The organism is Paenibacillus sp. J22P277 (assembly GCF_059383675.1).
Genome location: NZ_JBXENS010000010.1, coordinates 1 through 57,671, shown reverse-complemented (window position 1 = coordinate 57,671; position 57,671 = coordinate 1). Strand labels below are relative to the sequence as shown.

Genomic DNA, 57,671 nt, shown 5'->3' with positions numbered 1-57,671 from the left:
GAGCGGATAAGGATACGTATCCGGCAGATTCATCGCCCATAGATTCGGTTGACCGTTCAAATTGCTGCTGAAGATCAGCCTTTTCTCGTCCTTCGATACCGTAAAATCGCGAATGACGTACGTTTGGAAAAACTGCTCCACATCCGGTTTCGGAAATTGAATCATTCCTGCCGCCTCCCATGCATGAATGTTGTTCTCTCTCGACAGAACTTCTCTTGCCTACTATAATAAGCGATTCGGCACGGGAAGTCGAAAGGATCCTGCCAGGGTCCGAGATTGGCCCGGCATGAACAAGAACAACGGTTATCCGCTTGTCCCCGAATAGCAAGATCCCCCTCTGGAGCCGCATTGCGCGTCCAAAGGGGGATCTTTTCAACATTATTGACGCCACGCGTCGTCCATGCCGGACGGAGGCCGGAACGATGTTACAGGCTTCCGTCCTGCTTGGCGGCGCGGCGCCGGATTCCGATCTGCGGGAGCTGCGGCACGATCATGCCTGCAAGCATGAACAGGCAGCCGATGACGCCCCGTGCGCCCAGCACTTCATGCAGGATCCAATACCCGCCGATGACCGCGAATACCGTCTCCATGCTCATGATGATCGCCGCCTGCGTCGGATGCGCATGCTTCTGGCCGATGACCTGCAGCGTGTAGGCGATCCCGACCGAGCATAACCCGCCGTACAGAATCGGAATCGCCGCCTGCGACAAGCCGGTCACGTCGATCTTCTCCGTTGCCGCCGCCACGATGAAGCTGAGCGCCGAACACGTGACGACCTGAAAAAACGACAGCTTGATCACGTCCGCCGTACGGGAGAATTTGTCGATGATCAGGATATGCGCCGACCAGAAAAACGCCCCGACAAGCTCGAACACGTCGCCCTTGCCCAACGTCAAATCGCTTTTCACGCACAGCAGATACAGCCCGACCACCGCCACGACAGCGCCTGCGGCGCTGTTCAGATGCAGGCGATGCTTCAGGAATAGGCCCAGGAAAGGCACGATGACGATGTACAGCCCCGTGACGAACGCGGCCTTCCCGGCCGTCGTGTAGATCAGCCCGATCTGCTGCAGGGACGACCCGCAGAACAGGATCAGCCCCGCCAGGAACCCGGCAACGGCCGAGCCTTTGACGGACGCCCGGATCGCCGTCCGCGATTGTCCGGATCGCTTGTCCAGCCAGAGGATGAGCGGAATCAAGGATAATGCGCCGAGCGCGAATCGAACCGCGTTGAAGGTAAAGGGACCGGTGTGCGCCATCCCCTGCCGCTGCGCGACGAACGCGAACCCCCAGATGCAGGCGGTAATGAGCAGCAGCATACTGGATCTTAATTGTTGGTGTCTATGCATACGAAGTCGTCTCTCCCGGTCGTTCTGATCGAAATACCCCCTAACCATAACAAAAAAGCCGGCACCTTGATACAGGGATTTCCCGCCGGTTGGCCAACGTCTGCTGAAATAATCCATCCGAGTAACGGGCAAGGGCCGGGAATCTCCGCTAAGGAGGTTCCCGGCCCTTATAATTCCTCGACTACCTTTCGATTACCGCTGGCTCTGCATGGACCAAGCTTCGACATCCCACGTCTTGGTGACCCAGTCCTCGTAGAAATCCGGTTCGTGCGAGACGAGCACGACCGTACCCTTGTAAGCCTGCAGCGCGCGCTTCAATTCGGCTTTGGCGACGATGTCCAAATGGTTCGTCGGCTCATCGAACAGAATCCAGTTGCTTTCATGCATCATCAGCTTGCACAGCCGAACCTTCGCCTGCTCGCCGCCGCTGAGCTGGTTGAGCGGGCGCGTGATATGCTCGTTCTTCAGCCCGCAGCGGGCAAGCGCCGCCCGCACCTCGTGCTGGTTCATCGAGGAGAACGCATCCCATACGTCTTCCAGCGGTGTCATCGTCGGCGCCTTGGCTTCCTGCTCGAAGTACGCGGGCGATAAATAATCGCCGAGGTACGTCTTGCCTTCGAGCGGAGGAATCACGCCGAGAATCGTCTTCAGGAGCGTGGATTTGCCGACGCCGTTGCAGCCCACGATGGCAATCTTGTCGCCGCGCTCGATGACCATGTTCATCTTCGGCAGCAGCGGCCTCGTATAGCCGATGACCATGCCCTCCGTCTCGAATACGGTCTTGCCGCTCGACCGGGACTCCTTGAAATTAAAGGTCGGCCTGGCCGCTTCCTCCGGCTTGTCGATGCGGTCGATGCGGTCGAGCTGCTTCTCGCGGCTCTTCGCGCGTCCGGAGGTGGAAGCGCGCGCCTTGTTCTTCTGAATGAACTCTTCTTGCTTCTTGATATAGTCCTTCTGCTTCTCGTAGGCGTCGATATGCTGCGCCTTGTTCAGCTCGGACATCTCGAGAAACTTCTCATAGTTGGCCGAGTAACGCGTCAGCTTCGTGAACTCCAGATGGTAGATCACGTTGACGACCTGGTTCATGAAGCCCGTTTCATGCGAGATCAGCACGAAGGCGTACGGGTAATTTTTCAAATAATTCGTCAACCAGTTAATATGGTCTTCGTCCAAATAGTTGGTCGGCTCATCCAGCAGCAGGACGCCCGGCTTCTCGAGCAGCAGCTTGGCGAGCAGCACCTTCGTCCGCTGTCCGCCGCTCAGCGCCGTGACGTCGCGATCGAGCCCGATCGCATTGAGGCCGAGCCCGTTGGCCATCTCGTCGACCTTCACGTCGATGAGATAGAAATCGCCGATCTCCAGCTCCTCTTGAATCTCGCCCATGCGCACCAACAGCTGCTCCAGCGTATCCGGATCGGCATCGCCCATTTGCGCCGCGATGTCGTTAAGCTCCTCCTCCAAAACGAGCAGCGGCAAGAACGCGTCCTTCAGCACGTCGCGGATGGTTTTGCCCGCTTCCAGCTTCGTATGCTGGTCCAGATAGCCGTAACGCACGCGGGGCGTCCACTCCACCTTGCCTTCGTCCTTCAACAACTTCCCCGTCAAAATATTCATCAGCGTGGATTTGCCGGTCCCGTTCGCGCCGACCAGCCCGACATGCTCGCCGTCCAGCAAACGGAAGGACACATTGCGAAACAACACCCGATCGCCAAACGTATGCGATAATTGCTCAACCGTCAGCAAGCTCATTATTTTCTTTATCTCCATTCATGAATGTACCGTAGTGAAGTCCCGCCAACCGCGGGATTTGCCCGTTTCATTGTATCATAAAAAGCGCGGATTGAGACTGGCGATGTGCCTGGAGGCTTTTCCCGTCGCGGATGCAAAAACGGAGCATGGCGATAAGCTCGCCATGCTCCGTGCGGACTGCAAACGCTGCCGGTCGGCCTAACCGGCGATTTTCGTTCCTTTTCGGAGATCCCAGCCGAATTGGAGCGGCGGGAGCAGCGTGCCGTCCTTGCTCATCTGACTGTAGCTGTATAGAATGGTGCCGTATCCGAGAGAGTACGATTCAACGCCGTCCGCGAAGGAATAGGATTTCACCGTGACGTCGGTCAGCTCGATCGTCAATGGCGCTCCCTTGGCGGTCTCCGTCGTGAACGCGAACTTTGCCGTCTTGAGATGCTTGCCGGTGATGGCCGCGGACATCATGCCGAGCGAAGCGGCGTCCGTTCTCTTCGCGAATTTGATATCCTCGAACATCGTCTTCGCGGACGGCGAAGCGGCGGATGCGGATGCCGTTCCCACGGAAACGATATTGAATGCCACGTCTTCCACCGAAATCCACTTCTCGTAGCCTCTGGCGACGGACTCTCCGGAAATGCCGTCCAACTGCAGATACACGGTTTGCGCCGAGAATTGCGGCTCTGCCGTCGCCTCCGAGCCTCCCGTCAACCCGGCTGCCAGCGCGATCGCGCAGACGATCAGGAGCGCGGCGACTTTCTTGAACTTGCCGGCGAACGAATGAATCATCATAATCCCCCCATGTTTACGTTCGGATTTAAATACTCATTTCGCGCATCTGAGATTGAAGCCGGAATATTAGATACATTTTGACGCAAATATTTTAATAATGATACAAAATGTATTATATAGGATAGCAGCGCCTGCTGTAAATGAAGTTCTGCCGCGCTTGTACCTGTCCGAATTCGAGCATCTGCGCCGAGAAGCGTCACGATTATCGGTCGTCTCGCCAACGACAAGAACCCCCTTTGGATGCTCGACGAAGCTCGAAGGGGGTGCTTGCTATGTCCGTATATCCGTGACAAACCGTCCACGCACCTGCGTTAGTCGGACTTCCCGGACGCAATCCCCTTGGTAAAAGTTACAAGCGCAAGCCCGATGACCAACATAGCCGCCCATGCGCTAAAGGAAGGCCATCCTTCCGGCAGCAATCCGAGGAAACGGTAAGTCAGCGTTTGGCCGGATGCGGCCCGGATTAACGGCTGAACGACCGTCGCCAGCCCGATGAGACTCAGGATGATCCCCGTTACCTGCAGACCGTCGTTTTGAATCTTCTTCATGACAGATCCCTCGTTGTCGCGAGCATGAACGCGCGAATCGTTTCTTGAACCGCCGCTTCCAAATCCGCGATTTGGTTCAAGGCGATCCTCCCGCTTAACGCGTCGATCGCGCTCCGGACGAACACGGCCATCCATTCGGGCGAGAAGGAGCCGAAGCTCTTTTCTTCCTTTTGCCCGTACTGGAAGATCTCGATGAGCGGCTGATGGATGAGGTTGTCGTTATCGGTGAACGCCAGCTTGCCGTCCTTGTTGCGATGGTTCGCGATGATATACATCATGGCCAAAGTCCGGGTCCGGTTGTCGGCCACAAAGCGCATATTGGCGTCAATGTAGGAGCTCAGCGCTTCGGGAGCCGATTTATCCATGACGATACGGCTGGCCATGTAGTCGGCCGCATCGCGAAAATACGTTTGCACGAGCTCGGCTGCGATCAGATCCTTCTGCGCGAAATGATACGTGACTACGCCTTTGCTGATATGCAGCCGTTCGGCGATCGCGCCCAGAGAAAACCCGGCATAGCCGTGCTCGGCCAAGAGCCCCTGCGAGGCCAGGAGAATGTTTTCCCGCGTGTCTTTCATGGCTTCTCCTTCGCTCCGCCCCGGTCCGGCGGTCGTTTTCTTCATTTTAGTACGATCGAGCTAGAAAGTAAAAGGTTTTAGTACGATCGAGCTAAATCGGCTATAGCGCAGGTGATTTGCCGTTTGAGAATGAACATAACAAAACCCGCTTCGCGCCGTAATGGCGTAAAGCGGGTTCTTTGTCGCTCCGGCTTGTCATCCGCGCACGGAATGCCATGACGCGGCACCGATCCCGCCTACTCGGCGGCGATCCGGTCTTCCGCTTCCACTTGGGCAAAATAACGCGCGCTGTCCACCATCGGCGTGCAATCGGAATGGTCCCCGGCCAACGTAATCTCGAAGATGAAATCCTTTCCCAGCACGTGCGGCTTCACCATGCGCCAATCGATTCTTCCCTGGCCGAGCGGCAGCGAATCATGTTCGATCCCCATGCTATCCACCAAATGGTAATACCGGGCGTAAGCTTGCGTTCGTTCGAGCACGTCCCGCAGCCTCCCGTTATCCCCGCCGCATGCGATAAACGCGTGACTCACGTCGACGTTGAGCGGAAGCTCGAGCGGCACGATCAACTCATCGATCAGGTAGGGATTGCCGTAAGAGAACAGGCCTTCGGTCGAATCCTCCCATACGAACACATCCCGCGCGTAAGCCGCGACGGCACGAATTTCTTCGCGCAGTAGAACGGTACGTTCCCGTGTAATATCCCTGCAGCTGTCCGTCCGGGAGTAATGGGCATGGATGACGCACGCGGCGCGTTCTTCTCTGCAGATGCGCGCAAGCAGTTCGGAGGATTCATGGTAATAGCGACGGACATCCGGGTTGCCGCTCAAGATGTCCAGATACTCGCCTTGGTACCTCGGCGGATGATGCAGATACGGTTTGACGCCGCGCCGATGAAGCTGACGGATGCGGTCCCGAATGAGGTCGGGGGACTCGAGGTCTTCTTCGCTCAAATAGAATTCCATGATATCCGGGTCGTACGACAGCCGGTTGTCCACGTTCTTCTGCTCCAAATTTCCCTTTAAACGCATATAGTTCACTTGTCCACCTCCGCTTCCCATCTTACCGCAGCCATGTAAATAGAAGATTATCGTCCGCCGCGGCTCCTGTTTTCTTTTCGCGAGCGAGGATGATTTGCCGCGGGCATGTTATACCTTCGATCATAATAATTATAGCGCCGACTTGACTGCTTCTTGGGTAATTTTCCATATTCAAACAAAAATATTGAATCCGCTCGAACAAAGCTCGCGCGAATGGTCTCTAACTCTATTGGGGGCAAATATACCAGATATCTCTAGTTACTCACCCACGCCGAGCCTATCGGTTCCGAATATGTTGTGAAAGCTCACACACTATTCGAATCGAGGGAGTGACAGCTGTGCCCGGAATGTTACGCACCGTCAACGGAACGACCACCCTTTTCGCCACGGCAAGCCTGAAATCCAAGCAAGAGGGCATATTAAGCGCGAACATCGAATTGGTCACGAATCCCAGCCGCGGCGTCTCGGACTTCTTCCTGAACATCACGCAGAATGCCTGCAACGTCGCCACGATCAAGATCCAATCGCTGACGCGCACCAGCAGCAGACTCACCGCTTCCTTCGGCAAAGCGGTAAAGGGCGCCTCCAGCGCCAACATCCTTCTCCGAGATAAGAACGGCAAACTCACCGCCAGAGGATTCATTAATAATAAGGCGATCGTGCCCATCAAATTCGGTTGCGGCTGCAGGAATGGCTGCTCGTGCTCGGATTCGACCAAAGTCCGATTCAAAGACGGCACGACCTTGAAGGTCAGTATCGACCGTTCGCTCGAGCTTGCCCTTAACCGGCTGTTCGCGAAGCTCGCGCGCGAGATCAAGAAGCTGGTTTCCCGCCAAAGCACGCGCCGGCGCAGAGGGGCGGCGGCCGATCCCGGCTGCAGAGATAATTGCGTTCGGATCGGCAACGCTTGCCGGGCCGCTTGCGGCATCTTCGCCGCCTTATGCGCGCCGATCTGTTTTACCGCGCAGACGGTCTGCATCATACAATGCGGTTTTTGATGGCGCTAACCATTCCGAGCGCCTAGCGGATACGACGGCTTAATCGAATACAGAGCAGCGGCGGTTATCCCGCCCTACTCTGTATTTGCTCGTTGTCTGCCCTGTCTTAGCGTCCCGGTTATAACTTCCTTTACTGGGTAATATAGCCGAAGCGACGGCCGCCTCGGATTAAACTGCGCGCCACGCAAACCCATTCGGCAACTTGGAGGATCATATCATGGGCATTCAACGTTCGGCTATCCTATACGCCGTGCTTTGCGGCACTCTGCTGCTCGCAGCCGCGCTCCCCGGACAAGCTTCCGCTCATCCAGCCCCGCAGACCTCACGAGTAAATCCCACGCCTGAATCGACAACGTCTCGGCATGGACAAGCCGCCATCGCCGCCGTACAAGCGGATGCATGGTTTGACGATTATAAATTTCGCAGCGGCGAAACGCTCGAACGCCTGCGCATCCACTACGCGGTTATGGGAATGCCGCACCGCAGCGCCGAAGGCGACATCGATAATGCCGTTCTCGTTCTGCACTGGACCGGCGCCGACAGCAGAGCCCTTCTCGCTCCGAACTTTCGGAAGGCGCTGTATGATCCGGGAAAGCCGCTCGATGCCCGGCGTTACTATCTGATCTTCGTCGACAACGTCGGGCATGGGCTATCGAGCAAGCCGAGCGATGGCCTCAAAGCCGGCTTCCCCAACTACGGCTACGGCGACCTGGTCGACCTGCAGCATAAGCTCGTCACCGAAACCCTGGGCATCAAGCGGCTCCACGCCATCCTCGGCATGTCGATGGGCGGCATGAACGCTTGGCAGTGGGCCGAAGCTTATCCCGACGCCATGGACGGGGTCATGCCGGTCGTGTCGTTTCCGATCCAAGTATCGGGCCGCAATCTCTTATGGCGGCATATCGTGACCGATGCGATCCGTTCCGACCCGGAATGGATGGGCGGAAATTATACGAACCCGCCTCGCGGCTGGCTGCAGAGCTATGCGGTGCTGCGAATGATGATCGACGGCGTCGCCCATCTGCAAGAGACCTTGCCGGACGGTGCCGCAGCCGACGAATTTATCCAAGAGACCCGCAAGCAAGCGGCTCGGATCGACGCCAACGATATGCTGTATTCGCTGAAATCGTCTGCCGACTACGATCCCGAGCCCGGCCTCTCTTCGATCAAAACGAAGCTGTTCGCGCTTAATTTCTCGGACGACGAATTCAATCCCGAAGAGCTCCACGTCCTCGAACGCCTTGTCCCTAAGGTCAAGAACGGCCGTTTCTTCGTTCAGCCCGGATCTCCGATATCGCGGGGACACCTGACGATGGCGCAGCCCGAGCTGTGGTCGCAGCATGTCGCCGCATTCATGCGCTGGCTTGACGATCCGCAGCAGGAGAAATGAAGATGAACCGATATCTGAACCTTGCCATCAGAATCATGAACGGTATCCGGCAGCATGACTCGTATTCATCCCATGACTGCTACATGGCCGGGAGGTTTTGTCTCACTTCGATTGCGTTTACGGGAGCGCGGGCCGCCCACGCCAGCGCGGCATCCAAATCCGGTACTTCGATAACGAATATACCGCCAAGCTGTTCTTTCGTTTCGGTAAACGGTCCATCCTGCACGAACATCGTTCCGTCGCTTCGCTTTACGGTCGAGGCCGTCTCCGGCGCATGCAGGCCGAACCCGCTGACACCCACCCCCGAATCGCGCAAGGCATGAACGTAATGCGACCAACCGGCCAGATACGCCTGCTGTTTCTCCGGATCCTGGCGAGCAGCGAAATCCTCCGTACTTTCATAGAACATCAGTGTGAATTGCATGCTTCAAGCTCCTCTCATCGATTGAATGCTTATTGGACCTACGTACTTATGTCGATTTCGGAAGACGGATTTCTACATGCCGATAAAATTTATTGGTGTGGCGTAGACAATAAGGACATCGCCTTCTTAGTAGGCTAGCGTTTCCGATTAACACATTCGATCCGCGCCAGGATTCCCCCTCTATTTCGGCGACTCCATACTCCATTTGCGGCCATAAAAAAGAACACAGCGATTGCCGCGCTGTGCTCGTATTGGAAATTTCCCTGCTGCCGGAAGGCTCCCGGTTCGTTCTCGTCCGCTGTCGCGACTCCATTCCCCGCATCACGGATCCAACCACTCCGGCGGCCCTCACGAACGACCGCTAGTCCTCAACCGATACGCCGTACTTCTCCGCGACCTTCAACAAATGACTCTCGACGTTCTCGTAGTCTCCGACGTTGTTGCTTGCGATGACGACCGGGTCGTCGATCCCTCTGATGTGCAGCTCGATGCTCTTCACGTTGACGGTCCATAGCAGCTTCCTGACGGAAGACGCTTCCTTCTTCAAACGGTCCAGCCTGCTGTACTCGATTCTCCTTGGCGCCTTTTCCTTCTCGAGCGTCAGCACCATTTCCGCGGCATCCAAGTTAATATCCACCACTTTCGGCATGTCTATCACCTCCAGACGGTTTCCTCAGGATGAAAGCTGATGTTTCCATCCCCATTGTATGATGCGAATGCCGAAATATACCTTTACCTATGAAACAATGCGGACGCCGCGATCCCCAAATACTCTCTCAAGCAAGCGCTGATGCTGTCCATTGCGGTAGAGGATGGACTCCATTTGTTCAACGCGTAGCTCGCGCGCCGGCTTACTTTATAGTCGTCCGGGTAAGGCACGACGGCGATCCCCGCTTCCCGGAAATCCATCACCGACCGCTTCATATGAAAAGCGGACGTCACGAGAATCGGCTTCGTCAAATGCCGGCGCGCCAGCAGCTCCCCCGTGAACGCGGCATTCTGCGACGTATTCAAGGAACGGTTTTCGACCAGGATCCGGTCCGCCGGCACCTTCAGACCGATCAGCTGCCGCTTGGCGATCTCCGCCTCGTTGCCGCTGTCGGCAAACACTTTCCCGCCCGAGAACAGGATGGGCAGTCCCGTCTGCTGGTACAGCCTCGCGGCGGTCAACAGCCGATTCCCGGCCATTCCGTACAGGTTGCCGACCCCGTCGATATCCGGCGTATCGACGGTGGCCCCGCCGCCCAGCACGACGATGACATCGCCCTCCGCCTTGCTCGGAGGCGCATAGCTGCTCTCCAGGCTGCGCATGAGACCGTCGCTGATCGCGCTGATGCTGCACAAATAGAGGACCAAGGCGAACGCAAACGCCCCGATCGCCGGCGCTTTGTTGCGCTTGATCCACAGCCATACGCCGGCCGCCAGCAATAAGACGATGAATATGCCCGGCGGCAGCACGAAGCTGTATAGAAATTTAATCACGTAAATCAAGAGGATCACTTCCTTCCGTCCGCTGGCCTAACCTGCTAAACGACGCATTTAATATCCTAAAACAACCCCGCTGAGCATCGCTCTCCGCAGGCTTAAAGTCTATTTCCTCTTACTATCCTTTATATAATATATCAGCAGCATCTAGCCTCGCATAAAAAAACATCGCCGGGCTCGGATAAAAGCCATGACGATGCAGATATGCTACATGCGATTAAATGTCTGCCCGCCTTTCTACATGGCCGCCAATCGCCGGAAAACGAATCGTAACCGTCGTGCCATGCCCTTCTTCGCTGCCAATGTGGACGGTTCCCTGATGCTGCTCCACGATCCAGCGTGCAATAGATAGCCCTAGACCCGCTCCATGACCCCCTTTGTTTCTAGCGGAATCCCCCTTGTAGAAACGATTAAAAACAAGCGGCAATTCGCGTTCCGATATACCCGCTCCATTATCCTTGACGGTTACGAGAACCGATTTCCCCCGCCTAACGCACGCAAGTTCGATTTGCCCGTGCTCCTGCGTGAATTTAATCGCATTGTCCAACAAAATCATGAACAACTGCACGAGTCGATCCTCATCCCCATTAATGAGCAGTTCCGCACCTTCGATATGCAGTCGTAACCCCAACTGCTTGTAATCCATAATCGGCTCCATATTGCGTGTAATCTCTTTCATGATTCCGTCAACTCGCACGGGTTTGCACGAGATGACTTCCTCATGCGAATCGCCTCTTGCCAGAAGAAGCAGTCCTTCCGCCATGTTGATCATTCTTTTGGTTTCTTTCAGAACGGATGATAGTAGAACGCTTTCTTGCTCGATCGTATGATCGGGATGGCGCAGCAATAATTGCGTTTGCCCTCGGACGACGGAAAGCGGACTCCTTAACTCATGAGAAGCATCTGCAATGAATTGCTGCTGCTTGTCCCAAGCCTTCTGAATCGGAATGAGCGCCCTTCTGGCCAATGCGTACCCCGCGATTATCGACAATAACGCGCCTATCCCTATTCCGATACCGATGCTCCATAACAACCGGTTCAAGTAATACGCCTCGGCTGTAATTTCCGTAATGAGCTGAACGGTTTTCAAGGGCGTGTCGGACAGCTTTTCGATTTCCGGCAAGTTACCCGGATAGGGCCTGCTAACGAATCGATAGGTTTTCCCGCCCATTCGTATCGATTCGGGCCCTCTGTGGTCTTGTTTCTCCCGGAGGATCGAACTCAGTTCGTAATAGGGTCTTTCATAATAGACGCTTTTAATCAAAACATCGTGGAGATCCCACCAATAATCCAAGATAAAACGTTCCGGTTTATTCGAATCGACGTTAATGATTTGCTCCCCGGTGCTCAGGGAAATCTGACGCATGTGATCGATATCAAACACCAGCAGACGGTCAATGTCCGTATACATCTTATAACGCGCCAGCCCATATAACGCTCCCCCCAGCATGACGAACAAGCAAAATACGATCGCACTGTTCCAAATCGTCATTTGTAGCAGCGTTCGTTTGATCATACCGGGGTTTGCGCTCCTTTTTATTTCGTATTCACGACGTTACTGCGCGGAAATCTCGAACTTCGTGCCGGTATCTCCGGCGAAAACAATGGATCCTCCGGCGGGCAGCGAGATCTGATCCTTGCCTCCGATGACACTGAAGTAGAGGCATGTTCCATTCGCATCATAAACGGCAAAAGAGGCATGCAAGGACTTGCTTACCTTAACGATCTTGCTCCCGTCCTCGTCTCCGATCGTGTACCACTTCGCGTATCCGCTCGGCGGAATCGTAACGATGGACTGCTTTGCGACGTTGAAGGACTTCACGGCGTCCTCGTTCACGAAGATTCTGCCGCCTTGATCCAGATACTCGACGCCGTCCTGCGTAAAGAACGTTAAGCCCGAGAGATCCCGCCCGTTCATTCCCGGAATCTGCAAGTCGGAGACGGCGGTATTCGGGCCTGTTATCCGCTTATCCAACACGTACCCCGGCAATTGTTTCGATATATTCAATTGGCTGGGCGGCAACACCAAATACATGAGCGACGTATACTTCTCTTTCACTGGATAATAGTTCTTGCCGTCGCGCTGCATCCATGCTTCTTTTGTCGCTGCCGGAAGATTTTGCGGCTGGAGCTTCTCGGCGGAGTACATCGAAAAGGCCGTCTGCCCGAGACCCGCTAACGAGGCGTATTGACGAATCCATAAGTAGGTGCGTCCGTTATCCTCCGTCACGAAGCTGATCCTCGCATTCCCATCCGTACTTCGGAACGTGTTGTCCGCCGAATACGCGTATCTTTGGGTTGGATTATTGGGCGACTGCTCCGAAGTAACGGACATGTCGCCGTCTTTGGTAATCGCGACGTTGATCGTTGCGCTGCTCGCACCATAAATTCCCGAATACTGCAGCATGGACGCCGGCATGACTGCCTTTACCGGCGCGCCGTATGACTTAACAGGCTTGAACTCGGCAATTGTCCCCTTCTCCTTCAGCGCCTGAAGCAGGATATCGTTCGCCAGCAGCTCGTCGTTCGTGCTGCTACCGCCGGAAGTGACGACGGCTGCCGCCATGTCCGCATCGGGAAGCACAACGAGCGATGCGTGATAGAGCTGCGTATCCCCGCCTTTGGTCAGCGCCTTCATCCCGTATTCGCTGAAGGGGTACAGATTGACGCTGTCCCAGCCGAGACCGTATTCGAACGAGTTATCCGCATCGTCAGGCCATAGAGGCGTCTTGTACTCGTCTTGCGTCATCGCCGCAGCCGAATCGCCGGACAAGACTTCTTCCGCTTCCCCCGTGAAAACTTTCGAGAATCGAACCAAATCTTCCGCCGTGGAATAAATGCCTCCCGCTCCGATCACGTTGACCGTCTCGTTGGGTAGCTGCCCTATGTAGGTCGGATAATAGAGCCCTGCCATCTTCGCCGCGTTCGGAGAATCGAGCGGCGTCTCCGTATTGGCCATACCCAGAGGTTCGGTAATATACCGATGGATATAAGAGGTAAAGTCCATGCCGCTGACACGTTCGACCAGAATCTCCGCCAGCGTAAACCCGTCATTGCAGTATACCGAGTAAGCGCCCGGGTCCGCCTTCAAGGTCTGTCCGGCCAGTTGCTTCAGCAGCGTGTCGTGGGCGTAAGTATCGTGATCTTCGAACAAGAAAGCATCCGTGAACGACGATCCGTTCAAGCCGGAAGAATGATTCAGCAGCATGCGCGGCGTAATCTGCTTGTAGCGTTCATCCTTCATCGTAAACGCGGGGATATACTGGACGACCGGCGTATCGAGATCGAGATTCCCTTGATCGACCAACTGCATGACGGCAACCGCGGTAAACATTTTACTCGTCGAGCCGATCCCGTACATCGTGTCCTTCGTGAGCGGCCTCTGTCCCTGCTCGTCATTTTTGCCGGATTGACCGGATACGACGATATTGCCATGATCGATAAGGGCATACTGCACGCTGCTCGCGCCGTAAGTAGCGGTGAGGAGATCGGCCTTAGCCTTGGATTGTTTCCCGGTTACTTCGTAGGTAATCAAGGCCTCGTTCGAAGGCGAGTCCATTGCCGCCGTCGGCACGGTTATCGGAACGGCGTTTGGCCCAATCACCTCGGATGTATTCAACTTCTCTGCCGTGTTTTGCGTCTTTACCGGTGCATTGTTGTCATCGCAGGAGGTTAACAGCAGACACGAAGACAGCGCAGCTCCCAATAGGAAGGTCAACCGAGCGTGCTTAAACACCTGTCTTAGACGGCTCATGAATCGTATCCCCCTCATCTAAGTATAAAGAGAATATAAGGGATGAACCTTTGATTTCCCTTAGAAAAACGACTACATTTTGAGTCTGTAGCCCAAACCTCTTACGGTTTGGATCAATTGATCCGCCTGCCAGGGGGACAGCTTCTTTCGAAGATAATGGACATACAGCTCGACGATGCCGATTCCCGCTTCCGAATCGAGCCCCCATATCCGGTTATAGATTTGCTCCTTCGTCACGATCTGCCCTTTGTTCATGAGCAAGTACGCCAGCAGTTCATATTCCTTTTCCGTTAGTGTCAGTTCCTCTCCCTTAACCGTTACCACTCGGTTTCTGACTTGAATGGCGATCGTTCCGTAGCTGAGCTGCTCTTCTTGGTTAATCTTGCCATAGCGGCGCAACAGCACTTTGACTCTGACGATCAGCTCTGGAATCTCAAATGGCTTCACCACATAATCGTCTGCTCCGATCGTTAATCCCTTTACCCGGTCGTTCAATCCGTCCTTCGCCGTCAAACAAAGGATCGGAGTATCCACCTTCAGCCTCCTAGTCTCTTGGATGAGCGTAAATCCATCGACCTTGGGCAGCATCATATCCAAAATAATCAGATCGAACTCACCGTACAATGCCTGATGCAAGCCTTCTTCTCCGTTATGACACTCCGTAACCTCGTGCCCCTCATCCTGCATAACCCTCGCAATCATATACGATATCGCCATATCATCCTCTACGATCAGCAGCTTCATAGTTCCTCCATGTGGTGGACGTGTATGAGGATAGGGTACCATATTAAAATTTATTTGTGAGCACGGTCGAAACAAATATTTCCAATAGCCAGGGTCCAATTGTTGACTCCTCATTGACTCCGGAACATAAAAAAATACATCGCCAGGGCGTATATGCCACTGACGATGTATTCAACCTTAGCGGAACATTATATGTTTTTCGATTCTTATTGAGCATCGGTCGCAAGCGGATTCCCCGCACAACCAAACCAATCGCTCCAGCTTCCTGATATGCTTATTGCCGTTATTATTTTATGGCTGCAAGGAAGTCTGAATCTCGACGACGGTGCTGTCGTAGCCGCTGCCGTTCCATACCGAGTAGGACAGCTTGTCGCCCGAAGCGCTCCACGAGGAGTCCGCGGCGTTCTCGACGTCGGCAGCGATCCGGGTCGCTTCGTCGGACAATAGATCATAGACGTACATGCCTTTGACCGCCGCGCCGTTTACTTCCGCTTGCATGCTGTACGCGATCAGCCGTTGATCCGCCGACCAGGAGATGCCGCCAAGCTCCGCGCCTTCCGCGATCGTCTTCGCGTTCCCGCCGTCCAGATCGCACAGCACGAGCTTCGCTTTGGAGCCGTCGTATTGCTTCACCAGCAGCTGCTTGCCGTCGGGCGAAGGAATGACGCTGCCCACGGAACCGAGCCCCATATCCTTGGTTTTCTTGGTATCCAGGTCGAGCACCTTCAGCGCTTCGTCCGCATTGGAGTTGTAGTAGATGCTGCTGCCGAGTTTGGCTACGATAATCAGCGCGCCTTTGTTCAATTCCTCCAGCGCGGCGATATCGCCTGTCGCGGTTGCCGTGTAAGCACCGCCGGCATACGAAGCACCGACGATGGTGCCATCATCCGCCCATGCAGCGCTCATCGCGCCTCCGATGGGATCGCCCGCCAGGCCGAACGACTTCAGCGTTTCCAGATTCAGCACATAATATGCGGGATCGCCGAGCGTATACGCCTGGTAGAGCAGCGACTTTTTGTCCGGCGACAAGCTGGCGTTCCCCAAGAACACGTTCGCCTGTTCCTTCAGCGGCACGAGCTCCCCGGTCTTCAGATTGAATCGGTACAAGCTGCGCGGATAGGAATCCGATAGTTCCTCCAGCTTCATCTTCGGCAAGGAATCGTTCTCCTTGGACACAATGACCGTATCCTCGTCCAGCCAGTCGAAGATTTCCACCTTCTCGTACGTCTTGATGCCGCCGACCGTGATGGCCGGACCGGCCGTCGGCGTCTTGCCTTCGTTATCGATCACCGTGATGGTTTTCCCCGGCTCATGAATGACCTGGCGGTTCCCTCCGTTATTTTCGCTGCAAGCGGTGAGGGCAAGCAGCAATGCGGGTACGCATGCCATGATGGCTAATTTTGTTCTGTTCAATGCGATCGCCTCCTTGATGCTTACAATACCGATTGCATATTTCGAATGAACGAAGGATTGTTTCCAAGTTGTAAACAATCTTATCGAGATAGACAAGGGAACGTGAGTCGAAATGTCGTGCCGCCGCCGTCCGAATTCACGAGGGAGATGCTGCCTCCCTGCGTCTCGGTATACCGCTTCGCCAGCGACAGCCCCAGTCCGGCGCCGCCGTACGCCCTGGATCTGTTCTTGTCCACCGTGTAGAACGCGTCGAAGATTTGATCCGCGACCTCATCCGGAATGCCGATCCCCGTGTCGGCTATGTCGATGACGACCTCGTTGCCGCGGACGAAGTTGCTGACGCGGATGCGGCCGTCCGCCTTGTTGTATTTGATGGCGTTGTCCAGCAGGTTCGCAAGCACGATATTCATGTAATCCTTGTCGGCTTCGATATAGGCTTCGTGCAAATCCGTCTCCAGCGCGAGGCCGAACTTCTCCGCTTTCCCCTTCAGGCAGTCCAGCGCCGACTCGATCGTCGCCCGTACCTCGAGCTTTTCCTTGTTATACTCGAAATCGTACTTCTCCATCGCGGACAACTGCAGCACCTTCTCCACCATCTCGTAGAGCCGCTGCGTCTCTCCGGCGATATGGGTCTTGGCCGTGGCCAGCAGTTCCTCGTCGTCCGGATACATGTCGAGCAGATCGAGATAAGCTTTAACGGACGTGAGCGGCGTCTTGAATTCATGCGTGACATTGCCGATGAATTCCTTCTGCTGCCGGTCCAGCTCCGATAGCTTGCGCACCGCAAGCGCCAGCTTCTCCCGCTCCTCGTCCTTGTCGCGCATCGTGGCCATGAGGCGTTCGCTCATGGCGGCAATGCCCGCGCCGAGCTCCCCGATCTCGTCCCTCCGCTTCATGTGAGGCACCGCAAACTGTCCCTCCCGGATACGGCCGACCGTAACGTTCAGCTTGATGATGCTGCGGGCGAAGGAGTTGAAGAACCAATACCCCAAGAGAAAGCTGAGCACGAACACGCCCGCGCCGATATAGATGAACAATCGCTTGATCTCGTCGTAGAAGGCCTGATGGTCTTGGAGCGAATAATTGAACTGGACGACGCCGACCTGCTTGCCCTCGATGCGCAGCGGGGTTAAATAATACATGGACGCCCCTTCCACCAGATAGGCGGTCTTGTTCTCCAGCGCATACGCCAGCGTCTGCTTGATGCCGGCGGATGGAGGAGCAGCATTCCTCTTCCCGATGACGGCGCCGCTCCCATCGTACAGGACGACGGGCTGCCCGCTGATCTGCTCCAGCTGCTTGGCGAACGCCGCGCCTTCGGTCTCCAGGAAGGTCTGGGGCACTTTATTGGACTGCTCCAGGATGGATTGTCTGAAGTAGACGTTCGCCGTGTCGGCTTGCTGGGCGAGGAGCCGCTCCGTCTGCGCGCGCTGATTCCGCTCGATGCCCTGCAGGACCAGCAGGCTGAGCACGAATACCGTAAGCAGCAGAAGCAAGGCGAGGAACAGGCTGAACTTCAGCTTGATGCTAATCCTCACCGTGTCCTCCGGACGCCCTGTAGCCGATGCCGTGGACGGTCTGGATCATGTCGCCGTAGTCGGGTCCCAGCTTCTTGCGCAGCCGCTGCACATGAATGTCTACCGTACGCGTCCCGCCGAAATAATCCATCCCCCACACCAGGTCCAGCAATTGCTCCCGTTCGTACACCCGGTCCGGATTGGCGGCCAGCAGCGCGAGCAGATCGAATTCCTTGGGCGTCAGCTCCAGCTTGCGTTCGCCCGCCATCACCGTCCTGCGCGCGACATGCACCTTCACGCCGCCGAGCTGAAGCTCCTTCGGCTCCTTCTTCTCTCCGGCGGCCTGTATCCGTCGAAGCAGCGACTTGAGCCGCGCGAGCAGTTCCCGCATGTCAAAGGGCTTCGTTATATAGTCGTCGGCCCCGAGCTCCAGCCCGAGCACCTTATTCACGATGTCTTCCTTGGCCGTCAGCATGATGACGCCCATGCCGCCTTTGTCCTGCAGCTTCTTCAGCACGTCGTAGCCGTCCATGCCCGGCAGCATCACATCGAGAATGATGGCATCCGGACGCGTCTCGCCAAGACGCTTCGCGGCGATATCCCCGCGATCGATGACCTCCACCGCGTAGCCTTCGCGCTTCAGGGCATAGGCGATCGCGTCCGCGATCGCTTTCTCGTCTTCGATGACCATGATTTTTGCTTGCACGGCTTCGCACCTGCCCCGTGTTGTTATTGTGCTTTTATTATAAGGGTATTTGGGAGTGGAACCAAAATTCGATTGTGTAGGGGACCGTTGCGTGTTGGCTTCTTGTCGGTGGCGTACAACGCAAAGAAGTACATCGGCCATATGGGCGATGTACTCCGTTCATCTATACATACACCTAAGCTTGGTCTCCGGTCTCAACTGGATTCCCCGCGTAGCTAATCCACCCAGGAAACGAATCAGATTAATTCGCGAAGCGCGTTCAGAGCGGCTTCATAATCCGGATGATCCGTCATTTCCTTGAGATATTCCACATACTGAACGATGTTGTTGGCGTCCAGAATGAAGATTGCCCTCATGTCCAATTGCAATTCTTTGATGAGTACGCCGTACGCTTCGCCGAATGTGCGGTGTTTGTAGTCGGTGAGCGTAATCATGCGATCGATGCCGGCCGTGGAACAAAATCTGCTTTGCGCAAAAGGAAGATCGACCGAGATGGTGATAAAAATCGCCTCATCGCCAAGTTTCGCTGCCTCTACATTGAAACGTCGCGTTTGCGAATCGCATACGGGGGTATCCAGGGAAGGCACAACCGAAATCAATTTGATTTTACCTGCATAGTCGGATAGGCTTGCTTCCTTGAGTAAATCTTGATTAATCTTGAAATCCGGCGCTTGATCTCCGATTTTCAGTTCCGGACCTACCAGAGTAACGGGGTAACCTTTCGCTGTTGCAACTCCTACGCGTTCTTGAGTCATTGAAATTTCCTCCTTGGTTAATAGATAGATTTTGATTATTGCGGATGTAGATCGGATTAGACGTTGTTACATTTATAATTAATCTCTGCCGGCCTCAACGATTTTCTCGGCAATCATTCCCGGCTGCGTAATTGCCGTGCTGATGTGATCTCCCGTGCCTTCGATGAAACGATAGACTCCCAGACGACTTGATTGCGTCGGATGCCAGCCTAGCGGACCTTGCGGCAGAGCCGTATCTTCATCGAGGTAAAGGAAGCTTTTCGGAATATCGAGACTGTAGAACTTTTTCAGATCTAATTTCTCGTACAATGGACCTGCCGGCTCCGGCTTTGCTTGACTATAAATGGCTTTGGCTACGTCGAGCGAAGCCGTGTTGGCTAGTGTATCTCGAAAGATCGTAAATGGCAGCGCGATCGTATCGTCCGTTGACGCGCTTCTAAGCTGCTTGAACAGATCTTGAATGGGCGCAGGGAACTGATCAACCATGCTTTCACCGTCTTGCGGGACGAAAGCATCGAAGAATACCAAGCGTTTGATGCGATCCGGAATTTGTTCCGCGACTTTCTCGACGACAGTACCGCCGAAGCTATGTCCGAGCAGGACAATGTCATGCAGATTTTTCTCTTTGATGTAATCGACGACGGAGGTTGTAATTTGTTCGTGCGTCACATTTTTGACAGCATTTGCGCCATGTCCTGCATATTCCGGCGTATAGACCGTGTAGCCCATTTTGTGGAGTTCCGCGGCCACGCCATTAAAGTAGCTGCTATCAGCCCAAGCGCCGTGAACGAGTACGAAGGTCAGCGGATGCTGGATGGATTCTTTTTCTCCAACTGCTTTCAGCGTGTCCGCGGTGTCATAGGTCGCGCCATTGATGATTGACTTCGGCTTAAAAATATCGAAACCGTCCACTTGTACATAACCGTTAACCTTGTTGAATGTAATGCGGCTCGGAACAATGTGATACTGATTTACGAGGGTATCGCGTACCGATACGAGCGAAGTACCTTTTCCCACGTTTTGCGCTGCGGCGTTAACCGGACTGCTAAGATTCAAGCTAAGTAACGCAAACGAGGCAACTAACGATGCAGTGACGATTTTGGCTTTCAAGTTCATGATAAAAACCTCCTGATAAGTTTGATTTTTAGTAGTGCGTCCAAGCATTCGATCCATCGTGCATTTCCGTGTCCATTTCGCTCTGTTCCGCCAACATCTTTCGCCTTACTCCTTCTCCTTACTTTTTATTTGAGCTCCTGAGTAGAATAATAACAAACTGAAATTCGCGTAACCGTGACTTTGTCACACTCGATTAAAAAATACGCCGAGCACTATCCATTATCAAAAGTAACCGTTAAAGATGGCTTCCTCCGCCTTTTGTCTGCATACACGGCATACGAGCGAGTGTTTGCTTCAACCTGCTCTGTAGGTACTTTCGGGGATCGTTTGTTGACTCCGCGTTGACTTCGGACAATAAAAAACACCGCCAGGGCATAGAAGCCGATTGGCGATGTATTCATTGGTTACATTCTGTTATAAGTCTTTTAGGTTCTCTTCGTCTCCGGTAGCGATTGGATTTTCTCCATAACTATTATTCCGACAGTTTCAGCAGTTCATTGCGCGGCAACTAAAGCCGCCGCATTATCTTCAACTCTTAAGCAAAGTGCAGTACCTTGAGAAGCCTGTACAACAGGTACGTGCTTTCTTGCCTGGATGCCGGATGTTCGGGCTGGAACTTGAACGAATCGGAGCCTGATAGCAGGATCCCTTCGTGCACAGCCTTCTGGTAGGTTGGCACAAACCACTTCGTCAATTGCAAAGCTTCCGGCACCTTGACGCTTGAAGCATCTGAAGTATCAGGATGCACATAATCGTAAGCTCTGGTAAGCATAACAATCATCTCTTGCTGCGTAATGGTTTGGTCGGGTTTAAATGATGTCGGGGAATATCCCGTAATTAAGCCGGCGGATACAGCCGCATCGATATCCTTTACATACCAAGCGCCTTTCTTAAGGTCCGTGAATGGGCTTGCCGCGTTGCCGCCGCTCGGCAGAATGCCCAGTGAGCGATTAAGCAAGGCGGCGAATTCCGCACGCGAAATCGATTGTTCAGGTTTGAACGTTCCGTCCGCAAATCCTTTCAGAACCAGTCGGTGGGTCAAGGCCTCAATACTTTCACGGTATATACTGTTTGCCGCAACATCTTTATAGGATGTTTGTCCGGTACGAACGACGGTATACACGGAGTTGCCTTTTTTGAACAAGGATACCCGCAGAACGCCGTCCTTCCATTCGGCATTAATGGGAACGGGCACGAATGCTTTCGTTACGGGATCATACGTTAATCCTGCCAACTGATCTAGAGGCAGCTGCCCGGTCTTAATAATCAATTCATGCTCTATATAAGCAGAATACGCATTCTTCTGCGGGCTTCCCTCGCCATCGGTAACCGTAACGGAGAAATCTACCGAACTGCCCAACGACCGCGAGCCGCTTCCCGCCAATTGTTTGGTCAAGAGCGCTTCATAATCCGAGCCTGCTCTCTCAATGGAAATGACGACATCGGATGCTGTCTTGCCGAGCCCGTCGAGCAATGCCTTGACCGGAATTTTCCAAGATCCATTCGGCGTTGCGATTTGAAGTGACGATGTCGCTTCGAGCGCAACCATGTCCGACAGAGACTTCCGCTTCAGCAACACTTCGTACCGATCCACTGTGTCTTCCGAGTTCACTCGGAAGACCTTCGCGTTCTTGAACGCTTCGTTCTTAGCAAGCTCCGCAACTCCGTCATCCTTCAACTGCAGCTTCACAAGCTGCTTACCATCCTGCGTGGTCGACTTTTTCGTATCCCACGGCATGTCGGATGCCGGTTGATCGGTTGGCATGTCGCCTCCCTCTTCTGGTGCATCTCCAGTTGGTATTCCCCCTCCTGGCGGCGTGCTACCTCCTGGCTGCGTGCCGCCTCCCGGTGTACTGCCTCCTGGGGTGCCGCTATCCGGCACGCCTACCTCCGGAACAGTTACCAGTAAAGGATCGCTATAGTACTTCCCGATGCTTCTGCGAGTCAATACTAATTTGTCGCCGGGTTTTCCGAGATCTTGTATATTCAGATCCAAACTATTCTGCGACATTGTTTCCGTATCCATGTATACGAAGAGGTTGCTTCCATTTTTGCGAACCCATATTTGATCGCGATACGAAACGCCCTTTACCGTAATCCGATCCGAGCCCGTAGCATTATTTACAATCGTTACGTCCGATGAAGAGATGGACGTTGACTTATATTCGTTGAATGCAGCCAGCTTGAATAAGGGGCCAATATTACCCTGTGCATCTTCCAATAGGACCGTGATTCCGATTGCACCTGCCGGCAAGGTAACATCATTGATGGCTTCTGCGTAAGCTGCCTTGCCTGCATCCACAGTCCTGATGGATCCGCCCAGCAGCTGACCTCCATCCGTAAAGAACAAACTATACTTCCCGTCCTTCGGCTCATCAAGAGCCGGCTTCCATGCAACCGTCCCGCCAAAATGGTCGGCACGCGCATCCGTATCCGTAAGACGAATGTCTTGCGCCATGTAAGTCGGGGAATCCCATAAAGGCCCTAGCACAAGACTGCCGGAATCGGATATGGAGCCCTTGATCAAGGGAACGACGCCGATTCTAACGGCACCTGCCGGAACGGCAAGCTCTTGGAAAATATAATAACGATATACTTGATCGATTCGATATTGACTCGTAACATTTCCGATATACCCCAACTTATTTCCCTGTTCATCCGCAAAATACAGATTGTAGGAGTCAATGCCATCTTCTTCTTCGGATCCCGTAAAATAAATACTGCCGTAGATTTTGCCTGCTTCATCATCCTCGTCCACAAGCAAGGGTTCACCCGTCGTACTCGCATTCGCAGCATAGGCGAGCAGCGCATCCATATCCGCGAAGTAATAAAGCCGTTTCTCGCTGGACACATACACAGAACCATTATCTGAAACATGAACATGCAAGGCTATAAACGGCAGATTTACTTTCTTTGCCGCCGTATCCCGATCATAAATCGCGTTCATGCCGAATACCCATTGCCCTTTGGCATAAATGATTTGTTCCGGGTATGTGGCTTGCACGGACAGGTCCATTGACTTCAACCGGTTGTTATTAAAGTACACATCCGTTCCGTCCGCATGCACATAACGCTGCTGTACGTAATTTGGGCTATTGAGCGGTGATTGTGCCACAAAAGCGAATCCATGATTCGCCGTCGAGAAGCTAGCTATTCGGCTGCCCGTTGAATGGGAATCCGCAGCGTACAGCATTTGGTTGGCCTGATCCCAAAACAAGCTCGGTTCGTAGGAAGACAAATAATTTTTCTCTGTTCCGTCAGCTCGATTTAGAACGCGAAGCGGTTGGTGTTGGGAATAACCCGCGTAAAATAGCCAATCCTCGCTCGGCGAGATCCGGTAAGGATATTCGATCGTCGGGATTCGGGCAAACCTACCGCCCGGCAGCAGCGCATCGGATACCTTGATCGTTCCGATGTTATTCTCGCCGGAAAAGGCGACGTAGATCGTATCGTCCAACAGTTCGATGTCCGACGGCTTAGAACCGGTCGCAAGCGTGTTAACGACCTGATTCGTCGCTTTATCCACTACGAGCAGATCGTTCGATTCTTCGGAGATGATAAACAGATACGGCGTGGCATCATTAGTCGCCATGTCGGCGATGGCATGATTAGCCTGGAAATACTCCGGTCCCGCCGCAGCCAACATCAACTGGTCGGGCTCCGGCTGTCCTACGGAGTACGCTTCAATCGTGCGTACGTCCTTATTGTATAAGTACAAGATATCCGATTGCGCGGATATTAAGGCGCGCTTCGTTTGATAGGCATAATCCGCGACTTTCTTTAGCGTGTCTTTCTCATAGACCGCCTCTTGCGTGAGGACATAACGATCGTTTACGGCCGCAATTTGAGCGTAAGAATTTTCGCTTGACGGATAGGTGCCATAAACCCGCTTCAGATCGTTTCGATCGATTTTTGATCCTGCATAGTAGACGTAATCGGCATCCGCAAAAATTTTCTCGTTCGGGTAGTACAGATGATTGCCGTCATAAGATCGGGACTCGCTTAGCTTCTCATTCGTCAGATAATTGAGCTTTACAAAGTCGCTCCCGGACCAGAAAGGCTCCCCGATATAGACACTGTTCGTAGACTCGTCGGCAAGCAGCGAAGCCTTGTCCGTATTATACATATAAGCATTCGTTTCATCAGAGAACCGATACTTGTATGTCCCATCCGCCGTTGAATAGAGAAGATAGGTAGACGTGGCGGCTAGATAATATGAATTCCCCGACGTTGTAATTGGGGCTAGAATGGTTTGGCTTGTTAAATCCACGCGTGCGATTTTACTTTCTCCGGATAACGCGATGTAGAGTATATGGCCATATTTGCTCATCGCATTAGGCGCGGAGCCTACTGTCAGCGTTTTGACAACCGACAAATCAGTTGCATTCAGGATAGAAAGCTCATTGGTTGTAGCGGACAAAATATAAAGCATCCCCGATTCCTCGTCTAATTGCCAATCCGCAATGTCCTTGGTCCAATTCGCAAGATGCCCCTCCGACGCTGCCTCGCTAGCCTTAGCTGCCTGTGAGAACGGTATAGATATGCTCATACAAAATAAGCATACTGCGACAATACCTATGTAAACCTTTCGCATAAGATCACGTTGATCTTGCTTCATTCCCTTAATCCTCCACTCAAATGATTCTATTAGAAATGTAATTATTCGTGATACAATTCCATTTCCCTACAAGGAAAAATAAGAATGTTTGGTAAACAGAATTGGCCTCCGAACAGAATCCATGCAGCAAAAAGACACTGAGATCCTGCCCCTCAGCGTCTTTTTTTATGATACTGTTAATCCTCCCCGGAAACGAATTAGACTAATTCGCGAAGCGCGTTCAGAGCGGCTTCATAATCCGGATGATCCGTCATTTCCTTGAGATATTCCACATACTGAACGATGTTGTTGGCGTCCAGAATGAAGATTGCCCTCATGTCCAATTGCAATTCTTTGATGAGTACGCCGTACGCTTCGCCGAATGTGCGGTGTTTGTAGTCGGTGAGCGTAATCATGCGATCGATGCCGGCCGTGGAACAAAATCTGCTTTGGGCAAAAGGAAGATCGACCGAGATGGTGATAAAGATCGCCTCATCGCCAAGTTTCGCTGCTTCTACATTGAAACGTCGCGTTTGCGAATCGCATACGGGGGTATCCAGGGAAGGAACAACCGAAATCAATTTGATCTTACCTGCATAGTCGGATAGGCTGGCTTCCTTGAGTAAATCTTGATTAATCTTGAAATCCGGCGCTTGATCTCCGATTTTCAGTTCCGGACCTACTAGAGTAACGGGGTAACCTTTCGCTGTTGCAACTCCTACGCGTTCTTGAATCATTGTAAATTCCTCCTTGGATTATAGATAGATTTTGATTATTGCGGATGTAGATCGGATTAGACGTTGTTACATTTATAATTAATCTCTGCCGGCCTCAACGATTTTCTCGGCAATCATTCCCGGCTGCGTAATCGCCGTGCTGATGTGATCGCCCTCGCCTTCGATGAAACGATATACCCCCAGACGACTTGATTGCGTCGGATGCCAGCCTAGCGGACCTTGAGGCAGAGCCGTATCTTCATCGAGGTAAAGGAAGCTTTTCGGAATATCGAGACTGTAGAACTTTTTCAGATCTAATTTCTCGTACAATGGACCTGCCGGCTCCGGCTTTGCTTGACTATAAATGGCTTTGGCTACGTCGAGCGAAGCCGTGTTGGCTAGTGTATCCCGAAAGATCGTAAATGGCAGCGCGATCGTATCGTCCGTTGACGCGCTTCTAAGCTGCTTGAACAGATCTTGAATGGGCGCAGGGAACTGATCCACCATGCTTTCACCGTCTTGCGGGACGAAAGCATCGAAGAATACCAAGCGTTTGATGCGATCCGGAATTTGTTCCGCGACCTTCTCGACGACAGTACCGCCGAAGCTATGTCCGAGCAGGACGATATCATGCAGGTTTTTCGCTTTGATGTAATCGACGACAGAGGTTGTAATTTGTTCGTGCGTCACGTTTTTGCTGGCATTTGCGCCATGTCCTGCATATTCCGGCGTATAGACCGTGTAGCCCATTTTGTGGAGTTCCGCGGCCACGCCATTAAAGTAGCTGCTATCAGCCCAAGCGCCATGAACAAGTACAAAGGTCAGCGGATGCTGGATGGATTCTTTTTCTCCAACTGCTTTCAGCGTGTCCGCGGTGTCATAGGTCGCGCCATTGATGATCGACTTCGGCTTGAAAATATCGAACCCGTCCACTTGAACATAACCGTTAACCTTGTTGAACGTAATGCGGCTGGCAGCAATGTGATACTGATTAACGAGGGTATCACGTACCGATACGAGCGAAGTGCCTTTTTCCACTGTTTGAGCGGCGGCGTTAACCGGACTGCTCATATTCAAGCTAATTAATGCAAACGAGGCGACTAAAGATGCAGTGACGATTTTGGCTTTCAAGTTCATGATAAAAACCTCCTGATAAGTTTGATTTTTAGTAGTGCGTCCAAGCATTTGATCCATCGTGCATTTCCGTGTCCATTTCGCTCTGTTCCGCCAACATCTTTCGCCTTACTCCTGCTCCTTACTTTTTATTTGAGCTCCTGAGTAGAATAATAACAAACTGAAATTCGCGTAACCGTGACTTTGTCACACTCGATTAAACTAATAATAAGTTGTCGTCTATTGCCCTGATTCGGAGTTCGGCCATTTGTTTCAGGTGACGAAAACAAGGCTGGGTATACGGTCTATCGCTTTACCGCAGATCACGATAGACGCCCTTAAACGGCAAAAAGTCCTGCTCGCGCAGGACAAGCTGGCGGCAGGACCCAAGTATACTCAGCCGACGTTGTTGATTCGCCGTTGACTTTGGATATACAAAAGAAGCCGCCATGGCCCTCGGGCTGCATGACGGCGTATTTGTCATTCAGATATTGCTATGCCATGTTTGGCGCTTCTTCATCACCGATAGCGATTGGATTCTCCCCATAACTAACCCAATCACTCCAACTCCCCGCATACAACCGCACATTGCTAAATCCCGCTTCCTGCAATGCAAGCACGTTCGGGCAAGCCGTCACGCCCGAGCCGCAGTACACGATCGTCTCGCGCTCCTTGTCCAGCCCGTCAAACCGCGCAGCCTGCTCATCCGCGCTCTTCCACTTGCCGTCCGCGCCGCGGCCTTCGGCCCAGAAGCGGTTCAGCGCGCCCGGGATATGCCCGGCCACGCGGTCGAGCGGCTCGACCTCGCCGCGATAGCGCGGCGCTTCGCGGGAGTCGATCAAGGTCACGTCGTCGCGGCCCAGCTTCTCGCGTACTTCATCCATCTCCACGAGCAGGTTATGCTGCACCGTCGCGAAGAACGGCGCCGGGATGAGCACCCGCTGATCCGCGTTCACCGGAAACCCAGCGTTGACCCATGCCGTATACCCCTCGTCCATCACGTAGACCGCTTCGTGGCCGAGGTACTTCAGCAGCCACCACAGGCGCGAAGCCATCGCGCCGCCCTGGTCGTCGTACGCGACGACGCGCGTCTCGTTGCCGATGCCGACGCGGCTGAACGTCCCCGTCAGCTGCGCGATGTCCGGCAGCGGATGGCGTCCGCCATGCTCCTCGATCGGCGCGGACAGGTCCTTTTCCAGATCCAGATACACGGCGCCGGGGATATGCGATGCCTCATACGCCTCGCGGCCGGATGCCGGCTTGCCGAGCTGGAACCGGCAGTCGACGATGACGATGTCCGATTCATACATGCGGGCGAGCAGCCATTTGAGTGATACGATATTAGTCATTTCTTGATTCCGCCTTCCATCTTCATTTCATGCGTTCTATTATAACGGAAAATGCCCAGCCGGAGAAATCAGGAGGGCGTAAAGCCCTTGCACCCAGCCTAAGCTTCATCCGATTACCTTCGTTCACTCTGGCATCAGATCAAAACTGGTCCGTAATATCGCGCCAGCTTGTCCAATCGGGCAGCTTCTGCAAGCCCCAGTACGCCAGGAACATGGTCATGACCTCCTCCACGTCCGCAGTCGAATAGCTGTAATGCTTGAACGATCCGTCAGGATGATCCAGCCGCAGCTCGACGGTGATGCCGTTCTCCGCATCCCCCGACGGGACGGCCTGCATATAGCTGCTCCCCTCGATCGGCGCGCTCGGATCCAGTACGATAAAATCATTCGGATCCAGATCGAGGTTTCCAATAAGCTCGCGAATCAGCGACGCTTCTATCGCCTCGTTCGCGTATGTCGCCCCTTGCGTCGTAATGGTGTAGGTCAAGCCGCGATGGCCCGCAAAGCTCAAGTCCGTGGATTCCTTCATCCCATTCTCCTCCTTGGCTGCTCTACTTGTTGGTCTTCTGCCATTCCCCTACCAGTATAACGGCAACGCGCGAAATGTTCGATATCCCTTCCGCCAGCCCCCAGCAACGACCTGCATTATTCACGCATCTGCCTACGGACCCCGCCTTCTAACCCTCAAATACCCCCATCCGGAGGACCGCGAGCCCGCGCCGCTACAGCGTTTACAATTCCTGAATCTTCCATAGATGATCCGTTAACAAAACTGCCCTACGATCTAATCGGACCTAGCGCGTCCCCCATTCGATCGAAGGAGATGAATTTATGTTCAAACGTTTGTTAGGCACGACCGCCGTCATTATCGCCCTGGGCGCCACGCTCGTCACGGAAGCCGGCGTTGCGCCAGCCCCGGCGCATGCGGCAGGCAACATGGTTCCCGACTACGAGGTCAAGCTGCTCATGAACCCAAGTGCCGTGCTCGGCTCGGACTTCAAGCTGACCAGCACCGTCCTGAACGCGTTCTCGATGCCGACTACGGTCACGAAGATGAACGTCGCGTTCCTCGACACGAACGCCGAAGACATCTACAGCAACGGCTGGAGCCCGCGCATCCGCAAGATGGAAGGCGAAGACGATTTTGAACTGGACTACAAGAAACGCTACGCGATCACGAACAACAACATCAACGCCGCGCTGACGCAAGCCAACAACGACGGGTTCGACTCCGGCGACGAAGACTACGATGCGCAAGTGGAGTGGGGCTACCAGAACAAGACGCTCAGCATCACCCGCGAGAAGAGCGGCAGCAAGAAAGGCTACGACGGCATGGACCTCCCGTCGATCGGCGACGCCCGCAGCCTGATGATCAACAACGCGCCGGATAAATTCAACGACTGGCTGAACGACGACTGGGGTACGGACAAGCTCGACGACTCCCGTTACTACGGCCCGATCCTGGCCAAACGTTCCGTCGGCACGTGGAGCGGCATGGAGCTGTACATCGAAGTGTGGCCGATCCGGAACGCGGCAGGCACCGGCACGGAATACGTCGTCGAAGCTTCGTTCAAAACCGACAGCGCGACCACCGCATCCACCAAGCATGACCAACTGATCGCCTTCCTGCAAAGCAAAGGCTGGTTCCTCGCGCAGGATTCGCTGAAGACGCAGCTGATCATGGACCGCTACTAATCGAATCCCGCGTCCGACCCGCAGTTCCTAGGTGCCCGCTCCCGGCGGGCATCTTTTTTATGCGCTTGCGCCGTCCCCCGCTTTTCCCGCTCCTTCGGATTTGTTAGTATGAAAGAACCAGATTGCATGCGACCTGCATCATGACGACCATCTTCCACCGAGGAGTCCACAGCCATGTCCAATCCGCACCCGTTTCCGCCGCGCTTCAACGTCGTCCCGCTGTCCGAGAAGCTTGCCGAGCAGCTGTCCTCCTGGCGGTACGAACCGCCCTTCGATTTCTACAACTGGACAACCTGGCAGGTCATGCTGGAGCTGGGCATCGAGTTCGGCGACCCCGACATCCGCAACCGGCAGTATGCCGCCGTGACGGACGCGGACGGCGATTTCATCGGGTTCGCGCAGTTCTTCCCGCTGCTCGGGCTGACGCGAATCGGGCTGGGCCTGCGGCCCGATCTGTGCGATCGAGGGCTTGGCGTCCCTTTCGTGCTGGCGATTGTGGCGGAAGCGATCCGCAGGGCGCCGGGAGACGAGATCGATCTGGAGGTGCATACCTGGAACGTCCGCGCGATCCGCACTTACCAGCGGGCGGGTTTTGTCATCACCGATACCTACGCGAAACAGACCCATACGGGGCTGGTCGACGTTTATTGCATGTGTTATTTGCCGGGCGAGGCGCAATAACGGCAAGCCGCCGTATAAGTAAACGCTTTCATTTACAAAATCAAAACGTGCTAATTTCCAATGCCGCCGCATATCCGTAATAGTGTCACGCGTTACGACAACAAGGAGGCGGTCCAATGAAAGTTTTGAACATCATCAGCTTGATCATTCTCATTCTCGGCGGGTTGAACTGGCTTATTGTGGGGCTTTTTGAGTATGATGTCGTTTCGGAGATTTTTGATGGGTCGGATTCCGTCGGAGCCAAGATCGTGTACATCATTGTCGGGGTGGCAGCGCTCTACAGCCTGTCGTTCTTCTCGAAGGTTGCCGCGGACGAGTAGAAGCCGCGCGTCGCTGTCATGCATACGGCATTCCTAAGCCGAGCCCGCCGCTTTGCGCATCCGTGCGCGACGCGCGGGCTTTTGTTGTTCCGCCTCGCCCCTATCGTTCGCCGTCCACGTCGGCGGCATCGAGAAACAGGATGCAGCTGCCGCCCACCGGTACCGAAATCGTGCGAATCCGGTCGAACGAATCCAAGTCCGTATACGCCTGCGATACCATGGCGCGCGGCCGCCCCACCAGCTCGACCGAGATCGGGATAAAGTACGGCCGCCAGCTCCAGTTCAGCCCCTTGAACGCCGGCTGCCGAAGCCACGCATCTCCTTCCCCGCTCCCGCGCTGGTAATTCGAGCTGATCTGAATGCCGTCGCGGCTGCACATATAGATCCGCATCCAGGACGTATCCGCGAGACCCGGAAGCAGTCGTTCGATGAACGAATCGCAGCCGCTTCCATCCATCGTCTCTTCCCAGGCCGCATCCACGGCAAGCCGCAGCTTCGCCGCCTCGCCGCTCCAGTAGCGCTCCGCCTGCCGCATCCGCGTTCGCCGCCGGTCCAGCCCCTCCTCGATGAGGGCCGCGAAGCTGCCGGATGCCCGAAACTCCGCTTCGGCCGGCGCGAACAGATACCCCTGCAGATACCGCGCGCCGATCTCGATCGCCCGCTGCATGTCCTGATCCGTCTCGACGCCCTCCACGAGCAGCGATGCCCCGATCTGGTCCGCCAGCATCGAGAAGGAACGCAGCACGCCGTAATACCCGCTGTGGCTCTCGCTCCGCTTCAGCATGTGGATATCGATCTTGAGGATATGCGGCTGGATCTGCGCGATCCGGTCCATGTTGCTGAACCCGCTCCCCACGTCGTCGATCGCGATCAGGCAGCCTTGGTTGCGGTATAGGTCGATCACGGAGCGCAGCTGCTCCATGGGATCGAGGAACGACTCCTCCGTGACCTCGATCACGACCCGCCGCGGATCGATATCGTATTTGTCGAGGAGACGCAGCGTCGGCAGCTCGCCGGTCATCGCGAAGGTCTGGTAGATCCACGAAGGCTTCAAATTGATGAACAGCCTGCCGTCGTCCGGTCCGGATGCGGCGAATTTGGCAAAGGCCATCTCCCGCAGCTGCCGGTCCACCTGGATCTGCTCCGCCATCGGCACCGACTTGTCGGCGAAGAACGGCCCGATGCTGCGCACGCCGGCCTCGGTACGGACGCGTCCCAGCGCCTCGTAGCCCATGATGCGTCTCGTGTCGAGCGCCAGAATCGGCTGGTAATACGGCACGAGCCCCTTCGCCATATCCTGCCGCATGTCGTCTGCATTCCTCATCGCCGTGGCTCCTCGACTCGATTTATGTCATATTTTCTCACATTGATTGATTTCCCCTATTGTAAAATAGCCGCGAAGCCTTGTAAAGTCCGATCTCCCGCCTGCTTGGCACGCAAAAAAACGCCGATCACCGCTGCCCGGCAATCGACGCCTTGTAAGCTTCGTTATAGCGCTGCGCAGATGCCATATCCAGCGCCGTCAACCCGCCGGCATGCCAAGTCGTGAGCCGCAGCGTCACTTTCTTGTAATCGATGCCGATGAACGGATGATGATTCAGCTCCTCCGCGATCTCGGCCACCTGCCCGACGAAGGCGATGGCGGCAGGAAAGCTGACAAATCTATAGCTGCCGGCGATCCATTTCTCGTCCTGCCGCGTCCAGCCTTCCAGCTCGGCGATGGCGGCATCCGCGGCTTCCGCCGTCAGCTTCTCCAGCTTCGCCATTCGGGATCACCTTCCCTAGCCTCAGATTAAGCGGATGATCCGGCTTTCCTTCTCATCCACGGACACTTCGATGATATGATGCTTGGGCCGGTACGTGACCACGCCGTGGCCGACATGGATGACCGGATCTTCCCCGAGGGCATAGAACACGTCGTCCGCCAGCGCCTCCATCAGCTCCAGCCGCTCCGTCTCGCCGAGCTCCTCCCACTCCGTCGTCTCCATCTCGAAGAACGTATATCCGTCCCCGATCGAATGCATGGCGTCTTTCAATTCCACCAATATATCCTCATACTCTCTCGCATGCTTTACGCCCATTATCGCTGCCTGCCTTTCCGCTTGTATTTCCAGCCGCTTACTCCCTATTCTACACGAATTGGGACGAAAACTCCTAAAACATCCATTTTGCTCTAATCTACAGATTGAATTTGACGATATAAAGTAGAGAAAGATGAATGGTTTGAATGTACAACCGTGAGGTTGGACATGCAGCATTCAGCTACACTGATTGGTTTGCGTGTTCGATCGAACATGCAGCAACCAGCGTCCCTACAAGCATCATGCCCCCCAGACTTGAGCGGCGATTGCCGGTTCATCATAGTCTCTACTCTTAAACTTAGACGAGGTGTGTCATGGAAAAATCCACAATTATCGGTATCGTACTCGGACTTATCGCCGTTCTGCTCGGGATGACGCTCAAGGGTGCGCCCATCGAAAACCTGCTCAACCCGGCAGCTTTTACCATCATTATCGTCGGAACGGCGGCCTCGTTATTCATTGGGTTCCCGCTGAAAGAGCTAAAAAAATTCCCGAAGCTCATCAAAATGATCTTCGTCGAGCAAAAACTGCTTCCGCGCGAAGAAGTTATCTCCCTCTTCATGGAGTGGGCAACGATCACGCGCCGCGAAGGTTTGCTCGCACTGGAGTCGAAAGTCGACGAGATCGAAGACCTGTTCCTCCGCAACGGCATGCGGATGATCATAGACGGCAATGACCAGGACCTCGTTCGCGACGTTCTCCTCGAGGACATCGCGGCAACGGAAGAACGCCACCGCGCGGGCGCGCTGATCTTCTCGCAAGCCGGCATGTACGCGCCGACGCTCGGGGTGCTCGGAGCCGTTATCGGGCTGATCGCCGCACTTGCCGACATGAGCGACATGGCCAAGCTCGCCCACGCGATCGCGGCCGCATTCGTTGCTACTCTTCTAGGTATATTCACCGGCTACGTATTGTGGCACCCGATCGCCAATAAGCTGAAGCGCCTCTCCAAGAATGAAGTCGAGCTCCGCCTCATGATGGTCGAGGGCCTGCTGTCCATTCAATCCGGCGTGTCCACGATCGCGATCAATCAGAAGCTGTCCGTCTTCCTGACGCCGACCGAGCGCTTCAAGATGAATCAGAGGGGAGCGGAAGCGATTGAGCAAAAAGCATAAAAAAGAGCATCACGAGGAGCATGCCGACGAAACCTGGCTGATCCCGTATGCCGACTTGCTGACGCTGCTGCTCGCTTTGTTCATCGTGCTCTACGCCATGAGCTCTACGGATTCGAAGAAGTTCCAGGACATGAGCAAAGCCTTCAATATCGCCTTCAGCAGCGGCATCGGCGTGCTCGAGCAGTCCTCGGTCATCTCCCAGGCCAATCAATTCGAGTCCACCCAGGATCCGAAGCGCCATGAGGACACCAAGGACATGTCGGAGGAAGAACGCCAAGCGCTGCAGCAGAAAGAGCAGCAGGACCTCGAGAAACTGAAGCAGCAGGTGGACAAGTATATTCAGTCGAACGGCCTGACCACGCAGCTGGATACGAAGCTCAACCAGTCGCAGCTGACGATCACGATCAGCGACAGCTCGCTGTTCGCGCCGGGCAGCGCCAGGGTCAAGCCCGAATCGCGCAAGCTGGCCATCGAGATCTCCAACATGCTGACCAAGTATTCGGACTACGAGGTCGTCGTCTCCGGCCACACCGACAACGTCCCGATCAACAACGACGAATTCGAGTCCAATTGGGAGCTCAGCTCCATGCGGGCCATCCGGTTCATGAACATCGTGCTCGATAACAAACAGCTGAATCCGCGGAATTTCAGTAACATCGGATACGGCGAATACCGCCCGATCGCGAGCAACGATACGGCGGACGGACGTTCCAAGAACCGACGCGTCGAGGTGTCCATCATCCGGAAATACGCGGACGCCGCAAAATCCGTCAGCGTCTCGTCCGCTTCGACGGCAGAAGCCAAGACGCCGGCCGCAGGCGCCGCAGCCAAAACCGGCACAACGGCCAATGCGGCCACGAAATAAAAAGCATTGCCTGCTAACAAAACCGCCGGGAGCGCAGCTCCCGGCGGTTTTGTTGTTCTATTCACTTCTGCCCCGCCGAATGCGGCGGTCACATCCGACTCATTGCGGTGGCCACTTCCGGCCCACCGGGTGCGCCCGGATCGCCGGCTTCCGCTCAGCCTAGCCGATTGCGCCGGCACGGTCGATTACGCTCAGACCGACCGCTCAGACCGACCGATTCCCCCGGACGCACACCGCCTCACTTCGGCAGCGACAGCTCGATCGACCGCCGGACGAGCACGTCCATCGCGTCGATGCTGACCTTCTTCGTCTCTTCGCCGAGTTTGACGATCGACAGCTCCGTGCAGGCAATGATGACGCAGCTGCAGCCGTCCTTCGTCACCATATCGCGGATCAGGCCCTCCAGCTCGGCAGGATCGCTTGTAATGCCTCGTTTGATATCGCGGTAGATAATGTTCATGACCTGCTGCTGCACGTCTGCCACGGGCTCGTGCGGGACCATGCCGTACCTGCGGGCCGATTCGCTGTAGATCCCGCTCCGAAGCGTCCCGTTCGTCGCCAGAATCCCCACCTTGCCGCCGCTCCCGAACGTATCGCGAATCTCCCGCATCGTCTCTTCGACCATGTCGATGATCGGGATCGTCGTCATCGCCTGCATCTCTTGGATGTAGTAGTGCGCCGTGTTGCACGGCATGGCGATGTTCGCCACCTCCGCGTATTCCAGCAGGCGGATATCCTTCTCGATCTCCCGCAGGAACAGCTCGCCGGTATTTTCCAATATGACATGGGTGCGATCCGGCAAGGAGGCATGGTTCAGAACCACCATATCGATATGGTCTTGATCCCTGTCGGCCACCGTGCTTTCGATAATTTGATCGATGAATACGGACGTCGCTTTCGGTCCCATTCCGCCCAGAACACCTAACCGTTTACGTTCCATGACTCAACCTACTTTATATATGAAGTAATCGTTCGTTTGTCGTCCTATGCGCCCCTGCGGCCAACCCTGCCTTATTCGCCTGCGTTCGAGCCCTGCTGCTGCTCCAGCAGCGCCAAGGCGATGGCCCCGCCGGGATCCATCCCTTGGCAGCCGGCGAGCAGGATGAGGTCGCCGCGCTTCGCCTGCGCCAGCGACGCGCCGATGGCTTCGGGCAGCTCCGCGTACAACTTCACTTCGATGCCGGCCGCGTTCATGACCTCCAGGAACACGTCGACTTCCTCGTCGGACACGATATTATGCCGGTTCACGTGCGACTGGCTGCGCGTGGCGATCAGCTCGCGTTTCTCGAGCGTGTTCATCCATTTGACGATCGAATCCGCGTTCTCGCGGTTGATGATCGGCCCGCGGGCGCCGCGGATCGCGTAGACCAGGTGGAAGTTCTCGTATTCCATGTACCGCAAGGTCTCCAGCGTCACGTCGATGTTGCCGGGATTGGCAAAATGATCGTCGATGATCGTGAACGCATCCTCGTGAATGAATTCGAACCGGCGCTCCACGCCGCCGAACGTGCGCAGCGTCTCTTGGATCGTCGCGACGGACACGCCGCACAGCAGCGCGATGGCGATGGCTGCCATGGAATTATAGACGGAATGCAGGCCCGGGATGCGCAGCTCCACGCGGAACTCGCCCGGTTCATGCTTGATGCCGCCGGCTTGGAACGGCTTCATGATCTCAACCGTGAATTTTGCGCGTCCGGTGGACAGGTCGAGATCCTTGCAATGCAGCGTGCCTTCGCGGCTCTTCATGCCGAACGTCACGACCGTCGCGCGCGTTTGCGTCGCCAGGGAGGCCGCATGCTCGTCGTCCAGGTTGAGGACGGCGAAGGCATCCTCGCCGGCCCGCCTGATCAGCTGCGATTTCGCCGCGAAATAGTTCTCGAACGTGCCGTGCGAATCGATATGCTCGCGGCTGAGGTTGTTGAAGCAGACGATGTCGTAGTCCACGGTCTCGACGCGGTGCGACTCCTGCGCCGCCGAGGACACCTCCATGCTTACGTGGGTAACGCCGCGGTCGACCATTTGTTTCAGATACGACTGCAGATCGAGCGATTCCGGCGTCGTCAGCTCGGACGGGATTCGTTCGTCGTCGATTTTGACCACGACCGTGCCCATCATGCCGGTCTTGAAGCCGTGCTGCTCGAGAATCGCGTTCGTCATGTACGTGGTGCTCGTCTTGCCGTTGGTGGCGGTAATGCCGATCATCGTCATCCGGTCCGCCGGATGGCCGTAGAAGCCGCTCGCCAGCTGCGCCATCGCGATCCGGCTGTTCGGCACGACGTACTGCGGCACGGCAACGTCGGGCTGGATGCGTTCGACGATCGCCGCAACCGCGCCGCGCTTCACGGCATCGCCCAGATACTTGTGCCCGTCGGTGCTGTAGCCCGTGATGCAGACGAACAGCTCGCCCGGCGCCGTCTTCTGCGAATGATAGGAAATGCCGGTTATCTCGATATCCCCGGCATGAAAGGTTTCGGTTACGCTCGTTTCTTTCAGCAAATCCTGCAATCTCGTCATAGCAATGGTCCTTTCCTCGAAAGCGCGGCCTATCTAGCACGTTCCTGCCGCGCCCGCTTCCTATCTTCTCGTGAATCTGCCCATCGCTTTGCCCGCGATCATGCCGAAGAAGGCGAAGGCCGGCTTCGGATCGCTCCAGCTCCAGATCGCCGGGGCCTTCGGCTTGAAGTAGGATCGGACGACTTGTCCCACCGTCAACTGCCCGGTGCGGATATAGTTCCGAACCGCCATCAGATCCTCGTACGCATACCAGAATACGAGGCCCGTGTTCCGCGTGACTGCATGCGGCGCCATCGGCTTGCCCGTCAGCTCCATGTAGGTGATATAAGGGATATTGACGCCTGCCTTATAAAGCAGGTTGTTCAGGTTCGTGATGCGCACGTTGATTTCGATCAAGTAGTATTGGCCGGTCTCGGCGTCCTTCTTGAATTCGATCTCGGCGAAGCCCTTGAACCCGACCGCCTCGAAGAACTTCGCGCCCAGCTCGTACAGCTCCGGCACGTAACGCTGGCCCGTGTAGACGGAAGCGCCGAAGTTGATCGGATACTGGCGGAATTTCTGGCAGGTCACCCAATGGGTCACCTTGCTCTCCTGGTTCATGTACGCATCGAACGTGTACATGTGGTCGTCGAAGCCCGGAACGATCCGCTGCACGATAACCTCGAGGCCCGCTTCATGCGACTTGGCGATGGCCTCGTCCAGCTCCTGGCGGTTGTTCGCTTTGAACAGTTTTTTGCGGAATTTCGCGACGAACGCCGGCGAATCCGAGGGCTTGATGATGCAGGGATATTTGATGACGGCATCGATTTTGGCATAGAAATCGTCTTCCCCGACGCGGACCGTCTCCGGAACGGCCACGCCGAGCTCCAGCGCGATGCGCTGCAGCGTTTCCTTGTTCATCAGCTTCGTGTAAAGCCCCTGCTCCGTTTGCGGAATCAGGAAGCTCTCCCGCAGCTCGTCCAAGTATTCGTCTACGATTTCGACATAGTTATCATGGCAGGGGATCAGAACCGGCTTCTCGCTCTGCTTCGCCGCGTAGTCTTTCAGGAACTTGATAAATCCGCGCGGATCTTCCTTATAATGCGGGGAAACGAGCCGCTCGGAACAATATTTCGACTTCACGGCGTACGTGTTCTTGTCCGTATAATCGACCGCAACCGTATGTATGCCATGGATGCCCAGACAACGAATCGTGCTCAATCCGATATAATAATTGCAACCTAATATGACGGCCTTGCTGCTCATGAACGATCGCACATCCCGCTGGACAATATTTTTTGTAAAACCTCTATGCAAAGTTGGGACAATCCTTTATAATTTTACTTCATGTTTTATAGGATGGCAAGATGAAACGCCCGCCGCCGCCCCGCCTCTGCCGCATGGCTGCGCGTTTTCATAGATTCCGCTAACGGCAAAAAACCAACACCGCCCGACGTTCGCGTCGAACCGATGTTGGTTTTGTCGTTATTTCCCGGGAAAGCGCCGCGAGCCGCTTAGCGGTAATCCAGCAGGTCGAACAGCTCGCTCAGCTCGCCCTTCGTCAGATCCCGCCATTTGCCGTTCGCCAGCTGGCCCAGGTGAATATTCATGATCCGCACCCGGCGCAGCTTGCGGACGTTGTAGCCGAACGTCTGGCACATGCGGCGGATCTGGCGGTTCTTCCCTTCGGTCAGCGTGATCCGGAAGACGCGGTCCGACTCCTTCTCCACTTTGCAGGGCAAGGTCATCGAACCGAGTATGCGGACGCCTTCTCCCATCGCCTTCAGGAAGCGCGGCGTGACGGGACGATCGACCGTCACGATGTATTCCTTCTCGTGCTTGCCTTCCGCGCGCAGAATCCGGTTGACGATGTCGCCGTCGTTCGTCAGCAGGATCAGCCCTTCCGAATCCTTGTCGAGCCTGCCGATCGGGAAGATCCGTTCCTCGTGACCGATGAAATCGACGATATTGCCCGCGACTTGTTCCTCCGTGGTGCTCGTGATGCCGACCGGCTTGTTCAGCGCAATGTAGACATGGTGCCTCTGCTCGCCGATCGGCTGCCCTTCGACGCGTACGTCGTCGCCAAGCTCCGCCTGGCTGCCAAGCTCCGCCATGATCCCGTTGATCGTGACTTTGCCCAGCTCGACGAGCTTGTCGGCTTCCCGTCTGGAGCAGAAGCCGGTCTCGCTAATAAACTTGTTAATCCTCAACTGACTTATTCACCCCGCACGTGATCCCCTGAACGAATACCGGCTTTTCACCGTCATTGCAGCGTTCCCGTAAAATTTTGACGATCGGCGTATGGCGATATTCCGAAGCGTCCGCCGCACGGCGTGCTGACGGCGCCTTGTAGTTCCATCCTCGATCCAATTGCAGCAAGCAGGCGGACGCGTCCACCGCGGGCCGCCGCCCTCTTCCGAAGCGCAGCCTGCGACAGGACAAGTCCTTGCCTCTCTTGTATGTTATTGTACATGAAACCGCGAATCCCTGCTTGCTAGGCCGCCGAATTGTCGTCCCGGTACAGCGGCAGCGTAATCATCACGGTCGTGCCGACGCCGACTTTGCTCTTGATTTCAAAGGTGCCCTGATGACTCTGAATGATGCGCTGGCTGACCATGATGCCAAGGCCGGTGCCGGCATCCTTGTCCGTATAGAACGGATCGCCGAGCTTCGCGATCTTCTCCTCCGGAATGCCGATGCCCTGATCCGCGATCGAGACGCACAGCTGCCGCTCGTGATGGCGGATCGCGATCGTGATCTCCCCGCCTTGCGGCATGGCTTCCATCGCGTTCTTCAGCACGTTGATGAACACCTGCTTCATCTGGTTCTCCTCGCAGGAGATCCGGCATTCCTCGTAGCCGAAATCGGTCACGAACATGACGTTGCACAGATGCGCCTGACTGTCGAGCAGGGAGATGACGTCGCCGAGCGTGAAGCGAATGTCCTTCACCTCGAAACGGGTGGCCTGCGGCTTGGCCAAGATCAGGAATTCGCCGACGATCAGATTGATCCGGTCAAGCTCCGACAGCATGATGTCCACGTGCCGCGTATTCAGCTTCGCCGTCTCCAGCTGGAGCTGCAGAAAGCCGCGCAGCGTGGTCAGCGGGTTGCGGATCTCGTGCGCGACGCCGGCCGCCAGCTGTCCGACGGTCGTCAGCTTCTCGGAGCGGCGCAGCAGCTCCTCCATCTTATTGCGGCTCGTCATGTCCCGCGTGATGCTGGCGATGGCGTGGATGTTGCCGTGCCTGTCGCGGATCGGCGACGTCGTGACGCTGACGGAGATCCACTCGCCGCTCTTCGTGATGCGCGTCGTCTCCCGCGCGGTCAGCGGCTTGCCGGACTTCAGCAGGTCGAGCGTCCGGCGCTCCTCGTCCCGCAGATGCTCCGGCACGAGCGAGAGCAGCCGGCCGATCGACTCCTCCGTCGAATACCCGAACAATTGCTCGAACGCCCGGTTTACCTGCGTGATGCGCCCATCCAGATCGACGACGTGTATGGCGTCGGTCGTCTGATTAATGAAGGATTCCAAATATTCTTTCATGGTGCGGTTCTCTTCGAAGGCCGTCTTCAGCTTCGCCATGTAGATGCCCAGATTCTTGGACATCGCGTTCACGCGCTGCGCCAGCTGCCCCAGCTCGTCCTTGCGCTTCACTTCGATCGAGCTGTCGAAGCGGCCGACCGATACCTCGTTGACCTTCCATAGAATCGCGCGAACGGGGCGAAGCAATATTTTGGACAGCCAGTAGCTGCAGATGATGACGATGCACAGCAGCACCGCCGATATATAAAGCTGATTGGTACGCTGCTCGTCCATCAGCCGCATGAGCGGTTTCTTGTCCAGCACGAGTCCGATCACGTACGGCTTCGGCTGCTGGATGAGGATGAAGCTCTTGATCACATCGCGATTATGTATGGTCGTATAGCGAAACACCTGCTTGCCCTTCAGCGCCGTATGCACGTCGTTTACGTCCGCGGCGGTGCTGCGGTACTCGTACGTGCCGAACGGAATCGGGAGCTCCGCGAGTTCTTTGCTGCTGATGATGGATGGGATGCGAATCGCGGCATCGGCCTTGAATACGTTCGGGTTGAAGCCGGTAATTTCAAGAATGGTCGGGTTGCCGGCCTTCATGTCGTCGAGATAAGCGGTCGAGTGCGCCATCTTCTGATAATCGCTCAGTTGGTCGCTTTCCAGATAACAGCGGATGATGTAGTCATGCTCGCTGTCCGTATAGAACGTTTCCTGACCAAGCAATACGGCGTTTCCGTTGCTCGAGCGCGCGTCCGGACCGACCCAGAACTGATAGTTCTTGTCTTCCTCGTCCCGCACGATCAGTTGGCGCTCGGTCCAGGTCGTGCTGACCGTGCCGACTTCTTTGGGTTCCGTGGACAGCACGATGGAGTAGTTGGTGCCGATCTTCTTCATCACGGACAATCGGGAGACGCCGACATGGGCGGCGACCTGTTCAAGCTGCTCGCTTGTAAGCTCGGCGACGTTGCGGGGCAGTTGATCCGACGCGGAATAGGAAGCCATCTTCAGCTTGTCGATCAGCACGGACTGCACGAACTCGTTCTCGCCCGTGTTCTGCATCACATCCGCCGCAATCTGCCTCGTGATCGACGTCATGCTCATCTCGACATCCGATCTCAGATTGACCCTCGTCGAATATTCGTTCAAAATGACATTGAGCAAGAGCAGGACGAATACGATCAGCGATATCATAAATGACAGCTTAATCTTGACCGACAATATGCGACACACCCTTTTTCAAGCTTGTGGACATCCTATTTGGATCATAACATAATTGTAAAAAAATGAAAGCCACTCCCTGCGCGGTTTCCATGCTCACAGCGGGTGCGATTTCTGTGATCAAAGATGCGGACCGTTTGCGGATTGGAGCGGCATTCGACGGATTATCCACAGATTTTTTCAATATTAACAGGCACTTTGGATAATTTGTGAGCAAATCTGTGAGCAATTCCATGTTATCCACATTTCTGTCCACAACCTGTTAACAACGAATATTTGTTCGTGGCACAATTCGCGTTTTATCGACAGTCGAGACAGGTCGAACAGACCCTCGACGCTACATTGGGATAGGAAAGAGAGGGAATTCGCGTGAACGAAACAGATTATTTTCGGGAAGAGGATTTTCGGTGGATGCAAGCCGCTATCGGCGAAGCCAAGCGTGCGGAGGCCATCGGCGAGGTGCCGATCGGCGCGGTTATCGTCAAGAGCGGGGAAATCATCGGCAGAGGGTATAACTTGAGAGAAACCAATATGGATCCGACCGCGCATGCGGAAATGATCGCGATTCGGGAAGCAAGCCGGCATTTGGAGGCATGGCGTCTGCTCGATTGCACCCTGTATGTCACGCTCGAGCCCTGTCCAATGTGCGCGGGCGCGCTTGTCCAGAGCCGGATCCGAAAGGTGGTGTACGGCACACCGGACCCTAAGGCCGGTTGTGCCGGTACATTAATGAACCTGCTCCAGGAGCCCCGCTTCAATCACGAGACCGAGCTCGTGGGCGGACTGCTGCAGCAAGAATGCTCGGATATGCTTACCCAGTTTTTCCGTCGTTTGCGAGGGCGTGTTTAGCGGAGGATCGAAGAAGTTCTTCTCGCTGCATTTGCTGCAGCATCACGATCAACTGATCGGCTTCTTCGCTGATGGCAAGTACCTCAGGGTCAGTTAAACTTCCGCGTGCTTCGGCCATTTCAAACAACTTCGTGCGAAGCACCTGCAATTCATGGAGTAAAGTTATTTTGTCGTTCATGACGCCCTCGGGACCGCTCCTATCGCATCATCTTCGGTTACAGATAGTAACATTTCTATTATATACGCATATCGTTGTTATTTTTGTAAAATCTTGTCGACAAACAACGTCGCATTCCGGTTAATATATCGACATCATTCAACACGATCCATGCAATTAAGACTAGTTCCTTCCGACTTTGGATCTAATTAAAACCATTCGAGAAATTCGAAACCGGAGACCTGTCCGAAGAAGCTCCGGCCAGAGCCAAATTCTCTTTTCCGGCAAGTTGCGTCGTCCGCGCCCTTCATGCTATTATTATCCTTGCCGCGCGCCCGTAGCTCAGCAGGATAGAGCGACAGTTTCCTAAACTGCAGGTCGTACGTTCGAATCGTATCGGGCGCGCCATACTTAACTTGCAAAACCCTTGCTAATCAAAGGGTTTTTTATTTTGCCCTTGATAGACTATTGCGCAAATTACTGCTATTGGGAACGGATGTCTAACTACCTAAGCCTTTTACAGTTTAACACACATCAGCAAATTGGTGTAGATTGTCAATAAAGCAAATTTTGATAAAGGTTGGGTATTACGTGGCGAATGGCATAGCGAATGGCAAAAACCAAAGGCCTGTTCCTGGTGTACCGCGGTTGAGCCTTTATCTGATTATGAGGATTTCGCACTATTCATTTTTTCCGTCATTAATAAAGGTGCTCGACCGATACGTTTTTTAATGATTTTCGTTGAAAGAACTGCCTTTTAAAATGACGAATAACATCGCCAGAGCATGGCTCACAACTCGAACGGCAGGATATACTCGGGCGGCGAAAAAGCCGCAGCCCCCAGCCTCGCCCCAACGCGCAAAGTTTAATTCCTTTTATCACATCTCCCAATAAACTTTAGACTCTACGCCGATATACGGTAAACTTGTCCAATCAAGCACGATCAATATTTCATAGAATGGAGCATGTCTGACAAAGAGGAGATGAAATTCTATGCCTGCATATTCGACGGGTGTCGTAACCAACACCAGAGATTTCGGAACAGCCGCTTCAACCATCGTTTTGAATGTGAACAATATTGATGTTGCGGATACGACTGTGACAGTCAAAATCGTTGCTTCGGTCGACTCCGATATTTTTTATACCGCCTACGTTGACGGCTTTGTTGTGCCTGTAGGCGGCTATGAGGTTGTAACATTTATGATTGCCGGAAATGTTGCCTATGAAGTGCAAGTCTCAACCGATGCGGCAAGCCTCGGCCCTGCTGCTCTAGTGTCCGTCTATGGTCTGGATGAGTTTGGCAATCTTGTAGTTAGTCAAGGTTTTGCGCCGGAAGCATTGACAAGCATTCCTGCATTAACGCTTTAATTAAACAAAAAGACTGCCGATCCGGCAGTCTTTTTCTATGCTATAAAATGAATACTTCAAAATTATCGGAAGGATATCGAGGCAGATGTCCTCATTTGATCCGCGAGTCCTCTAACTGTTGTGCTCTCGACGAACTCCATGTCTCCAACATCCAACCGGGATACTCGGCAGGAAGTTTGCTCGCATCATTCAAAGACTGCAAATCCTCTTCTGTCAGACGAATCGTTGCAGCTCCGATATTTTCGTTAAGCTGTTCGATTCGTTTGGTGCCGATAATAACGCTTGTGACAGCGGACTGGTGCAAGAGCCAAGACAATGCCAATTGCGCGACCGTCGCTTGCTTTTGCTCCGCCATCACCTTCAATACGTCGATAATGTCATACGCCCGTTCCTTATGCACGGGCGGGAAGTCCAAGTCCGTGCGGCGGCTGCCATCAACGCTCGATTGCTCCCGACTATACTTACCGCTCAAGAAACCTCCCGCCAGCGGACTCCAAACCATAAGCCCCAAACCCTCGCTCTTGGCCATCGGGATGACCTCGCGCTCCAGATCCCTTCCAGCTAATGAGTAGTAGGCTTGAACCGATGCGAATTTTTCAAAATGGTGCAGATTAGATATTCCAATGGCCTTTTCAATTTGCCAGGCTGCCCAGTTTGAGATACCGATATAACGAACCAATCCTTGCCGGACAAGATCGTTCAAGGCGCTTAGCGATTCCTCGATCGGTGTCGCCGGATCGAAGCCGTGAAGCTGATACAGATCGATATATTCGAGCTGCAATCGTTGGAGGCTCGCTTTTGCGGCATCCATGATGTGGCCGCGCGAGGAACCCCGATGATTCGGGCCGGTTCCGACATCTCCAAACACTTTGGTAGCGACAACGACATCGTCTCTTTTGATCCCCATATTTTTCAACGCTTGACCCGTGATACGCTCCGATTCCCCGGAAGAATACGTATCGGCAGTGTCAATGAAATTGATTCCAGCCTCAAAGGCTCGCGCAAGCAGGGCGTCAGCTTCCGCCTGCCCGACCTGGCCCATCACGCGGAAAGCATCCGTTCCTCCGAATGTCATGGTGCCAAAAGCCAGTTCAGAAACGAAGAGACCTGTTGAGCCGAGTTTTTTATATCGCATGAGAATAGTACCTCCCTGATTAAGTGTAAGCTGCACCGGTGCGAATCAAATATAGCACGAGGAATATACGAAGTAAACAAAGTATTAAAAAAAGTTTACTTTGTTTCACTTTTCTATTTGCGCTATAATGACGGTAACTACTTTAGCAGGAGGCTTTTGATGGATCGCTCGGACAATACGAAGTACTTTGAATTGATACTTCCCCATATCCGCAGGCACGGCTTCGGTCACTTGAAGATCGATGAGATTCTCAAGTATTTGAACATAAGTAAAGCCACGTTTTATAAGCATTTTTCGTCGAGAGACGATTTGATTGAACAACTTGTAATCGATTATGCTTCACGAGTTGTTGATGTGGACCCGATCGTATTGGATGGAAAGGTCCCCTTTAGCCAACGCTTCCAACGTATATATGAACAATCTGTGCTTAGCGTTTTGATAATAACCGATGAATTTTTTTCCGACATTAAACAAAACCAGCCCGGACTACTTTCGCATATCACGGCTGCACAAACGAAGCGATGCGATCTCTTGCAGCAGTTTTACCGCGAAGGATTTGATAAAGGCATTTTCAATCCATTGAATCCCGTGGTGTTTTTTTTACAGGATGATCCCGTCCTTCGCCGATTAATGGACCCCTTCCTGCTTCATTATTACAACACAACGGTAAAACAACAATTTTTGGATTACTATGCCATAAAGCAAACGGGATTGTTTAAAGAGAATCATCTGAACGCGGCAGATGAGGAGATTATGGAGCGAAAAATTGCAGATATTCTCAAAAAGTCTTATTTCTAGGGAAGGTTTAGATTTTCGGGGAATTGTACTGCTTTCGGCACGCCTGAGGGGGCTCCGTATGAATCCTCCGGCTTCGAGCATAACTAAACGGTACATAATAATCCTGATCTCCCGCTGGCTCGCGTCAAATGGTTCGACTGCCAAAAAACTTTTTTGACAACCGTGCACAATCCAATTATATTAAAGTCAATATAAATCGACGATAACCAATGTCGACAATACACTTTCAGGAGTTGATCTTCATATGGAAAAACTGCTCGTCATCAACGCCCATCCGCTTGTAGACGGCGCTTCGTCGTACAGCCTGCAAGTCCGAGACCATTTTCTTGCTGCTTACCGGAAGCTGAATCCCAACGAAACGATCGAAGAAATCAACCTATACGCCGAAGAAGTCCCCCCAGTGGACGCGATCGTGCTCAGCGCCTGGGGAAAATTCGAGAGCGGCGAAGCGCTCGCAGACGAAGAACAACGCGTAACCGCCCGCATGGGGGAAATCCTGCAGCAGTTCAAGGGTGCCCGAAAATACGTAATTGTCATGCCGCTGCACAATTTTAATATTCCCTCCAAGCTCAAGGACTATATGGACAATGTCCTCATTGCGAAGGAGACGTTCAAATACACGGCGAACGGCTCGGTCGGCTTGCTGCAAGACGGTCGCAGCCTACTCGTGATCCAAGCAAGCTCCGGCATCTACACCAATGATGATTGATACACGCAGAACGAGTTTTCTCACCATTACTTGAAATCGATGTTTAATTTCCTCGGAATCGAGGATTACCAGATCATCCGCGTTCAAGGCACGGGGCGGCTGGAGAAAGAAGCGGTCCTTGCGAAAGCCAACCGGGAAGCCGAAGAGGCCGCAGAACGTCTGGCGAACGCGGTTCAAGCGTAAGAAGCTTCGCGTGACCGCGGATCTGAACGCTGCTTCCAGATGCGGCGATGAGTAGCCATCCTCAGCTACGCTTGGCATGCGATGCAGGCAATAGAATACAAAGAAGCGTCCACCATATACGGTGAGCGCTTCTTTTGTGTCCTATTCCAATGCCGCGCGTCGGCCAGTCTCGCGAACATCGCCAATCGCGATGCAGCCACTAGCCCAGCGCGTAAACGCTGCTACGGCACAAGCTGCCCCAATCGATCAACAGGTATGGCATCCTTCGGCAGCTCGTATTCGAATTTGACCGCTTTATTAATATCGCTCTGGATAAGGTTGAAATGGACGTCAAGCTTCATTCCTTTCGCTGCATCCGTCGATTCCGCCTGAATCGTGCCGGATTCGTACGTCAAGTAATCATCCGTAATGCCGCCGGTGATATCGAAAGCCTTGAGCATGACCGTCTCCTTCAGCTTCTCGGCCGTCAGCGCTTCTTTGGACGACTCCAGCTGCTCCTCCGACAAGCGCAGCGTCTTCCGATACGCCTCGTTCTTCAGCAGCAGCTCGATCACTTGCGGGACCGCCTTGCCCGCGATGGCCGTCAGCGCCTCGTCCGCATGCTGCGAATCGATATTCATCCGTATGTACCGGTCAGCCTTATAATCGTCCGGTACGCCTTTGACGTCCGCTGCCTTCGGTTCGCTGAAATACGTCTCCTCATCCAAACTGCCGAACAACGCCGCGGCGACATCTTGGGCAAGCTTCAACGTTTCCCCGTCTCCCGGCATGCTCGCAACGCCCTGTTCCTCCGCCAGCTTCTTGGCATCGATGACCGCGAATTGGCCAACGACTCCCCCCGATATCCCCAGCCCCGGAAACGCAGGCAGTTTAACATAAATCTTGTCCGCCGCCACGATAATCGGAATCGACAGCGTAATCTTCACATCGCCCGTGCCCAGCGTCGCGTCGAGCGTCAGTTCGGCATGCTGCGGGTCCTTCTGGACAACGCCATGCACCTGAATGACGGCCCCCTTCAACAGGGCCGGCAGCGCCGCCAAAAGCAGGGCGTCCTTGTTCGTCGCGCTGCCCGGCGTTTGCGGCAGCCGAACGTCGTTGATCGTGAACGTGCCTTTGTATGTGAACGTCTTCGCGTCATTCGTCTTCGCCATCGCGTCCAGCAGGGCTTCCTTGGGCGAATCGGACGAGCTGCAGCCCGCTGCCATCGTGATTCCTGCCATGAACAGCACCAGCGCGCCGCGTTTCCATGCTTTCATCCGGCATTTCCCCTCTCTTCTTGCCCACTTCCATTTTACCCCATCGGAAAAGGGTCTGAATAGCGGCAAAACGCGGCAAACAGCCCGCCGGCCGAATCCTTCGGCAGCAGCGGGCTGGGTAACGCGGATGAAGTGCGATTAGCCTTCCGGATTATGATGGCTGACGTGGTTTGCCTGCTTCGTCTTCTTGGAGCCGGACAACGGCTCCTGCGGCTGCGAAGCCTTCCGGGATCTGGACGATTGTCCGTCGCCCTCGTACGGGTTTTGAACGGGAACGCTCTTCGGCTTGCCCATTTGCATGCATCTCCTCTTAGCCTAGGTTAGCTGCGGGAATGGAACAGATCGGTCGGTTCGTCGTGATTGAGCTGATCCTGGTGGCGGCGGTCATTCGTATCCTGCTGAAGCTGCTGCGCTTGATGACTGTTGACCGGATTTCGGTCGAGGTCCTCAACCACGTTGCTTAGATTTTTATCGGCCTTGCCCTTTACTTTCGTCATGCATTCGCACGCTCCTGTCTGTGCTTGGCGTCAGCGCGGTTTACGCATGCGTCAGCTCATGAAGCGCTTGGGCGCATTCATGAATATGGCGCGTATAGTCTTCCACCAGCTGCTGGATCATTTCGGTACGTTCATCGATCGAGCGGCCGTCTTTTTCCACGTCGATCAGCGTCGTCCGGATTTCACGGCTGTCCACGTACGTCACCTTGAAATCAAGGCTGTACATCTGATGGCCTGCCGTATGGATCGTGATTCGCAGCGCCTTGGGATCGGCTTCGTCGGCCTGCACTTCGGCGCGATCCGCTTCTTGAATGGCGTCGGGCAAGGTGCGCTGCCACGCTGCGGTCAGTTCTTGCTGATCGATGGACAATTCATCGCGTTTGCTCATTTGACTCACCACCTCCATGCGGATAATATGCGGTTCCGGGGCCGATTTTATGCGACTTGCGCAGGCAGTAACAAATGCAAAAAAGCGCCCGGGCAATTAATTCGCCCTGAGCGCCGTTCGTTGGTATAGGTGGCGGAGAGAGTGGGATTCGAACCCACGTGGGCTTGCACCCTAACGGTTTTCAAGACCGCCCCGTTATGACCGCTTCGGTATCTCTCCATCCAAGCATGAACCTCGTTTTCCAAAAAGGTCACTGACGTATTGTACCACAGGCCAATTTACATTCGCAACTGCAATCTCAGCCTGCGGACCGGCGTCCCGCCGCGGTCTAACGATGGCCGATGACGTCCAGACCGCCCATGTAAGGACGCAGCACTTCCGGGACGATGACGCTGCCGTCCGCTTGCTGGAAGTTCTCCAGAATCGCCGCTACGGTGCGGCCGACGGCCAGACCCGAGCCGTTCAGCGTATGCACGAATTCCGGCTTGCTCTTCGGTTCCGGACGGAAACGAATATTCGCGCGGCGTGCTTGGAAATCCTCGAAATTCGAGCAGGAGGAGATTTCGCGGTACGAGCCTCCGCTTGGAATCCAGACCTCCAGGTCGTATGTCTTCGCCGACGTGAAGCCCATATCGCCCGTGCAGAGCGTCAGCACGCGGTAAGGCAGGCCAAGGAGCTGCAGCACTTTCTCGGCATTCGCGGTCAGCTTCTCCAGCTCCGCGTAAGAGTCCTCCGGCTTCACCAGCTTCACCAATTCGATCTTATTGAACTGATGCTGGCGGATCAAGCCGCGCGTATCGCGACCGGCGGAACCCGCCTCGGAGCGGAAGCAGGCGCTGTAGGCGACGAAGTTTTTCGGCAGCTCTTCCGCGGACAGAATTTCCTCCCGGTGCACGTTCGTGACCGGCACCTCTGCCGTCGGAATCAAGTAATATTCCGTATCCGCCACTTTGAACAAATCCTCTTCGAATTTCGGCAGCTGGCCGGTTCCGATCAGGCTGTCGCGATTGACGATATAAGGCGGCAGAATCTCCTCGTAGCCGTGTTGGTCGCTATGTAAGTCCATCATGAAGTTGATGAGCGCACGCTCCAGACGGGCGCCTAGACCGCGGTAGAACACGAAGCGCGAACCCGTGACCTTGGCCGCGCGTTCGAAGTCCAGAATGTTCAGCTCCTGGGCCAGCTCAAAGTGCGCCTTCGGCTCGAACGCGAACGTCGGCACTTCGCCGTGACGGCGGATTTCCACGTTGTCCTCCTCCGAAGCGCCGACGGGCACGCTTTCGTTCGGGACGTTCGGAATCGCAAGCATTAATTCGGCGATTTCCGCTTCGGCCAAGCGAATCTCTTCGTCCAAGGCTTTAATCCGGTCGCCGACCTCGCGCATTTCGACGATCAAGGTTTCCGCGTCGCCGCCGCTTTTTTTCAGCTTCGCCACTTCTTGGGAAACGGTATTGCGGCGGTTCTTCAACTGCTCCGTTTCCTGCAGCATATCGCGCCATTTGCCGTCCAGCGCCGGGAAGCTTGCGATCAGATCATGCGATTTTCCCCGATTCGCGAGCGCTTGCTCCACTTTGGCAAAATCATTCCGTAGCAGTTTTACGTCGAGCACGTGTGGTGATCCCCTCTCAGCATGTTATGGTCTACTTATCAGTGTTTCCAAAACGGCTTATACTCCAAACCGCCTGCCCTCCAATTAACACCAACCGGCAGGACCGCCATTACGGCAAAAAGACTGCGATCCCGCAGTCTTCAGCCCTTATTCTTTTGCGGCTGCCGCTTCCTTGGCCATGGCCAGGAAATACGCGTGCAGACGATAATCGTCCGTCAGCTCCGGATGATACGACGAAGCGAGCAGATGACCTTGCCTTGCCGTTACGATCTCGCCGTTGTACATCGAGAGAATCTCGACGTTCGGAGCGACTTCTTTGATGAGCGGCGCGCGAATGAACACCGCGCGAACCGGCTCGTCGATGCCTTTGATGTCCAGATCCGTCTCGAAGCTCTCGCGCTGACGGCCGAACGCATTTCGAGCCACGGTCATGTCCATCAGCTCCAGATGCGCCTCTTCCTGCCCTTCGATACGATTCGCCAATACGATCAAACCGGCACAGGTCCCGAATATCGGCTTGCCTTGTCCCGAAAAATCTCGAACCGCATCAATAAAGCCATACTTGCGCATCAACTTGCCGATCGTCGTGCTCTCGCCGCCCGGAATGATCAGGCCGTCCAATTCCTGAAGCTCTTCGGTGCGCTTCACGGCTATGCCTTCTCCGCCCGCGGCTTCAATGCTTCTTATATGTTCCGCAACGGCGCCTTGCAGCGCCAATACGCCAATCTTCATCGGTTAATCGCCTACTTTCGTTCTTACAAACCGCGGTCCTGCATACGCTCGGAAGGTGCCAGCTTCGAGATTTCAACGCCTTTCATCGGCGTACCCAGGTTTTTGGATACTTCCGCGATCAGCTTGTAATCCGTGTAGTGGGTCGTCGCTTCCACGATGGCGCGAGCGAAACGCTCCGGATATTCGGATTTGAAAATACCGGAGCCGACGAATACGCCGTCAGCGCCCAGGTGCATCATCAAAGCCGCATCGGATGGCGTTGCTACGCCGCCGGCTGCAAAGTTAACGACTGGCAGCTTGCCCGTCTCGTGTACGTCCAGGAGGAGGTCGTAAGGTACGCCGAGGTTTTTCGCTTCATGGTACAGCTCGTCCTTGGAAAGGTTTTGCACTTTACGGATTTGGCCCGTAATCAGGCGCATATGGCGAACAGCCTCAACGATGTTGCCTGTTCCCGGCTCGCCTTTGGTACGAAGCATTGCTGCGCCTTCTTGAATGCGACGGAGCGCTTCGCCAAGGTCTTTCGCGCCGCACACGAACGGAACCGTAAATTCGCGCTTGGAGATATGGAATACTTCGTCGGCCGGCGTCAGCACTTCGCTTTCGTCGATGTAGTCCGCGCCCAGCGCTTCCAGCACGCGGGCTTCCACGTAGTGGCCGATACGCGCTTTCGCCATTACCGGGATCGAGACGACTTTCATGACTTCCTCGAGAATCGTAGGGTCAGCCATGCGGGCCACGCCGCCGGCGGCGCGAATATCGGAAGGTACGCGCTCCAGAGCCATGACGGCCGTTGCGCCTGCCGCTTCCGCGATCTTTGCTTGCTCGGCATTCATGACGTCCATGATGACGCCGCCTTTTTGCATTTCAGCCATACCGCGTTTTACGCGCGAAGTTCCTGTTTCCATGTTCGTGAATCCTCCTAAAAGTTTTTGCGTTGCTTCCTGAAGATGCCTCTTGCGGGCAAAAACTCGCCCCGGAAGCGCAAGCTTAGTTTCTATATACTTCCCGTTATCCGGACTAGCTCTAACCACTAATTTTACAGCATGCGGGGATAATCGACAACCATCAATTCATGCGGCCGTAGGTGCTCTCCCCAACATCCTTTTTAGAACAAATCCATGATGCCTTTGAACAATCCGGAAATAAAGCCGCCCAGTCCGCGGAACATCAGACGCCACCAGCTCGCCTTCTTGACGTCTTCGGACGTGACCAAATTCACGGTTTTATCGATCGATTTGCCGGTATCGGGATCCTTGTACGCATAGGTTGCCGTTCCGACGACAGTCCCGCTCGCGATAGGCGCAACCAGCTCCGCATCGGATTTCAATTTCACGCTGCTCAGCGTGACGTTAGGCGTAGCATTCTTCTTCACCAAGAACGAGATGTCGGATGCCGTCATGATCGGCACTTCTTTCGACACGCCCTTCTTTATTTTGACCGTCTTATTGCTTTCTACAACCGATTTCGGCGCAACGACCGTCTTTTTCTCGAAATTATCGAAACCGTAGTCGAAGAGCTTCGCGGTTTGAACGAAACGCGCGGACTTCGAATTCGAATCCATGACGACCGAGATCAACCGCAGATCGCCGCGCTTGGCCGTTCCCGTAAAGCAGTAGCCCGCAGATCCGATGTAACCGGTTTTCATGCCGTCCACGCCGGGGTACGCATATTGTTTGAAGCTCGGAATGCTTTTGTTGGTTTCCAGCATCCAGTTCAAATTGACCATCGCCGTCTTGTCGCGCTCGCGGAACTTATAGCTTGGCGTTTTGGAGAAATCCAAAAATTCCGGGTGCTTCTTGATCAAGATGCTCGCGAATTTGGCCAAGTCGCTCGCGGAGATGACAGTGGTGTCGGCAAGTCCCGTTGCGCCGGTAAAATGGGCCGATTTCAACCCCAGCGCCTTCGCCGTTTCATTCATTTTTTGAACGAACCCTTGCTCGGTGCCGCCGATTCGGTCGGCAAGCGCGATGGTGGCATCGTTGGCGGATTGCACGGCCATGGCCATATATAAATCTTTTACCGAATGCTGATCGCCTTCGGCCAAGTAGATTTGAGAACCGTCCGGCGGAATGGAAGCCGCTTCTTTCGTTGCCGTTACCATGTCCGTCATTTTCAAGCGTCCGGCGGAAATTTCCTCCAGCACGATGTATTCCGTCATCAGTTTGGTCATGCTTGCCGGTGGGTGCGGCGTGTCGGCATCGACGGAATAAAGCACCTGCCCCGTATCGGCATCTATGAGAATCGCCGAGCGGACCTCTAATCCAAGCGGGTTCGGCGTTACTACGTACGTGTCGGCATGGGCGGCATGGGAGCCGAGGTTAGTCGTAAGCATCACGGCAATGACTGTCGCGCAAACGGTCGGTACAAAACGTACCCGTCCCTTCTTCCGTTTCAACGTCTTCTCTCCTCATCTATCATAAATTCACTCTAGTATTGTAACACAAAGCAGGCCGTTTAGATAAAAGAAAGACAGGAAAACGGCGAAGCTCGCCATCTTCCTGTCGCTTCCTTTCCTTATAAACGAATGCGGACGGGCAAAAGTTACTGCTTCCGTCGCTGATGGACAAAAACCCCGATTACAGTGAATAATTCGGTGCTTCCTTTGTAATCTGCACGTCATGAGGGTGGCTTTCGCGCAAGCCGGCGTTCGTGATGCGAACGAACTGCGTGTCGTTCTTCAAGGCATCGATGTCCTGCGCGCCGCAGTACCCCATGCCGGAACGAAGACCGCCGATCAATTGATGAACCGTATCCGCGAGCGGACCTTTGTACGCGACCCGGCCTTCGATGCCTTCCGGAACGAGCTTGTTCTCGTTCTCTTGGAAGTAACGGTCCTTGCTGCCTTCCTTCATGGCGCCGAGCGAACCCATGCCGCGGTATACCTTGAAGCGGCGGCCCTGGTAGATCTCCGATTCGCCGGGGCTCTCTTCCGTACCGGCAAACAAGCTGCCGATCATGATGGCGCTCGCGCCTGCAGCAATCGCTTTGGTCACGTCGCCGGAGTACTTGATGCCGCCGTCCGCGATGATCGGGATACTGTATTCGCGCGCCACCGAAGCGCAGTCGTAGATCGCCGTGATTTGAGGAACGCCGATACCCGCGATGATGCGGGTCGTGCAAATGGAACCCGGCCCCATGCCCACTTTAATGACGGACGCGCCGGCTTCAATCAATTCCTTCGTGCCTTCCGCGGTTGCGACGTTGCCTGCCACTAGCGTCAGATTCGGGTATTTATCGCGAAGCAGCCGCACCATCTCGATGACGTTCTTTTGATGACCGTGCGCCGTATCGATGACGAGAAGGTCTACGCCTGCTTGCACGAGCGCCTCCGCGCGTTCGGGCGTATCCTTGGCGATGCCGACCGCCGCGCCGCACAGCAGCCGTCCCTGCGGATCCTTTGCCGCATTCGGGAATTGGATCGCTTTCTCGATATCTTTGATCGTAATGAGTCCTTTAAGCGTATTGGAGTCGTCAACCAGTGGCAGCTTCTCGATTTTATGCTTTTGCAGCACGCCTTCCGCTTCTTGAAGCGTCGTGCCTACGGGCGCCGTGACGAGATTGTCCTTCGTCATGACTTCGCTGATTTTCATGGAGTAGTCATGGATGAAGCGCAGATCGCGGTTCGTGATGATGCCTACGAGTTTCTGGTTGCCGTCCACGACCGGTACGCCGGAGATTCGGTATTTTCCCATGAGCTCTTCCGCATCATATACATGGTGATCGGCCGTCAGCGAGAAAGGATTCGTGATCACGCCGCTTTCCGAACGTTTCACGCGATCCACTTCTTCCGCTTGCTGCGCGATAGACATATTTTTATGAATAATGCCGATTCCGCCTTCGCGTGCCATGGCGATCGCCAGCTTCGCTTCGGTTACGGTATCCATACCGGCGCTGATCAGCGGGATGTTCAGTTTCACGGTAGGGCTGAGCGAGACGGATACATCGACTTCCCTTGGCAAAATGTCCGATTTTCTCGGGACGAGCAGTACGTCATCGAAGGTAAGGCCCTCTTTGGCGAATTTAGTTTCCCACACAGAAATGTTCCTCCTCAAACGTTTGCGTGCCTTGTTCGAGCTAAATGATATGAACGGGTTCGCGCATATTATTGAAATAGTAGCAGAGGGGTTTTAGGCTGTCAAGATTGCTTGCGACCTGCTCCGTAGTCGTGCTTACGAATGATAATCGTACTTGCAGTTCGAACTCCACAGCAGAAATTCGCGAATGCCCAAATCCCGCGCGGCTTGCACTTGCTTGTTCACCTGCTCCGCTCCGTAAGTTTGATGGGGATGCACCCATCTTGCGGTAAAACTTTGCAGCCATGGCCGAATTGCGGCCGTCGAGGAGTTTCCGCTGCGCATCACCGCATTCCGGTGCTGAGCATCCGTCAGCGCATGGCGAATAATGGCATACGGACTCAGATCAGGCTGTTTCACGCCGTACATGCCCGTCGAATAATGAGAGGGATACGTCATCGGCGATATGACGTCGACCGCGCCCGATACCCCCCGCCAAGACTGCCCAATGCCCATGTCGTTCGTGGATGAAGTCACGAGTCCGAACACATCCGCGGATACCCGCGCTCCCTTTGCATGAATAGGTCCCCGGGCTTCCCGCAAGAAAGACGAGATGATCTGCGGCTTGGATCTTCCCTCCGTATTATGGTAGCTGACTTCCCGATCTACCTTACTCCCATTGTCGGGAAACCGCACATAGTCGAACTGTACTTCATCGAATCCGATCGCAGCCGCCTCTTCCGCGATCGCCGTATTATACGTCCGAACCTGTTGTTGAAAAGGATCCAGCCATGCTTTGCCTTGCGCGTCTCGCCAAACGCCGCCACCGCGCCTCTGAAGGGCCATAGCCGGATGCTTTTTCGCATACAGCGGATCTTTAAACGTCACGATTCGGCCGATCACATAGATGTTCTTCGCCTTTAATTTATGTAGCAAACCCTTGATATCCGAAATGGCCACATGACGATCTGCGCCGATAGCCTTCACGTCCGGCAGCGAAGAATGATAGGTAAGCTGCCCGTAATCGTTCTTGACGTCAATAACCATGGCATTCAGGTCGGTCTTATCAACCAGTTGAATCAAACGATCGAGCCGATGCTTGCTGCCAGCCACCCAACCGGATACATAAATCCCCCGAACAGGCAGCTGCCCAGACACGGCAGTGGCTTGAACATGCTGTCGGCTTGTTCCCTCTGTGCTGGTTGATCCGCTTGAACCGCTGGTTAAGCGGAATTTCGTAACGGTTGATGGACGATGATTCATTCGAGGAGCGTGCATCTTTAGCGGTGACGATGCTTTTGCTGGCTCAGCCGGCAATGGCGGCAAATTGATTTCTTTCATATGCTCTTGCCCGCCGCAGCCCGCATTTCCTAAGATTATGGCCACACACAACATCATGACCCGAGCACATTTCATCATCGTCATGCTCAACTCCCATCAATAAACATTACCTGTAGTATGTTCTCTCGATTGGTTAGAGTTGTGAAGGAGTTCTCCCCAACATTGGATGAATTAGACAGGAAAATGGCAACAGAAAGTGACAACAAAAAACCGACTGCAGATCTGCAGTCGGTTCATCGTGCTTGGCAACGTCCTACTCTCCCAGGACCCTGCGGTCCAAGTACCATCGGCGCTGGAGGGCTTAACGGTCGTGTTCGGGATGGGTACGCGTGGTTCCCCTCCGCCATCGCCACCAAACGGGCGTCTTCCTCTTCGGAATGCGCGGGTCTTGCTGCTCAGAGCTTCCACCCTGAAAACTGGATACGAACCTTTGCGAAGGTCTCTTGCTTAGCTGCATGCCGAATGTGCTTGGATAAGCCCTCGACCGATTAGTATTCGTCAGCTCCACACGT

At 54.5% G+C, this 57,671-nt stretch carries 53 protein-coding genes, 2 tRNA genes, 1 rRNA gene and 1 pseudogene (1 of these 57 running past the window's edge); 12 read left to right on the top strand and 45 right to left on the bottom strand.

Annotated features, from left to right (window positions below):
• From AC50YL_RS31260 to AC50YL_RS31230, 7 genes are all read right to left on the bottom strand, one after another.
• Positions 1 to 165 carry the beginning of a S9 family peptidase gene (locus tag AC50YL_RS31260; protein ID WP_494837223.1) on the bottom strand. It extends 1,623 nt beyond the left edge of the window, so the window shows 165 of its 1,788 coding nt (coding positions 1-165); it begins with the start codon at positions 163 to 165; its stop codon lies beyond the left edge, outside the window.
• Between the two features lie 260 nt (positions 166 to 425).
• Entirely contained in the window at positions 426 to 1,349 is a 924-nt protein-coding gene (locus AC50YL_RS31255) for a DMT family transporter (protein WP_494837222.1), read from the bottom strand.
• Between the two features lie 192 nt (positions 1,350 to 1,541).
• Positions 1,542 to 3,098, bottom strand: coding sequence for an ABC-F family ATP-binding cassette domain-containing protein (locus tag AC50YL_RS31250; RefSeq protein ID WP_494837221.1), 1,557 nt, complete (start codon positions 3,096 to 3,098; stop codon positions 1,542 to 1,544).
• Between the two features lie 198 nt (positions 3,099 to 3,296).
• Positions 3,297 to 3,884 (bottom strand): Hcp family type VI secretion system effector, encoded by a 588-nt coding sequence (locus tag AC50YL_RS31245; RefSeq protein WP_494837220.1) that lies wholly within the window; start codon positions 3,882 to 3,884, stop codon positions 3,297 to 3,299.
• A 311-nt stretch (positions 3,885 to 4,195) separates the two neighbouring features.
• Entirely contained in the window at positions 4,196 to 4,432 is a 237-nt protein-coding gene (locus tag AC50YL_RS31240) for a hypothetical protein (RefSeq protein ID WP_494837218.1), read from the bottom strand.
• The gene (locus AC50YL_RS31235; protein WP_494837217.1) at positions 4,429 to 5,010 is read right to left on the bottom strand and encodes a TetR/AcrR family transcriptional regulator; all 582 of its coding nucleotides are present in this window, start codon (positions 5,008 to 5,010) and stop codon (positions 4,429 to 4,431) included. Before AC50YL_RS31235 ends, AC50YL_RS31240 begins: the two co-directional genes overlap by 4 nt.
• 236 nt (positions 5,011 to 5,246) lie before the next feature.
• Positions 5,247 to 6,041, bottom strand: coding sequence for a TIM barrel protein (locus tag AC50YL_RS31230; protein ID WP_494837435.1), 795 nt, complete (start codon positions 6,039 to 6,041; stop codon positions 5,247 to 5,249).
• Between the two features lie 356 nt (positions 6,042 to 6,397).
• Between AC50YL_RS31230 and AC50YL_RS31225 the strand changes: the two genes are divergently transcribed.
• Entirely contained in the window at positions 6,398 to 7,048 is a 651-nt protein-coding gene (locus AC50YL_RS31225) for a hypothetical protein (RefSeq protein WP_494837434.1), read from the top strand.
• 217 nt (positions 7,049 to 7,265) lie between these two features.
• A complete protein-coding gene (locus AC50YL_RS31220) occupies positions 7,266 to 8,438 on the top strand; it encodes an alpha/beta fold hydrolase (protein ID WP_494837216.1) in 1,173 nt (390 codons plus the stop codon).
• A 79-nt stretch (positions 8,439 to 8,517) separates the two neighbouring features.
• Here the strand turns inward: AC50YL_RS31220 and AC50YL_RS31215 are convergent, their stop codons facing one another.
• The 16 genes from AC50YL_RS31215 to AC50YL_RS31140 all read right to left on the bottom strand — a co-directional run bounded on the left by AC50YL_RS31215 (position 8,518) and on the right by AC50YL_RS31140 (position 28,656).
• On the bottom strand, positions 8,518 to 8,862 hold the full coding sequence (locus tag AC50YL_RS31215; RefSeq protein ID WP_494837214.1) for a YciI family protein: 345 nt from the start codon (positions 8,860 to 8,862) through the stop codon (positions 8,518 to 8,520).
• A 361-nt stretch (positions 8,863 to 9,223) separates the two neighbouring features.
• Positions 9,224 to 9,511 (bottom strand): hypothetical protein, encoded by a 288-nt coding sequence (locus tag AC50YL_RS31210; protein WP_494837213.1) that lies wholly within the window; start codon positions 9,509 to 9,511, stop codon positions 9,224 to 9,226.
• 83 nt (positions 9,512 to 9,594) lie between these two features.
• Entirely contained in the window at positions 9,595 to 10,353 is a 759-nt protein-coding gene (locus tag AC50YL_RS31205; protein WP_494837212.1) for a YdcF family protein, read from the bottom strand.
• A 211-nt stretch (positions 10,354 to 10,564) separates the two neighbouring features.
• Positions 10,565 to 11,863 carry a sensor histidine kinase gene (locus AC50YL_RS31200; RefSeq protein WP_494837211.1) on the bottom strand — a complete coding sequence of 433 codons (1,299 nt, stop codon included), beginning with the start codon at positions 11,861 to 11,863 and terminating at the stop codon, positions 10,565 to 10,567.
• Positions 11,864 to 11,902: 39 nt separating this feature from the next.
• Positions 11,903 to 14,101 (bottom strand): serine hydrolase domain-containing protein, encoded by a 2,199-nt coding sequence (locus AC50YL_RS31195; RefSeq protein WP_494837210.1) that lies wholly within the window; start codon positions 14,099 to 14,101, stop codon positions 11,903 to 11,905.
• A 72-nt stretch (positions 14,102 to 14,173) separates the two neighbouring features.
• Positions 14,174 to 14,845: a response regulator transcription factor gene (locus AC50YL_RS31190; protein WP_494837209.1), complete on the bottom strand. Its 672-nt coding sequence runs from the start codon at positions 14,843 to 14,845 to the stop codon at positions 14,174 to 14,176.
• Positions 14,846 to 15,136: 291 nt separating this feature from the next.
• On the bottom strand, positions 15,137 to 16,258 hold the full coding sequence (locus AC50YL_RS31185) for a TolB family protein (protein WP_494837207.1): 1,122 nt from the start codon (positions 16,256 to 16,258) through the stop codon (positions 15,137 to 15,139).
• Positions 16,259 to 16,338: 80 nt separating this feature from the next.
• On the bottom strand, positions 16,339 to 17,796 hold the full coding sequence (locus AC50YL_RS31180) for a sensor histidine kinase (RefSeq protein ID WP_494837206.1): 1,458 nt from the start codon (positions 17,794 to 17,796) through the stop codon (positions 16,339 to 16,341).
• On the bottom strand, positions 17,786 to 18,481 hold the full coding sequence (locus tag AC50YL_RS31175) for a response regulator transcription factor (RefSeq protein ID WP_494837204.1): 696 nt from the start codon (positions 18,479 to 18,481) through the stop codon (positions 17,786 to 17,788). Before AC50YL_RS31175 ends, AC50YL_RS31180 begins: the two co-directional genes overlap by 11 nt.
• A 236-nt stretch (positions 18,482 to 18,717) precedes the next feature.
• Complete coding sequence (gene tpx / locus AC50YL_RS31170; RefSeq protein WP_494837203.1) at positions 18,718 to 19,236, bottom strand: thiol peroxidase; 519 nt, start codon at positions 19,234 to 19,236, stop codon at positions 18,718 to 18,720.
• Between the two features lie 78 nt (positions 19,237 to 19,314).
• The gene (locus tag AC50YL_RS31165; RefSeq protein WP_494837201.1) at positions 19,315 to 20,352 is read right to left on the bottom strand and encodes an alpha/beta hydrolase; all 1,038 of its coding nucleotides are present in this window, start codon (positions 20,350 to 20,352) and stop codon (positions 19,315 to 19,317) included.
• 535 nt (positions 20,353 to 20,887) lie between these two features.
• Positions 20,888 to 24,970, bottom strand: coding sequence for an S-layer homology domain-containing protein (locus AC50YL_RS31160; RefSeq protein ID WP_494837200.1), 4,083 nt, complete (start codon positions 24,968 to 24,970; stop codon positions 20,888 to 20,890).
• A gap of 197 nt (positions 24,971 to 25,167) precedes the next feature.
• Positions 25,168 to 25,686: a thiol peroxidase gene (gene tpx / locus AC50YL_RS31155; RefSeq protein WP_494837198.1), complete on the bottom strand. Its 519-nt coding sequence runs from the start codon at positions 25,684 to 25,686 to the stop codon at positions 25,168 to 25,170.
• A gap of 78 nt (positions 25,687 to 25,764) precedes the next feature.
• Positions 25,765 to 26,802, bottom strand: coding sequence for an alpha/beta hydrolase (locus AC50YL_RS31150; RefSeq protein WP_494837197.1), 1,038 nt, complete (start codon positions 26,800 to 26,802; stop codon positions 25,765 to 25,767).
• Positions 26,803 to 27,272: 470 nt separating this feature from the next.
• The gene (locus AC50YL_RS31145) at positions 27,273 to 28,127 is read right to left on the bottom strand and encodes a sulfurtransferase (protein ID WP_494837195.1); all 855 of its coding nucleotides are present in this window, start codon (positions 28,125 to 28,127) and stop codon (positions 27,273 to 27,275) included.
• Positions 28,128 to 28,266: 139 nt separating this feature from the next.
• Positions 28,267 to 28,656: a hypothetical protein gene (locus AC50YL_RS31140; protein WP_494837194.1), complete on the bottom strand. Its 390-nt coding sequence runs from the start codon at positions 28,654 to 28,656 to the stop codon at positions 28,267 to 28,269.
• Positions 28,657 to 28,958: 302 nt separating this feature from the next.
• Between AC50YL_RS31140 and AC50YL_RS31135 the strand changes: the two genes are divergently transcribed.
• The 3 genes from AC50YL_RS31135 to AC50YL_RS31125 all read left to right on the top strand — a co-directional run bounded on the left by AC50YL_RS31135 (position 28,959) and on the right by AC50YL_RS31125 (position 30,823).
• Complete coding sequence (locus AC50YL_RS31135) at positions 28,959 to 29,822, top strand: hypothetical protein (RefSeq protein WP_494837193.1); 864 nt, start codon at positions 28,959 to 28,961, stop codon at positions 29,820 to 29,822.
• Positions 29,823 to 29,996: 174 nt separating this feature from the next.
• Complete coding sequence (locus AC50YL_RS31130) at positions 29,997 to 30,503, top strand: GNAT family N-acetyltransferase (RefSeq protein ID WP_494837192.1); 507 nt, start codon at positions 29,997 to 29,999, stop codon at positions 30,501 to 30,503.
• Positions 30,504 to 30,619: 116 nt separating this feature from the next.
• A complete protein-coding gene (locus AC50YL_RS31125) occupies positions 30,620 to 30,823 on the top strand; it encodes a DUF378 domain-containing protein (protein ID WP_494837191.1) in 204 nt (67 codons plus the stop codon).
• Between the two features lie 100 nt (positions 30,824 to 30,923).
• On the opposite strand, the gene AC50YL_RS31120 is transcribed toward AC50YL_RS31125, so the two are convergent.
• From AC50YL_RS31120 to AC50YL_RS31110, 3 genes are all read right to left on the bottom strand, one after another.
• Positions 30,924 to 32,147, bottom strand: a complete 1,224-nt coding sequence (locus AC50YL_RS31120) for an EAL domain-containing protein (protein ID WP_494837190.1) — start codon at positions 32,145 to 32,147, stop codon at positions 30,924 to 30,926.
• A gap of 127 nt (positions 32,148 to 32,274) precedes the next feature.
• Entirely contained in the window at positions 32,275 to 32,589 is a 315-nt protein-coding gene (locus AC50YL_RS31115; RefSeq protein ID WP_494837189.1) for a 4a-hydroxytetrahydrobiopterin dehydratase, read from the bottom strand.
• A gap of 21 nt (positions 32,590 to 32,610) precedes the next feature.
• Positions 32,611 to 32,904, bottom strand: coding sequence for a hypothetical protein (locus AC50YL_RS31110; RefSeq protein ID WP_494837188.1), 294 nt, complete (start codon positions 32,902 to 32,904; stop codon positions 32,611 to 32,613).
• Between the two features lie 314 nt (positions 32,905 to 33,218).
• Between AC50YL_RS31110 and motA the strand changes: the two genes are divergently transcribed.
• Together motA and motB are read left to right on the top strand one after the other, a co-directional pair.
• Positions 33,219 to 34,019, top strand: coding sequence for a flagellar motor stator protein MotA (gene motA / locus AC50YL_RS31105; protein ID WP_494837187.1), 801 nt, complete (start codon positions 33,219 to 33,221; stop codon positions 34,017 to 34,019).
• The gene (motB, locus tag AC50YL_RS31100) at positions 34,003 to 34,884 is read left to right on the top strand and encodes a flagellar motor protein MotB (protein WP_494837185.1); all 882 of its coding nucleotides are present in this window, start codon (positions 34,003 to 34,005) and stop codon (positions 34,882 to 34,884) included. The genes motA and motB overlap by 17 nt, the downstream gene beginning before the upstream one ends.
• Positions 34,885 to 35,122: 238 nt before the next feature.
• Here the strand turns inward: motB and cuyB are convergent, their stop codons facing one another.
• The 5 genes from cuyB to AC50YL_RS31075 all read right to left on the bottom strand — a co-directional run bounded on the left by cuyB (position 35,123) and on the right by AC50YL_RS31075 (position 42,124).
• Complete coding sequence (gene cuyB / locus AC50YL_RS31095; protein ID WP_494837184.1) at positions 35,123 to 35,824, bottom strand: cysteate racemase; 702 nt, start codon at positions 35,822 to 35,824, stop codon at positions 35,123 to 35,125.
• Positions 35,825 to 35,895: 71 nt separating this feature from the next.
• Positions 35,896 to 37,398, bottom strand: coding sequence for a Mur ligase family protein (locus tag AC50YL_RS31090; protein ID WP_494837183.1), 1,503 nt, complete (start codon positions 37,396 to 37,398; stop codon positions 35,896 to 35,898).
• Positions 37,399 to 37,458: 60 nt separating this feature from the next.
• Positions 37,459 to 38,643 (bottom strand): carboxylate--amine ligase, encoded by a 1,185-nt coding sequence (locus tag AC50YL_RS31085; protein WP_494837181.1) that lies wholly within the window; start codon positions 38,641 to 38,643, stop codon positions 37,459 to 37,461.
• 248 nt (positions 38,644 to 38,891) lie between these two features.
• On the bottom strand, positions 38,892 to 39,587 hold the full coding sequence (rluF, locus tag AC50YL_RS31080) for a 23S rRNA pseudouridine(2604) synthase RluF (protein ID WP_494837180.1): 696 nt from the start codon (positions 39,585 to 39,587) through the stop codon (positions 38,892 to 38,894).
• Positions 39,588 to 39,871: 284 nt separating this feature from the next.
• Positions 39,872 to 42,124: an ATP-binding protein gene (locus AC50YL_RS31075; protein WP_494837179.1), complete on the bottom strand. Its 2,253-nt coding sequence runs from the start codon at positions 42,122 to 42,124 to the stop codon at positions 39,872 to 39,874.
• A 369-nt stretch (positions 42,125 to 42,493) separates the two neighbouring features.
• Here AC50YL_RS31075 and tadA point away from each other — a divergent pair, with 369 nt between their 5' ends.
• Positions 42,494 to 42,973 carry a tRNA adenosine(34) deaminase TadA gene (gene tadA, locus AC50YL_RS31070; RefSeq protein ID WP_494837178.1) on the top strand — a complete coding sequence of 160 codons (480 nt, stop codon included), beginning with the start codon at positions 42,494 to 42,496 and terminating at the stop codon, positions 42,971 to 42,973.
• Here the strand turns inward: tadA and AC50YL_RS31065 are convergent.
• Positions 42,936 to 43,151 (bottom strand): Spo0E family sporulation regulatory protein-aspartic acid phosphatase, encoded by a 216-nt coding sequence (locus tag AC50YL_RS31065; protein ID WP_494837176.1) that lies wholly within the window; start codon positions 43,149 to 43,151, stop codon positions 42,936 to 42,938. The two genes, tadA and AC50YL_RS31065, sit on opposite strands and share 38 nt — an antisense overlap.
• A 310-nt stretch (positions 43,152 to 43,461) precedes the next feature.
• Between AC50YL_RS31065 and AC50YL_RS31060 the strand changes: the two genes are divergently transcribed.
• Positions 43,462 to 43,538: transfer RNA gene (locus AC50YL_RS31060), tRNA-Arg, on the top strand.
• A gap of 585 nt (positions 43,539 to 44,123) precedes the next feature.
• The gene (locus AC50YL_RS31055; protein ID WP_494837175.1) at positions 44,124 to 44,498 is read left to right on the top strand and encodes a hypothetical protein; all 375 of its coding nucleotides are present in this window, start codon (positions 44,124 to 44,126) and stop codon (positions 44,496 to 44,498) included.
• Between the two features lie 91 nt (positions 44,499 to 44,589).
• Here the strand turns inward: AC50YL_RS31055 and AC50YL_RS31050 are convergent, their stop codons facing one another.
• Complete coding sequence (locus tag AC50YL_RS31050) at positions 44,590 to 45,633, bottom strand: aldo/keto reductase (RefSeq protein WP_494837174.1); 1,044 nt, start codon at positions 45,631 to 45,633, stop codon at positions 44,590 to 44,592.
• Positions 45,634 to 45,792: 159 nt separating this feature from the next.
• Between AC50YL_RS31050 and AC50YL_RS31045 the strand changes: the two genes are divergently transcribed.
• The gene (locus AC50YL_RS31045; RefSeq protein WP_494837173.1) at positions 45,793 to 46,431 is read left to right on the top strand and encodes a TetR/AcrR family transcriptional regulator; all 639 of its coding nucleotides are present in this window, start codon (positions 45,793 to 45,795) and stop codon (positions 46,429 to 46,431) included.
• A gap of 244 nt (positions 46,432 to 46,675) precedes the next feature.
• A pseudogene (locus AC50YL_RS31040) lies at positions 46,676 to 47,323 on the top strand (FMN-dependent NADH-azoreductase).
• A gap of 221 nt (positions 47,324 to 47,544) precedes the next feature.
• On the opposite strand, the gene AC50YL_RS31035 reads toward AC50YL_RS31040, so the two are convergent.
• The 12 genes from AC50YL_RS31035 to rrf form a co-directional block, all read right to left on the bottom strand.
• Positions 47,545 to 48,579 (bottom strand): hypothetical protein, encoded by a 1,035-nt coding sequence (locus AC50YL_RS31035; protein ID WP_494837172.1) that lies wholly within the window; start codon positions 48,577 to 48,579, stop codon positions 47,545 to 47,547.
• A gap of 138 nt (positions 48,580 to 48,717) precedes the next feature.
• Positions 48,718 to 48,873 carry a small acid-soluble spore protein P gene (locus tag AC50YL_RS31030; RefSeq protein WP_494837171.1) on the bottom strand — a complete coding sequence of 52 codons (156 nt, stop codon included), beginning with the start codon at positions 48,871 to 48,873 and terminating at the stop codon, positions 48,718 to 48,720.
• A 26-nt stretch (positions 48,874 to 48,899) separates the two neighbouring features.
• Complete coding sequence (locus AC50YL_RS31025) at positions 48,900 to 49,076, bottom strand: hypothetical protein (protein WP_201755585.1); 177 nt, start codon at positions 49,074 to 49,076, stop codon at positions 48,900 to 48,902.
• 40 nt (positions 49,077 to 49,116) lie between these two features.
• Positions 49,117 to 49,464 (bottom strand): hypothetical protein, encoded by a 348-nt coding sequence (locus tag AC50YL_RS31020; RefSeq protein ID WP_494837170.1) that lies wholly within the window; start codon positions 49,462 to 49,464, stop codon positions 49,117 to 49,119.
• A gap of 130 nt (positions 49,465 to 49,594) precedes the next feature.
• Positions 49,595 to 49,683 (bottom strand) — tRNA-Ser (locus tag AC50YL_RS31015).
• A 109-nt stretch (positions 49,684 to 49,792) separates the two neighbouring features.
• On the bottom strand, positions 49,793 to 51,073 hold the full coding sequence (gene serS / locus AC50YL_RS31010) for a serine--tRNA ligase (protein WP_494837169.1): 1,281 nt from the start codon (positions 51,071 to 51,073) through the stop codon (positions 49,793 to 49,795).
• A gap of 147 nt (positions 51,074 to 51,220) precedes the next feature.
• Positions 51,221 to 51,805 (bottom strand): pyridoxal 5'-phosphate synthase glutaminase subunit PdxT, encoded by a 585-nt coding sequence (gene pdxT, locus AC50YL_RS31005; RefSeq protein ID WP_494837168.1) that lies wholly within the window; start codon positions 51,803 to 51,805, stop codon positions 51,221 to 51,223.
• A gap of 23 nt (positions 51,806 to 51,828) precedes the next feature.
• Positions 51,829 to 52,710, bottom strand: coding sequence for a pyridoxal 5'-phosphate synthase lyase subunit PdxS (gene pdxS, locus AC50YL_RS31000; RefSeq protein ID WP_494837167.1), 882 nt, complete (start codon positions 52,708 to 52,710; stop codon positions 51,829 to 51,831).
• Between the two features lie 200 nt (positions 52,711 to 52,910).
• Entirely contained in the window at positions 52,911 to 54,200 is a 1,290-nt protein-coding gene (locus AC50YL_RS30995; protein WP_494837166.1) for a D-alanyl-D-alanine carboxypeptidase family protein, read from the bottom strand.
• A 181-nt stretch (positions 54,201 to 54,381) separates the two neighbouring features.
• Positions 54,382 to 55,839, bottom strand: a complete 1,458-nt coding sequence (gene guaB / locus AC50YL_RS30990) for an IMP dehydrogenase (RefSeq protein ID WP_494837164.1) — start codon at positions 55,837 to 55,839, stop codon at positions 54,382 to 54,384.
• A 135-nt stretch (positions 55,840 to 55,974) separates the two neighbouring features.
• The gene (locus AC50YL_RS30985) at positions 55,975 to 57,243 is read right to left on the bottom strand and encodes a putative glycoside hydrolase (RefSeq protein WP_494837163.1); all 1,269 of its coding nucleotides are present in this window, start codon (positions 57,241 to 57,243) and stop codon (positions 55,975 to 55,977) included.
• Between the two features lie 156 nt (positions 57,244 to 57,399).
• A 5S ribosomal RNA gene (rrf, locus tag AC50YL_RS30980) occupies positions 57,400 to 57,516 on the bottom strand.
• Between the last annotated feature and the right edge of the window lie 155 nt (positions 57,517 to 57,671).

Coding starts and splice junctions, on each gene's coding strand:
- AC50YL_RS31240 (WP_494837218.1), bottom strand. CDS start 4,432: ATGAAGAAGATTCAAAACGACGGTCTGCAGGTAACGGGGATCATCCTG.
- tpx (WP_494837198.1), bottom strand. CDS start 25,686: ATGATTCAAGAACGCGTAGGAGTTGCAACAGCGAAAGGTTACCCCGTT.
- AC50YL_RS31150 (WP_494837197.1), bottom strand. CDS start 26,802: ATGAACTTGAAAGCCAAAATCGTCACTGCATCTTTAGTCGCCTCGTTT.
- AC50YL_RS31045 (WP_494837173.1), top strand. CDS start 45,793: ATGGATCGCTCGGACAATACGAAGTACTTTGAATTGATACTTCCCCAT.
- AC50YL_RS31200 (WP_494837211.1), bottom strand. CDS start 11,863: ATGATCAAACGAACGCTGCTACAAATGACGATTTGGAACAGTGCGATC.
- AC50YL_RS31165 (WP_494837201.1), bottom strand. CDS start 20,352: ATGAACTTGAAAGCCAAAATCGTCACTGCATCGTTAGTTGCCTCGTTT.
- AC50YL_RS31190 (WP_494837209.1), bottom strand. CDS start 14,845: ATGAAGCTGCTGATCGTAGAGGATGATATGGCGATATCGTATATGATT.
- AC50YL_RS31195 (WP_494837210.1), bottom strand. CDS start 14,101: ATGAGCCGTCTAAGACAGGTGTTTAAGCACGCTCGGTTGACCTTCCTA.
- AC50YL_RS31125 (WP_494837191.1), top strand. CDS start 30,620: ATGAAAGTTTTGAACATCATCAGCTTGATCATTCTCATTCTCGGCGGG.
- AC50YL_RS31245 (WP_494837220.1), bottom strand. CDS start 3,884: ATGATGATTCATTCGTTCGCCGGCAAGTTCAAGAAAGTCGCCGCGCTC.
- AC50YL_RS31210 (WP_494837213.1), bottom strand. CDS start 9,511: ATGCCGAAAGTGGTGGATATTAACTTGGATGCCGCGGAAATGGTGCTG.
- AC50YL_RS31230 (WP_494837435.1), bottom strand. CDS start 6,041: ATGCGTTTAAAGGGAAATTTGGAGCAGAAGAACGTGGACAACCGGCTG.
- AC50YL_RS30985 (WP_494837163.1), bottom strand. CDS start 57,243: ATGACGATGATGAAATGTGCTCGGGTCATGATGTTGTGTGTGGCCATA.
- AC50YL_RS31050 (WP_494837174.1), bottom strand. CDS start 45,633: ATGCGATATAAAAAACTCGGCTCAACAGGTCTCTTCGTTTCTGAACTG.
- AC50YL_RS31120 (WP_494837190.1), bottom strand. CDS start 32,147: ATGAGGAATGCAGACGACATGCGGCAGGATATGGCGAAGGGGCTCGTG.
- tpx (WP_494837203.1), bottom strand. CDS start 19,236: ATGACTCAAGAACGCGTAGGAGTTGCAACAGCGAAAGGTTACCCCGTT.
- AC50YL_RS31145 (WP_494837195.1), bottom strand. CDS start 28,127: ATGACTAATATCGTATCACTCAAATGGCTGCTCGCCCGCATGTATGAA.
- AC50YL_RS31225 (WP_494837434.1), top strand. CDS start 6,398: ATGTTACGCACCGTCAACGGAACGACCACCCTTTTCGCCACGGCAAGC.
- AC50YL_RS31030 (WP_494837171.1), bottom strand. CDS start 48,873: ATGGGCAAGCCGAAGAGCGTTCCCGTTCAAAACCCGTACGAGGGCGAC.
- AC50YL_RS31115 (WP_494837189.1), bottom strand. CDS start 32,589: ATGGCGAAGCTGGAGAAGCTGACGGCGGAAGCCGCGGATGCCGCCATC.
- AC50YL_RS31250 (WP_494837221.1), bottom strand. CDS start 3,098: ATGAGCTTGCTGACGGTTGAGCAATTATCGCATACGTTTGGCGATCGG.
- AC50YL_RS31160 (WP_494837200.1), bottom strand. CDS start 24,970: ATGAAGCAAGATCAACGTGATCTTATGCGAAAGGTTTACATAGGTATT.
- AC50YL_RS31130 (WP_494837192.1), top strand. CDS start 29,997: ATGTCCAATCCGCACCCGTTTCCGCCGCGCTTCAACGTCGTCCCGCTG.
- motA (WP_494837187.1), top strand. CDS start 33,219: ATGGAAAAATCCACAATTATCGGTATCGTACTCGGACTTATCGCCGTT.
- AC50YL_RS31020 (WP_494837170.1), bottom strand. CDS start 49,464: ATGAGCAAACGCGATGAATTGTCCATCGATCAGCAAGAACTGACCGCA.
- AC50YL_RS31135 (WP_494837193.1), top strand. CDS start 28,959: ATGTTCAAACGTTTGTTAGGCACGACCGCCGTCATTATCGCCCTGGGC.
- AC50YL_RS31220 (WP_494837216.1), top strand. CDS start 7,266: ATGGGCATTCAACGTTCGGCTATCCTATACGCCGTGCTTTGCGGCACT.
- AC50YL_RS31055 (WP_494837175.1), top strand. CDS start 44,124: ATGCCTGCATATTCGACGGGTGTCGTAACCAACACCAGAGATTTCGGA.
- AC50YL_RS31065 (WP_494837176.1), bottom strand. CDS start 43,151: ATGAACGACAAAATAACTTTACTCCATGAATTGCAGGTGCTTCGCACG.
- AC50YL_RS31090 (WP_494837183.1), bottom strand. CDS start 37,398: ATGACGAGATTGCAGGATTTGCTGAAAGAAACGAGCGTAACCGAAACC.
- AC50YL_RS31085 (WP_494837181.1), bottom strand. CDS start 38,643: ATGAGCAGCAAGGCCGTCATATTAGGTTGCAATTATTATATCGGATTG.
- AC50YL_RS31235 (WP_494837217.1), bottom strand. CDS start 5,010: ATGAAAGACACGCGGGAAAACATTCTCCTGGCCTCGCAGGGGCTCTTG.
- AC50YL_RS31110 (WP_494837188.1), bottom strand. CDS start 32,904: ATGGGCGTAAAGCATGCGAGAGAGTATGAGGATATATTGGTGGAATTG.
- AC50YL_RS31255 (WP_494837222.1), bottom strand. CDS start 1,349: ATGCATAGACACCAACAATTAAGATCCAGTATGCTGCTGCTCATTACC.
- AC50YL_RS31215 (WP_494837214.1), bottom strand. CDS start 8,862: ATGCAATTCACACTGATGTTCTATGAAAGTACGGAGGATTTCGCTGCT.
- cuyB (WP_494837184.1), bottom strand. CDS start 35,824: ATGGAACGTAAACGGTTAGGTGTTCTGGGCGGAATGGGACCGAAAGCG.
- pdxS (WP_494837167.1), bottom strand. CDS start 52,710: ATGGAAACAGGAACTTCGCGCGTAAAACGCGGTATGGCTGAAATGCAA.
- AC50YL_RS31025 (WP_201755585.1), bottom strand. CDS start 49,076: ATGACGAAAGTAAAGGGCAAGGCCGATAAAAATCTAAGCAACGTGGTT.
- pdxT (WP_494837168.1), bottom strand. CDS start 51,805: ATGAAGATTGGCGTATTGGCGCTGCAAGGCGCCGTTGCGGAACATATA.
- AC50YL_RS31035 (WP_494837172.1), bottom strand. CDS start 48,579: ATGAAAGCATGGAAACGCGGCGCGCTGGTGCTGTTCATGGCAGGAATC.
- AC50YL_RS31140 (WP_494837194.1), bottom strand. CDS start 28,656: ATGAAGGAATCCACGGACTTGAGCTTTGCGGGCCATCGCGGCTTGACC.